This window comes from Caballeronia sp. SEWSISQ10-4 2 (assembly GCF_030464885.1).
Classification (GTDB): Bacteria; Pseudomonadota; Gammaproteobacteria; order Burkholderiales; family Burkholderiaceae; genus Caballeronia.
This window is the reverse complement of sequence record NZ_JALPRJ010000063.1, coordinates 1-47940: the sequence shown is the minus strand read 5'-3', so window position 1 is coordinate 47940 and position 47940 is coordinate 1. Positions and strand designations below refer to the sequence as shown.

Annotated in this window: 42 protein-coding genes and 4 pseudogenes; 34 read left to right on the top strand and 12 right to left on the bottom strand. The window is 59.2% G+C overall.

The genetic code is table 11. The features are described from left to right. Positions 1–133: pseudogene (locus tag M0D69_RS32250) on the top strand (IS256 family transposase); the annotation flags it as partial. Positions 134–889: 756 nt separating this feature from the next. Next, the gene (locus M0D69_RS32245; protein ID WP_301785895.1) at positions 890–2068 is read left to right on the top strand and encodes a fumarylacetoacetate hydrolase family protein; all 1179 of its coding nucleotides are present in this window, start codon (positions 890–892) and stop codon (positions 2066–2068) included. A gap of 92 nt (positions 2069–2160) precedes the next feature. Here M0D69_RS32245 and M0D69_RS32240 read toward each other — a convergent pair whose 3' ends face one another. Next, on the bottom strand, positions 2161–2484 hold the full coding sequence (locus M0D69_RS32240) for an HU family DNA-binding protein (protein WP_301785894.1): 324 nt from the start codon (positions 2482–2484) through the stop codon (positions 2161–2163). A gap of 314 nt (positions 2485–2798) precedes the next feature. Between M0D69_RS32240 and M0D69_RS32235 the strand changes: the two genes are divergently transcribed. The 4 genes from M0D69_RS32235 to M0D69_RS32220 all read left to right on the top strand — a co-directional run bounded on the left by M0D69_RS32235 (position 2799) and on the right by M0D69_RS32220 (position 7310). Further along, a complete protein-coding gene (locus M0D69_RS32235) occupies positions 2799–4178 on the top strand; it encodes an LLM class flavin-dependent oxidoreductase (RefSeq protein ID WP_301785893.1) in 1380 nt (459 codons plus the stop codon). Positions 4179–4503: 325 nt separating this feature from the next. Continuing rightward, on the top strand, positions 4504–4851 hold the full coding sequence (locus M0D69_RS32230) for a type II toxin-antitoxin system prevent-host-death family antitoxin (protein ID WP_301785892.1): 348 nt from the start codon (positions 4504–4506) through the stop codon (positions 4849–4851). After that, a complete protein-coding gene (locus tag M0D69_RS32225) occupies positions 4851–5510 on the top strand; it encodes an AAA family ATPase (protein WP_301785891.1) in 660 nt (219 codons plus the stop codon). Before M0D69_RS32230 ends, M0D69_RS32225 begins: the two co-directional genes overlap by 1 nt. A gap of 393 nt (positions 5511–5903) precedes the next feature. Continuing rightward, positions 5904–7310, top strand: a complete 1407-nt coding sequence (locus M0D69_RS32220; RefSeq protein ID WP_301785890.1) for an FAD/NAD(P)-binding protein — start codon at positions 5904–5906, stop codon at positions 7308–7310. An 8-nt stretch (positions 7311–7318) separates the two neighbouring features. Here the strand turns inward: M0D69_RS32220 and M0D69_RS32215 are convergent, their stop codons facing one another. Next, positions 7319–8161 (bottom strand): protein-L-isoaspartate O-methyltransferase, encoded by an 843-nt coding sequence (locus M0D69_RS32215; protein WP_301785889.1) that lies wholly within the window; start codon positions 8159–8161, stop codon positions 7319–7321. A 184-nt stretch (positions 8162–8345) separates the two neighbouring features. On the opposite strand from M0D69_RS32215, the gene M0D69_RS32210 reads away from it, so the two are divergent. Together M0D69_RS32210 and M0D69_RS32205 are read left to right on the top strand one after the other, a co-directional pair. Continuing rightward, positions 8346–9197 carry an integrase arm-type DNA-binding domain-containing protein gene (locus M0D69_RS32210; RefSeq protein WP_301785888.1) on the top strand — a complete coding sequence of 284 codons (852 nt, stop codon included), beginning with the start codon at positions 8346–8348 and terminating at the stop codon, positions 9195–9197. Between the two features lie 42 nt (positions 9198–9239). Then, positions 9240–9647, top strand: a pseudogene (locus M0D69_RS32205) (arginase family protein); the annotation flags it as partial. Between the two features lie 61 nt (positions 9648–9708). On the opposite strand, the gene M0D69_RS32200 reads toward M0D69_RS32205, so the two are convergent. After that, positions 9709–10629: a LysR family transcriptional regulator gene (locus tag M0D69_RS32200; RefSeq protein WP_301785887.1), complete on the bottom strand. Its 921-nt coding sequence runs from the start codon at positions 10627–10629 to the stop codon at positions 9709–9711. A gap of 91 nt (positions 10630–10720) precedes the next feature. Then, on the bottom strand, positions 10721–12055 hold the full coding sequence (locus M0D69_RS32195) for an aminotransferase class V-fold PLP-dependent enzyme (protein WP_301785886.1): 1335 nt from the start codon (positions 12053–12055) through the stop codon (positions 10721–10723). 290 nt (positions 12056–12345) lie between these two features. Between M0D69_RS32195 and M0D69_RS32190 the strand changes: the two genes are divergently transcribed. Genes M0D69_RS32190 through M0D69_RS32175 form a run of 4 tightly spaced genes read left to right on the top strand, consistent with a single transcriptional unit; the run spans position 12346 to position 15354 of the window. Continuing rightward, the gene (locus M0D69_RS32190) at positions 12346–13173 is read left to right on the top strand and encodes an ABC transporter substrate-binding protein (RefSeq protein WP_301785885.1); all 828 of its coding nucleotides are present in this window, start codon (positions 12346–12348) and stop codon (positions 13171–13173) included. Between the two features lie 38 nt (positions 13174–13211). After that, positions 13212–13910, top strand: a complete 699-nt coding sequence (locus M0D69_RS32185) for an amino acid ABC transporter permease (protein ID WP_301785884.1) — start codon at positions 13212–13214, stop codon at positions 13908–13910. A gap of 3 nt (positions 13911–13913) precedes the next feature. Next, positions 13914–14651 carry an amino acid ABC transporter permease gene (locus M0D69_RS32180; protein ID WP_301785883.1) on the top strand — a complete coding sequence of 246 codons (738 nt, stop codon included), beginning with the start codon at positions 13914–13916 and terminating at the stop codon, positions 14649–14651. Continuing rightward, positions 14626–15354 carry an amino acid ABC transporter ATP-binding protein gene (locus M0D69_RS32175; RefSeq protein ID WP_301785882.1) on the top strand — a complete coding sequence of 243 codons (729 nt, stop codon included), beginning with the start codon at positions 14626–14628 and terminating at the stop codon, positions 15352–15354. The genes M0D69_RS32180 and M0D69_RS32175 overlap by 26 nt, the downstream gene beginning before the upstream one ends. 326 nt (positions 15355–15680) lie before the next feature. On the opposite strand, the pseudogene M0D69_RS32170 reads toward M0D69_RS32175, so the two are convergent. Beyond that, positions 15681–16044: pseudogene (locus M0D69_RS32170) on the bottom strand (ISKra4 family transposase); the annotation flags it as partial. A 395-nt stretch (positions 16045–16439) separates the two neighbouring features. Between M0D69_RS32170 and M0D69_RS32165 the strand changes: the two are divergent. From M0D69_RS32165 to M0D69_RS32110, 12 genes and pseudogenes are all read left to right on the top strand, one after another. Beyond that, entirely contained in the window at positions 16440–17636 is a 1197-nt protein-coding gene (locus M0D69_RS32165) for a TonB-dependent receptor plug domain-containing protein (RefSeq protein ID WP_301785881.1), read from the top strand. Next, positions 17633–19273, top strand: a complete 1641-nt coding sequence (locus M0D69_RS32160) for a TonB-dependent receptor (protein ID WP_301785880.1) — start codon at positions 17633–17635, stop codon at positions 19271–19273. The genes M0D69_RS32165 and M0D69_RS32160 overlap by 4 nt, the downstream gene beginning before the upstream one ends. 62 nt (positions 19274–19335) lie before the next feature. After that, positions 19336–20049: a MotA/TolQ/ExbB proton channel family protein gene (locus tag M0D69_RS32155; RefSeq protein ID WP_301785879.1), complete on the top strand. Its 714-nt coding sequence runs from the start codon at positions 19336–19338 to the stop codon at positions 20047–20049. A 2-nt stretch (positions 20050–20051) separates the two neighbouring features. Further along, positions 20052–20450 carry a biopolymer transporter ExbD gene (locus tag M0D69_RS32150; RefSeq protein ID WP_301785878.1) on the top strand — a complete coding sequence of 133 codons (399 nt, stop codon included), beginning with the start codon at positions 20052–20054 and terminating at the stop codon, positions 20448–20450. A gap of 9 nt (positions 20451–20459) precedes the next feature. Beyond that, the gene (locus M0D69_RS32145) at positions 20460–21173 is read left to right on the top strand and encodes a TonB family protein (protein ID WP_301785877.1); all 714 of its coding nucleotides are present in this window, start codon (positions 20460–20462) and stop codon (positions 21171–21173) included. A gap of 23 nt (positions 21174–21196) precedes the next feature. Beyond that, positions 21197–21952, top strand: a complete 756-nt coding sequence (locus tag M0D69_RS32140) for a DUF1868 domain-containing protein (RefSeq protein ID WP_301785876.1) — start codon at positions 21197–21199, stop codon at positions 21950–21952. Further along, positions 21952–24075 carry a phosphocholine-specific phospholipase C gene (locus M0D69_RS32135; protein ID WP_301785875.1) on the top strand — a complete coding sequence of 708 codons (2124 nt, stop codon included), beginning with the start codon at positions 21952–21954 and terminating at the stop codon, positions 24073–24075. The genes M0D69_RS32140 and M0D69_RS32135 overlap by 1 nt, the downstream gene beginning before the upstream one ends. Next, the gene (locus M0D69_RS32130; RefSeq protein WP_301785874.1) at positions 24076–25392 is read left to right on the top strand and encodes an extracellular solute-binding protein; all 1317 of its coding nucleotides are present in this window, start codon (positions 24076–24078) and stop codon (positions 25390–25392) included. A gap of 8 nt (positions 25393–25400) precedes the next feature. Further along, positions 25401–26288 (top strand): carbohydrate ABC transporter permease, encoded by an 888-nt coding sequence (locus M0D69_RS32125; RefSeq protein WP_301785873.1) that lies wholly within the window; start codon positions 25401–25403, stop codon positions 26286–26288. Between the two features lie 2 nt (positions 26289–26290). Beyond that, positions 26291–27208, top strand: a complete 918-nt coding sequence (locus tag M0D69_RS32120; RefSeq protein ID WP_301785872.1) for an ABC transporter permease subunit — start codon at positions 26291–26293, stop codon at positions 27206–27208. A gap of 238 nt (positions 27209–27446) precedes the next feature. Then, entirely contained in the window at positions 27447–28520 is a 1074-nt protein-coding gene (locus tag M0D69_RS32115) for an ROK family transcriptional regulator (RefSeq protein ID WP_301785871.1), read from the top strand. A gap of 614 nt (positions 28521–29134) precedes the next feature. Then, positions 29135–29689, top strand: a pseudogene (locus M0D69_RS32110) (aminotransferase class I/II-fold pyridoxal phosphate-dependent enzyme); the annotation flags it as partial. 215 nt (positions 29690–29904) lie between these two features. Here the strand turns inward: M0D69_RS32110 and M0D69_RS32105 are convergent. From M0D69_RS32105 to M0D69_RS32085, 5 genes are all read right to left on the bottom strand, one after another. Then, entirely contained in the window at positions 29905–31905 is a 2001-nt protein-coding gene (locus M0D69_RS32105; protein ID WP_301785870.1) for a family 2A encapsulin nanocompartment cargo protein cysteine desulfurase, read from the bottom strand. Continuing rightward, a complete protein-coding gene (locus M0D69_RS32100; protein WP_301785869.1) occupies positions 31880–32812 on the bottom strand; it encodes a family 2A encapsulin nanocompartment shell protein in 933 nt (310 codons plus the stop codon). The genes M0D69_RS32105 and M0D69_RS32100 overlap by 26 nt, the downstream gene beginning before the upstream one ends. A 114-nt stretch (positions 32813–32926) precedes the next feature. After that, complete coding sequence (locus M0D69_RS32095) at positions 32927–33157, bottom strand: helix-turn-helix domain-containing protein (RefSeq protein WP_301785868.1); 231 nt, start codon at positions 33155–33157, stop codon at positions 32927–32929. Beyond that, positions 33154–34083, bottom strand: coding sequence for a serine O-acetyltransferase EpsC (gene epsC / locus M0D69_RS32090; protein ID WP_301785867.1), 930 nt, complete (start codon positions 34081–34083; stop codon positions 33154–33156). The genes M0D69_RS32095 and epsC overlap by 4 nt, the downstream gene beginning before the upstream one ends. Before the next feature lie 38 nt (positions 34084–34121). Further along, on the bottom strand, positions 34122–34598 hold the full coding sequence (locus tag M0D69_RS32085; protein WP_301785866.1) for a rhodanese-like domain-containing protein: 477 nt from the start codon (positions 34596–34598) through the stop codon (positions 34122–34124). Between the two features lie 641 nt (positions 34599–35239). On the opposite strand from M0D69_RS32085, the gene M0D69_RS32080 reads away from it, so the two are divergent. Genes M0D69_RS32080 through M0D69_RS32065 form a run of 4 tightly spaced genes read left to right on the top strand, consistent with a single transcriptional unit; the run spans position 35240 to position 39764 of the window. Then, positions 35240–36235: a sugar ABC transporter substrate-binding protein gene (locus M0D69_RS32080; RefSeq protein WP_301785865.1), complete on the top strand. Its 996-nt coding sequence runs from the start codon at positions 35240–35242 to the stop codon at positions 36233–36235. After that, a complete protein-coding gene (locus tag M0D69_RS32075; protein WP_301785864.1) occupies positions 36225–37763 on the top strand; it encodes a sugar ABC transporter ATP-binding protein in 1539 nt (512 codons plus the stop codon). The genes M0D69_RS32080 and M0D69_RS32075 overlap by 11 nt, the downstream gene beginning before the upstream one ends. Then, positions 37760–38788 carry an ABC transporter permease gene (locus tag M0D69_RS32070; RefSeq protein WP_301785863.1) on the top strand — a complete coding sequence of 343 codons (1029 nt, stop codon included), beginning with the start codon at positions 37760–37762 and terminating at the stop codon, positions 38786–38788. The genes M0D69_RS32075 and M0D69_RS32070 overlap by 4 nt, the downstream gene beginning before the upstream one ends. Continuing rightward, a complete protein-coding gene (locus M0D69_RS32065; protein WP_301785862.1) occupies positions 38781–39764 on the top strand; it encodes an ABC transporter permease in 984 nt (327 codons plus the stop codon). The genes M0D69_RS32070 and M0D69_RS32065 overlap by 8 nt, the downstream gene beginning before the upstream one ends. A 698-nt stretch (positions 39765–40462) precedes the next feature. Here M0D69_RS32065 and M0D69_RS32060 read toward each other — a convergent pair. Further along, on the bottom strand, positions 40463–41527 hold the full coding sequence (locus M0D69_RS32060; RefSeq protein WP_301785861.1) for an LLM class flavin-dependent oxidoreductase: 1065 nt from the start codon (positions 41525–41527) through the stop codon (positions 40463–40465). Positions 41528–41910: 383 nt separating this feature from the next. Here M0D69_RS32060 and M0D69_RS32055 point away from each other — a divergent pair, with 383 nt between their 5' ends. From M0D69_RS32055 to M0D69_RS32035, 5 genes are all read left to right on the top strand, one after another. Further along, entirely contained in the window at positions 41911–42507 is a 597-nt protein-coding gene (locus tag M0D69_RS32055) for a nitroreductase family protein (protein ID WP_301785860.1), read from the top strand. Between the two features lie 287 nt (positions 42508–42794). Further along, on the top strand, positions 42795–43925 hold the full coding sequence (locus tag M0D69_RS32050) for an ABC transporter substrate-binding protein (protein WP_301785859.1): 1131 nt from the start codon (positions 42795–42797) through the stop codon (positions 43923–43925). A 47-nt stretch (positions 43926–43972) separates the two neighbouring features. Beyond that, entirely contained in the window at positions 43973–44767 is a 795-nt protein-coding gene (locus tag M0D69_RS32045) for an ABC transporter ATP-binding protein (protein WP_301785897.1), read from the top strand. Continuing rightward, positions 44760–45647, top strand: coding sequence for an ABC transporter permease (locus tag M0D69_RS32040; RefSeq protein ID WP_301785858.1), 888 nt, complete (start codon positions 44760–44762; stop codon positions 45645–45647). The genes M0D69_RS32045 and M0D69_RS32040 overlap by 8 nt, the downstream gene beginning before the upstream one ends. Further along, positions 45640–46515, top strand: a complete 876-nt coding sequence (locus tag M0D69_RS32035; protein WP_301785857.1) for an ABC transporter substrate-binding protein — start codon at positions 45640–45642, stop codon at positions 46513–46515. Before M0D69_RS32040 ends, M0D69_RS32035 begins: the two co-directional genes overlap by 8 nt. A 172-nt stretch (positions 46516–46687) precedes the next feature. Here the strand turns inward: M0D69_RS32035 and M0D69_RS32030 are convergent, their stop codons facing one another. Next, the gene (locus M0D69_RS32030; protein ID WP_301785856.1) at positions 46688–47407 is read right to left on the bottom strand and encodes a hypothetical protein; all 720 of its coding nucleotides are present in this window, start codon (positions 47405–47407) and stop codon (positions 46688–46690) included. A 115-nt stretch (positions 47408–47522) separates the two neighbouring features. Here M0D69_RS32030 and M0D69_RS32025 point away from each other — a divergent pair. After that, a partial coding sequence (locus tag M0D69_RS32025; protein WP_301785896.1) for an IS6 family transposase occupies positions 47523–47940 on the top strand: 418 nt, incomplete at its 3' end.

Below are 47940 nucleotides of genomic sequence, written 5' to 3'. Positions count from 1 at the left end.
CGACGCCGTATTCAAGCTGTTTTACCTGGCGCTGAACAACATTAGCAAGAAATGGACGATGCCGATCAGAGACTGGAAGGCGGCCCTAGACCGCTTCGCCATCCAGTTCGAAGGCCGGATGTCACAGGGTTAAACAAAAACCCGTTTACACAAAATCCGGGACACCCTCTTAGCCACTGTGCGTGGCGGCACGTCATTTCTTTTTCCGAACGGCGAAAAAGAAACAGAAGCAAAGAAAACGCCTCCCAACAATCAGCAAGTTAGTGTCCCCAGCGTGCAGGCCCCAGTTTTTGGCACCTGATAGCACGGTGCTCGCCAGACTCGATAATGTGTGAACCCCTCCTTCTCGCGAATCCTGACACGAACACGCTTCGCCCCCAACGCTCTCGGGCAAGCACCACAGCCCACGGACCAGTACGGCCTGACGTGTGCTGGTTGCCTCATTTCATGGTGGGGTGGGTACATGGACTGCATGGATATTTTTGAGGTGGTCGGTCGCGGATAGCGCGGGTGTCCCTTGGGCAGGTTCAGTCACTGGTGGCGAAGCGTGTAGGTATCGGTGTTCGGAGAGGTCGGGGTTCAAACATCCGTGGCTCTGGCGAGCACCGTGCTATTTAAGTGCCAGAAACTCCTAGCCTGCACGCTAGGGACGCTAACTTGCTGATTGTTGGGAGGCGTTTTCTTTGCTTCTGTTTCTTTTTCGCCGTTGGAAAAAGAAATGAAGTGCCGCCACGCACAGTGGCTAATAGTGATAAAAAATACAGCTAACTCACGCAGACCACTAAGGCCGAAAGCAGCAACCCAGCACCACCCCCGACCACGAGCGCCGCCAGCCCCAAACCCCGAGTGCGAACGGAAACCCACCCTCATCCCCCTGGAGACCCGCAACATGCCTCACTCTTTCCTCCCCTCCGATCTAAACGACGCCTTGCTGATCGGCCGCGTCTGGCGGCCAGCGCCCATCGACGGGCCATCGGTGGTCGTCGTGCGACACGGCGAAGTCTTCGACATCACGCCGACGGTTGCGACTACCGCCGATCTTTTCGATTTCGACGATGCAGTCGAGATTGCGCGTCACGCGCCGGGTGAATCGCTCGGCCCCGTCGACGCCCTGATACGCGCGTCGCTCGATTCATCCACCCATGCAACGCGTTTGCTCGCGCCATGCGACGTGCAAGCAATCAAGGCCTGCGGCGTGACGTTCGCGGTGAGCTTGCTCGAGCGCGTGATCGAAGAACACGCAGGCGGCGATGCAAGCAAGGCGCAGGAAACCCGCTCGATGATCAACGAGTTGATCGGCGCGGATTTATCGAAGATAGAACCCGGCTCGGAAGCGGCGGGGAAATTGAAGGCCGAACTCGAACGGCGCGGCGCGTGGTCGCAATACATGGAAGTCGGCATTGGTCCGGATGCCGAAGTATTCTCCAAATCGCAGCCGATGTCGTCGGTCGGATTCGGTGCCGATGTGGGTTTATATCCGACGTCGAAATGGAACAACCCCGAACCGGAAATCGTGCTGGCCGTGAACAGCGCGGGCACGATCGTCGGTGCAACGCTCGGCAACGACGTGAACCTGCGCGACATCGAAGGCCGCTCCGCTTTGCTGCTCGGCAAAGCGAAGGACAACAACGGTTCATGCGCGATCGGTCCGTTCGTGCGGCTGTTCGACGGCACGTTCACGCTCGATACCGTGCGCGAAGCAAGCGTGTCGCTGCGCATTGAAGGAGCAGACGATGGTTTCGTACTGGACGGCGTCAGCCACATGCGTGAGATCAGCCGCGATCCAGCGGACCTCGTGGCGCAAACGCACGGCGCGCATCATCAGTATCCGGACGGCTTCATGTTATTTCTCGGCACGATGTTCTCGCCGATCAAGGATCGCGACACGGCCGGCGGTGGCTTCACGCATCATCTGAGCGACGTGGTGACCATCTCGACGCCGTCGCTGGGTGCAATCGTCAACACCGTGCGTTTATCGACGGAAATTACGCCCTGGACATTCGGGGTACGTGCGCTCTATCGCAATCTGGCAGCGCGCGGCATGTTGAATGGCGCACGCGTTTCTTGATGTGAATCCATGCAGCGCATTCATCTGACGATGTTAGCCGCTGCCTGACAGCGTCCTTGCGCAAAAACCCCGCAAGGACGCGTCAGTCACTCTTACTGGTTCACCAGGTCTTTGAACGCTTTGCCAGCAGTAAACTTGACCGTTTTTGCGGCAGCGATCTGGATGGTGTCGCCAGTCTTGGGATTGCGGCCCGTGCGCGCGGCGCGTGCGCCGGTGCTGAAGGTGCCGAAGCCGACGAACTGAACGCTGTCGCCGTTGACAACGGCTTGCGTCACGGTAGAGATAAACGCATCGATAGCTTCAGCGGCTGCGGCTTTGCTCGTACCGGTGGCGGACGCCACGGCGTCAACGAGTTCTTGCTTGTTCATTTCTGTTTTCTCAAAGATAGGTGCAACGCACTGCCCATGCGACTGCATGGTGGAAGCGTCACCTTACCGGACACTCCCGTTGGAGGCAAATCCGTTTTCTCCCCGGTTTGACCCTGACGACAGTTGGGTTTTGCCTCTTCGGATCGCTACGATCCGATCACGCAGGGCACGAAGCTGCACGAAAAATCGCAACGTTCATGGAATACAAATGCAAATTCGATGGTTTGCGGCGCGCCAGAGCTGTGTAAGCATTCCTGCTGCCTTCAGCGTTGAAACGCGGCTAAAACTGCTGTATTTGTGCGGTTTTCTTCGCCACGGCTCACTCGCCCCGCCTTCTGTTCCTCTCTTCGCGCGCCACTCCAATGAGCAAGAAAAAGATCCTTTTGAACGCGTTCAACATGAACTGTGTCGGTCACATCAATCATGGTTTGTGGACTCATCCGCGTGATCGATCACAAGATTACCGAAAGCTTTCATACTGGACGGATCTCGCGAAACTGCTCGAACGCGGACTGTTCGACGGGCTCTTTATTGCGGATATCGTGGGGGTGTACGACGTTTATCAGCAATCGGTCGACGTGACGCTCAAGGAGTCGGTGCAGTTGCCGGTCAACGATCCCCTGATGCTTGTTTCTGCCATGGCGGCCGTCACGCAACATCTTGGTTTCGGCGTCACGGTGAACCTGACTTACGAAGCGCCCTATCTTCTGGCACGACGTTTTTCCACGCTGGATCACCTGACCGAAGGGCGGATCGGCTGGAACATCGTGACGGGTTATCTCGACAGCGCCGCGCGCGCGATGGGCCTCACCGAACAAATAGCACATGACGAACGCTATGACCGCGCCGACGAATACCTCGATATCACCTACAAGCTCTGGGAAGGCAGTTGGGAAGACGACGCTGTCGTGCGCGACCGGGCCGCACGCGTGTTCGCCGATCCGCAGAAGATCCAGAAGGTCAATCACCATGGCCGCTACTACAACGTAGAGGGCTATCACTTGTCCGAGCCCTCGCCTCAACGCACGCCGGTGTTGTTCCAGGCAGGTTCATCAGGACGAGGTCAGGCGTTTGCAATCCGTCATGCCGAGTGCGTGTTCGTATCGAGCCAGAGCAAGGAAGGCACGCGCAAACTCGTCGATGCACTGCGCAAGCAAGCGGCCGAAGCAGGCCGCGATCCTGCCGGCCTCAAGGTCTTCATGGGTGTCACTGTCGTGGTGGGACGCACCACTGCCGAAGCCGAGGAGAAGTTCGCCGGGTACGCCAGCCATGCAAGTGCGGAAGCGGGACTCGCGCACTTTGCGGCGGGCAGTGGCATCGATTATTCGAAGTTCGATCTCGACGATGAACTCGAACCGCCGGGCGGTCACAAGAGCCGCGGCATAGAGTCGTCGGTGCAACGCGTGACGGACGGACAATCCGGCTGGACCGTGCGTCGGCTGCTGGATCAATTGAAGCTGGGCGGACGGTTTACGACTATCGTCGGCGATCCGGTTCAGGTGGCTGACGCGCTGGAATCCTGGATGGATGAAACCGGCATCGACGGTTTTAATCTGACACGTACCGTGATGCCGGAAAGCTATGAGGACTTCATCGACCTGGTGATTCCCGAGTTGCAAGTGCGCGGTGTCTACAAGACTTCTTACGCCAATGGCACCCTGCGCGAGAAGTTGTTTGGCCGCGGCGCGAAGCTGCCGGACGAGCATACGGGAGCGTCATTTCGCAGGTTCCACGCGCAGTGATAGTGGCGGCAAGTTGTCACGCCGACGTCAGCCCTGTCTCGAACTCAGCAAGATAACCGTCAAGCCGGATATAAGCATTGTGCTGAAACGTGCCTTGGAGCATGTTCACGACCAACCGGTCGCGCACTGCCGGCGTGGTCAGAATAGCCGCGATCTGGCTTTCGTTTTGTTCAAATATTTGTTTTGTTCATCCTTAATGAACACCTCAAGATAGTGAACAATCGTTTCTGAGATTCAGGCTAAATTGGCAAAATCACGATCGATTTGACAAATTGGCTATTATTGCCATAATTGCCTTATTCAGCCAGCTTCCGAGGACACCGCCATGATCACCGAACTGCCCAATATCCAGGAACTGCCCCGTCAGAACGCTTCCCAAGTGAAAAACAAATGGGCGGACCTCGTGCGGCAGGTCCGCCAGTCGGGCAGCGTGGCCATCACCAACCACTCGGCGGTGGAAATGGTGCTGCTGGATGCCGGCACGTACCAACAGCTCACTGAAGAGATTCAGGCGCTCAAGGCGCGGGAGCAAACCGCGCTGGATGAATTGACTAGCCGGTTCAACGCGCGCCTGGCTGTGCTGCAGCAACCCGATGCCGCTCAGAAACTCAAGTCGTTGTTCGACGCGAAGGGCGTTTTGACGAAGCGGCCTAAGGCCGGTGCGTCGTACTGATGCCCGCTGGCGGTACAGCAACGCGGCCCTTCATCTTCGTCCTCGCCGGCGTCAATGGCGCCGGCAAAAGCTCAGTGGGTGGCGCCATGCTGGTCGAACATGGCCTCACCTGGTTCAATCCCGACACCTTTGCGCGCGAGTTGATGGCGCAATTCGGCCTGACTTCCGCCGAAGCCAATAGCCGCGCCTGGGAGACCGGCCGCGCTCAACTTGAAGCGGCCATGGCGAATGGTCAGAACTACGCCTTCGAGACCACGTTAGGCGCCAGGACGATTCCCGACATGCTCGCGAGCGCCTCGAGCACTCATGATGTCGTGATGCTGTTTTGCGGCCTTTCGTCGGTTGAACAACATATCGAACGCGTACGATTGCGTGTCGCCAATAGCGGTCACGCTATTCCGGAGAACAAGATCCGCGAGCGTTGGGTCACGTCCCGCGCAAACCTCATCAAACTACTGCCGCGACTCAGCCGCCTGCAGGTCTTCGACAACAGTGCCGATGCCGCTCCGGGACAGGACATTCCCGATCCTGTACTGGTGCTGGAGATGTTCGAAGGTCAGGTCGTGTTTCCCGATCAGGATGATGTGGTTGCGTTGAATGCCACGCCGGAATGGGCGCGGCCGATCGTACAAGCCGCCCTCGAATCCATGCATGGATAGCGTGCTGAATACGGTGCGATGTCTTGACATCGATACTTCGTATTCCGATACAACGCACATTCCAGAAAATCCCGCCTCCGCCGCGATGCTTTTGGCTTTGTCCTAGCCGCCGTCACGCCGTTATCCAAGAACGTCCTGCCCCGGTTTAATCCTACAAATCCGCACAAGCTTAGCGAATTTCAAGCTTTACACAGTGTTCACCGGACGCCTCGGCTGCGGTATCCTCAATGCTTCCGTGCGTCGCTGCTCCACGTACTTCCCAACACTTCCGAACTACGCAATGGCTGCAGCAATACTTGCATTCGACCGGGCGAACGACATCCCTCATTCAATCGCACCGCTCCGCCGTTTCGAACGGACGCTTCGCGAAGCTTCAGCATCATGAGCGCTCCATTGAAAACACCCAAAGGCACACCACTGAACATAGTCGTGATCGGCGGCGGTTTCACCGGCGTTGCGTTCGTGATTCATGCCATTCGCGCCTGCCCCGCCGGTATCGATCTCGACTTCACTATTGTGGAACCGTCGGCGGAACTCGGCCGGGGCATCGCGTATGGAACGTCGGAACCGCTGCATCGAATCAACGTGCCGAGTGACCGGATGAGCCTGTTCGCCAGCGACTCCACGCACGCCACGCGCTGGCTTAAAGAGCACGATGCAATCGATGCCGGCAGCGGTGACGAGCAGGGGCACTACTACGTCTCACGCGCTCGATACGGCGAGTACGTCGACGCGACCTTGCATGATGTCGTGGCCGACGCTGCTCCGCACGCGCGCGTGAGCCATCGGCGTGCAACCGCTACCGGCGTGCGCAAGATCGAATCGGGTTATACGATTACGCTCGACGATGGCTCGGGGCTGGATGCGCATCGCGTTGCGCTGTGTTTTGGTCATACACCGTCGAAACCGCCTGGGGTCATCGACGAACAGGCCTTGCTCGATCCGCGACTAATCACGCGTCCGTGGGCACCGGATGCATTGAGCACGATCCCGCCAGACGCTTCCGTACTGCTGGTAGGCACCGGCCTGACGATGGCGGACGTAGCCGTCACGCTGATCGAGCGTGAACATCGCGGACGCATCACGGCGATTTCGCGACGGGGTCTGCGAGCCCAGCCGCACGGACTTTTCTCCGATGCCGCCGATTTCCTCGATAACGCCAACCCGCCCGCCACCGCCCGCGAACTGGTGCGCAGGCTACGACAGAGGATCGCGCGCGACGAGGCGCGCATCGGTTGGCAACCCGCCGCCGATGCACTGCGTTTCGACCTCCCCCGGATCTGGAACGCGCTGCCTGCACGCGAACAACGCCGCGTGGTCAATCGGCTGCTGCCGTTCTGGGAGGTGCATCGCTTTCGAATCGCGCCGCAGATTCATGCGGCTATAGAACGTGCCATCGAGACAGGTCAGATGATTGTGACCACGGCGGGTATCGCGGAGATCAGGCTCGCGGCGGAGACCTTTCGCACCGTGTTGCGACGTCCGGGCGGCGCGCACGAAGAGCACGATTTCGGCGCCGTGGTTTTCTGCACGGGACCGGCACGCGACATCGACAGGAATCCGTTCGTGAAGTCGCTGCTGGAAAGCGGGCTTGCACGACTGGACGCTGTGCGGATAGGACTCGACACCGACCTTCGAAGCCGGCTCAGGAACGCGGACGGCAAGGTGTCGCCGGGCCTGCTCGCGTTCGGGCCGATCACACGGGGAAGCTTCGGCGAGATGACGGGTGCACCCGACATCGCGCGTCATCTCGAACGTGTGCTTCAAGACGGCAGCCTGCTCGCGTGCCCATCGCCTTGATAGGCTAGTCAGTGCAATGCCGATGAAGAAAACCAGACGTGTTCGTACGCGACTACTGCGCTCGTATCAGGTACCCGTTCCGAGCTCAGCCACACCGACCTGACGGACCACGCCATGCGGGCATCGGGCGGTTTCACGAACCCATCGAAAGTCGATGCCCCGCCAACGCAAGGAATGAACCACGAGGACATGAGCGGCTTCGCTTCAAAGCCCGCATCGGTTCGTGTTATCAGCACGGTTAGTCCGACTTCCTCGGATGGACGCCAGGGGAAAATCAAGCGGCCTTGCGGACGCAGTGCATGAAGCCAGGAACGCGGTGGCGCCACGACACCGGCATTCACATAAATCAGATCCGACGCAGGCAAAGGCAGTTTGGTCGCATCGCCTTGCGTCACGGTCACACCCTTGAACGCCTGCAAATTCTTGCGCGCCATCCCGGCCAGGCCGGGTTCGATTTCGAACGCTTCCACGCGGCCACCGGGCGTCGAGAGCACTGCAAGCATGGCGGTGTAGTACCCGGAACCCGCACCGATATGACACACGACATCACCCGGTTTCGGCGCAACAACACCAAGCCACGCGGCGTGAAGGAACGGCTCGCCGTTATTGATTCCCTTAACTGCATCGAGCGCGACCAGGGCGTTCTGATACAGATAGACAGGGTCCGCGCCAGGGGTCTCGAAGTATTCGTTGTCCACCATGATTTTCCACGGCCCGGGCGGAAGAAATGCCTCGCGATGCACAAGTTCGAACACCCGTTCAAGCCGCGGGTCGTGGGACTTGCTCGCGGCAACCATGAGCTTGGCGTAGAACTTCCTGGCTTCCGCGATATTCGCCGTTTCCTTACGCATGACAATTCACCAAATCAACAAGTTCGCAGTGGTTCTCTAACGTCCGAAAAATCGCCTGTGTTCCTTTCCTGAACTGCGATTCAGCCCAAACAGTTGCCCATCGAAATCCGCCGGAAACCGTCTCCATCCTATGAAAAACCGGGTATCAAGTGAAGATTAAGCCTTCCATATCCGGTTGCCTTCTATGCCGCTCACCGACGTCAAAATCCGCCAGGCTAAGGCATCTACTAAGCCTATCAAAATCACCGATGCCAATGGGCTCTATATTGAAGTGAAACCAAATGGCTCGAAGCTTTGGCGATACCGCCATGAGCTTAACGGGAAGGAGAACGTGTTCGCTGTCGGCGAGTACCCAGAAGTAAGTCTTAAGGCAGTGCGTGCCGCACGCGACAGTGCCCGCGCGCTAGTAAAAAAAGGCATCCATCCATCGCATGCACAACGTATTGAACTGGTTAACACAATCGAGGCCGGCCGCGAGACTTTCAAAGTTGTTTGCGAAGAGTGGTTTGGCAAAAAGAAAACGACCTGGACGCCTCGGCACCATATCGAAGTATCTCGGGTGCTTGAGGCAGACGCATACCCGTTCATCGGATTCCTCCCAATGCGTTCAATAACGGCCAGTCATGCCCTCAAGCTTATGGAGCGTGTGGAGAAACGCAGTTCTCCTGCCGTCGCGATAAAACTAAGGCAATACATTTCAGCTACGTTTCAATACGCGGTAATAACCCAACGAGCCGATGCAGACCCTGCGTCCGTGCTTCGCGGAGCCGTGATCAAGCCGAGCACGGTTCATTCTCGTGATCTGAGCAAGGATGAGATCGCAGCCATTTACCGCGGCCTGCCCCTCTATCGAAGCAAGTGCACTGCCCTTGCAATCAAATTGCTGATGATGTTTTTTACCCGCGCCATTGAACTGTGTCGGTCAAGATGGTCTGAGATAAATTTGGTCGCGGATGAATGGAGAGTGCCTCCCGAAAAGATCAAGGCCCGGCGGTTGCATGTGGTTCCGCTGTCAAGACGGATGTGCGTTGGGTAATTATAAACCTTGAATTTCGTATCATTCTGGATAACGAACGTTATGAACAAACCGGAAGTGCTTCGCGGCGACGGAGCCTTACGGCGCGAATCGCCGTATGCCTCATCGAGAGAAAATACCTACGCTGGCGTGACGTCCTTCATGCGCCGAAATTACACCAAGGACCTGACTGGGGTGGACCTCGCCGCCACTGGCGTACCGCTGGATATCAAGCAGGCGATCATAGAGCATGCCCGCGCGATTCTTGATTCGGGTGCGCGCATGCTTACCCTTGGAGGAGACTACTACATAAGCTACCCGATGCTCGTGGCGCACGCCGGGAAGTACCGACGGCCACTTTCGTTGACTCACTTCGATGCGCATTGCGATACCTGGCCCGACGATCAGCCCGACACCTTGAATCACGGGTCGATGTTTTACGAAGCGCTCAAGGAGGGTTTGATCAATCCTTTTCTCAGATTCATTTTTTCCATGCACCTTTAGATCGGTGCAATTTCATTGGTTCAATCGACTAGACAGGTGAAAACCTCCGCGGGTCCAAGAGATTTGCACTGAAATCGCAGCAACTCTGCGCCAGCTGCGCGACCTGGTTGCTGAGCGAATAGGCGTGCTCGGCTCGATGAAGCGCCACATAGCGGACCGGTGGAAGAGCGGGTTTCGTTTTAATAATTCTCAGGGCACCTGCCGTGACCATGTAGTTGAGACAGGTCTTCGGCAGGTAGCTCACGCCCATGCCTGAAACAGTCAACCCGATTTGAGCAACGAGATTATTGGCAACCAGTATCTTCGCGGTGTTCACGCCGTTCTCGGACAAAAACTGCGAGTAGGTGAGACCGGTTCCGGAAAGGTTGCCTTGCAGGAGCAAGGGAAGCTCGGCAATGTCCGCGATCGGAATAGTCGCTTTGCCGGAATACAGCGAAGGCGCACACATCCATGCGTTCTCTACGGTACCCACCGGCACGCTGGTGAAGCGTTCGCTTGCGGGAGCCTCGGGAACAACGATCAGGTCGACGGTATCGGCTGCGAGCCGGTCCCTCAGCGTGGCGCTCAACTCGACCTCGGCCTCGACGATCACCTTCGGATAGGTTTCTTTGATCATCGCTATCAGGCGTGGCAACCACGTAAGCGCCGTCAATTCGGTGACCCCTATTCGGACGCGCCGAACGAGCACTTCCCTGGCGCTGACCCGCTCGACAATTTCGTCACGCCGCTCCAGCAACTCCTTCGCATACTCGAATAACTCGTTCCCCTTGTCAGTCAGCCGGGCGTTACGGGAGGTTCGATCAAATACGGGAAAGTCGAATGTAGACTCGAGTTCGTGTATGCGTTTCGATATCGCCGACTGGCTCGTATTCAACTTCCCGGCAGCGGCCTCGAACGAGCCCAGCTGGACGATCCAGTACAACGCTTCCATTTGCTTGAACGTCAGCATGTCGGCCCGAATGAATGTGAGAAAGAGATGTTATGGGTAACAATAACATCTCTTTTCAGACTCATATCGGCGTTCGCGTTTTTACCGGACCCTAACCCGCAGCGTCGCGTTCAGCGGCTCTCACGGCCGCGCTTTCGGCAATATCGGCTGTCACCTTCAAGAAGGTATCGATGTCGTCAGGTGAATTGCAGTGCAAGGGTGAAATGCGGACCGCCCCCGTCAAGCTAAACGATTCGAGCATGCGTCGCGAATAAAGACTGGTCGACACCCGCTCATAGACAATGACGCCCCGGCGCTCATACTCCCTGACCGCTTCGACCTCTGCAAGGTCGTCGAACGCAATAGCGAGGATCAGGTCGCGACGCGTCAGGTCGCCATGGTCCAGCAACACCTGGACGCCTGGCAGTCCTCGAAGCCCCCGCAGTTCGCCCTGTCCGTTGAGCATTCTCGACAGCAGCGCGCGCTCGTGAAGCCCGATCGCCTTGATGCCCGCCACATACTGCGACCTGCGATCAGCCGAGTCACCGAATTGACTGCCAAGCCAGCAGACGTAGTCGACAATCTCGGTGACGACGACGAATTGTGCCGGCGCCGCACTGCCCAGATCCCAGAAGTCCACGGGTTTAGCCGCGAGTTTGTGATGCGGCAATACCGCCGCCCGGGAAGAGAGCCATGAGATGCCGGACCCCCTGCATCCAAAGAATTTGTAGGGCGCGAAATTGATGCCGTCAACGGGCGTCTTCTGCAGATCGATCAACCCGTGAGGCGCATGCTGTACTGCATCGACTACGATGTACAAGTCCGGCTTGATCGCTCTCGCTTCACGCACAATCCGCTCGAGGTCGAGCTTCGCCCCGGTGATGTTCGACGCGTAGATAAGACTCAGCAGGCAAGTCTGCGAATCAATCAAGCCCAGGATTTCCTCGACGTCGATGCCACCCGTGACCCGGTTGCTCTTCGCGACGCGCAGCGACTTGCCCCGTTTTTCGGCGTAGAGGGCCATCGCGTCAAAGGAAGACGGGTGTTCCAATACGGTTGTCACGAGATTCGTGCCCGGAACGGCTTCCGCAATCGCCTCGACCATCTGGAACATGGCGCCGGACGCCGTCAATGACGCATAGATCGTCCCCTCCGATGCGTTCAGGATGAGCCGTGCATCGTCCACGCCGCGCTGTTGGATCGCCCGCAACGCCCGGGCGACTTCGTGTATGCGTTCGGGGTTATCCGGAATCAGATCGACTTCCGCGTATCGCTCGACGGCCTTCTTCAGGCGGAACGATCCGCCCGCATTGTCGAAGTAGAGCCGCTTGCGCCCCGTAAAGTCCGAATCCACGTAGTGAAACTTCTCTTTGACAGCGCGCATCAGCGCGTCGCTGAAAAGTTGCCCGTCGGCGCTTTCCATCATTGACCCCTTCGTCGTCGTCATTCGCAAGACACTCTCGCGACATTTCGGGTCCACAATAAGTCCCGCAAAACTAGACGAAAAGCGATTTTTTTTGATGATATTCCATCGCTTTAATTCAGGTTCTTCAGCGGCGCCCAAGCATCATATCCACGCGAATATCGTGAAAAAAAGCGATGCAATACTATCGAAAAATATCACTTTTTAACCAATTTTTTGCGTGAAAGAATGATTTCCGATAAGACCGGTCTTAGCCAGGACATCACCATGGAAGCTATGCGCCGGCTTCATTCATCCCCCTCTGGAGAGCTCAAGTGAACCGTTACATAACAAGCATCGCGGCGGCCGCGTTCCTGGCCTTGACGACCGGCGCAAGCGTTGCAAACGCCGACCAGCTTGCCGACATCAAGACGCGCGGCACACTGGTGTGCGGGGTGCTCAGCAACGGCGCTCCCTTTGGCTTCCAAGACCCCGACACCCGCGAAATAGTCGGTTATGACGTGGATTTTTGCAAAGGGGTGGCGAAAGAGTTAGGTGTGAAACCCGAGCTCAAGGTGTTGTCGCTTGATGCCCGCATTCCGGAACTGACACAAGGACGCGTGGATATTCTTGCGGCTGTTCTAGGATTCAATCCGCAGCGCGCGCAACAGATTACGTTCTCGGACACCTACTTCGTCAGCAACCAGGTGATAGCGGCCTCTTCAGGCGGCCCAAACAGGACGCTTAACGACATGGCCGGAAAACGGGTAAGCACCATCAAGGGCTCAAGCAATATTCCCATGGTGCAGCGCGTCTTGCCGACCGTACAAATTGTCAGCTATGACGATGCCCCCTCGGCATTCATGGCCTTAGTCCAGAAAAAAGTGGATGGCTACGTTCTTTCCGAAAGCCTCATGCATCGATTCATCGACAAGCTTGGTGCAAACGCCAACACGATTACCATCCTGACACCGCCGGTCGGTCGCGAATATTGGGGACTTGGCATGAAGAAAGACGAACCCAAGCTCGCCGAAGCGGTGAACAACGCACTGGTGAAAATGCAAGCGTCTGGTGAATCGCAGCAGATTTTCGATAAATGGCTGGGGACAGGCTCGCCTTTCAAGATGAAGCGCGATTTCACCACTGCACCCATTCCCGGCTGATCAGCGGGTTGGCGCGACGTTGACGCAAGGAGTGAAGCATGTTTGGACGTCTTGATTTCAGCGCGGTCTTTGCCGGACCCTTTTCGCATCTGCTCTTGTCCGGTGTCATCAAAACATGTGAGCTGACGGCAGCGAGCTGGATGCTTGCCGTGGGACTGGGGGTCATGCTGGCGGTCTTGCGCGCATCGGGCATTCCCGTGGCGACGAAAGTCGTTGCTGCATTCGTCGCCTATCACCAAAACGTTCCCATGCTCGTGCAGATCCTGCTTTGGTATTTTGGGGTCCCGACCCTGCTTCCGGATGCCGCGCAATCCTGGGTGAACGCGCACGACGGCGAGTTGATTTTCGCATCGATCGCAATCGGGTTGTGCATGTCGGCCTACTTCTCCGAAGACCTTCGCAGTGGTCTACGGTCGGTGCACTACGGTCAACAGGAAGCGGCAAGGTCTTTGGGCCTTGGCTTCTTCGCCACCCTGCGTTATGTGCCCCTTCCACAGGCCATCAGAAATGCGCTGCCGCCGTTTATCAATCACACGGTCCTGCTGTTCAAGAACACGAGTCTTGCCATGACAATCGGCGCAGCGGAAATGACGTATGTCGTGCGCGAGATCGAGAATGAAACGTTCAAGACGTTCGAAGCCTACGCCGTTGCGACATTGTTCTATCTCGCCGTGTCGCTAGGCTTGATGGGACTCGGGGCCCTGGCCGGCAAGCGCATTCAGAACCAGGCGAGGTAATCCATGCTCGGCATCATTCAAGACAACTGGCTGCTTCTGCTGGTCGGACAGTACCCGAAGGGGCCGCTCGGGGGGCTTGCCCTGACGCTCATTCTTTCCGTCATGGGGCTTGTCCTGTCGTTCCCGATCAGCATTGGCATCGCGCTATGCAGGACCTCGCCCATCAGAATGCTTTACGTCGGGTCTACCGTACTGGTCTATATCGTGCGGGGCATTCCGCTGGTGATGTTCGTCTTCTGGGGATACTTCCTTGTGCCCATCCTGGTGGGTCATAGCGTCACCGCCTTCACGACGCTTATCTGTACGCTCATTGTCTATGAGGCGGCCTATCTCTCGGAAGTGGTGCGCGCAGGAATCCAGGCGCTTCCCAAGGGACAAGTCGAGGCTTCGCGCGCGTTGGGGCTCGGATACTGGAAGATGAACCTGTGGGTGATCATGCCGCAGGCGCTCTACAACATGGTACCGAGTCTCATCAGTCAGTTCGTCTCGATCATCAAGGAGACATCGATCGGGTACGTCATCAGCGTGCAGGAACTGACCTTTGCGGCAAACCAGATCAACAGCAATCTGTTGACGAGGCCATTTCCCGTCTTTCTTATTTTGGCGATCACCTATTTCGTCGTGTGCTTTGTGCTCACACAATGCGCCCAGCACCTGGAGCGCACCATCACGCGCAAGCGTTCGCCCAAGATGGCCCACCCAAGGAGCATGTCGAATGATTCGGTTCTCGAAGGTCAGTAAGTGGTACGGGGACTATCAAGCGCTCACGGACGTTACGGCGGAAGTGAAAGCAGGCGAGGTCGTGGTCATTTGCGGCCCCTCCGGCTCGGGCAAATCCACCCTGATTCGCACCGTGAATCGCTTAGAGGAAATCAAGTCCGGCGCTATCCATGTAAACGGTCAGGATATTCATGCGCCTGGCCTGAAGATCAATGACTTTCGCAGCGGCATCGGCTTCGTCTTTCAATCGTTCAATCTCTTTCCTCACCTGTCGGTGACCGAGAATGTCTGCCTCGCGCCCGTGCGGGTATCGGGAAGAAGCAAGGGTGAGGCTCGGGACCACGCGATGGCGTTGCTCGACCGGGTGGGAATCGCGCACAAGGCGAACGCCTACCCGGCGCAGTTGTCCGGCGGCCAGCAGCAACGCGTCGCGATTGCGCGAGCGCTGGCGATGAACCCGCCAGTCATGCTATTCGACGAGCCGACGAGCGCTTTGGATCCAGAGATGGTGGGCGAGGTCTTGAGCGTGATGAAGTCGCTTGCGCGAGAGGGAATGACCATGGTCTGCGTGACGCACGAAATGGGATTCGCTCGCGAGGTCAGCGACCGCGTCTGGTTCATGGATAGAGGCGTTATTCTCGAAGAGAACTCACCGGATGAGTTTTTCACGGTGCCACAGCATGCGCGTTCAAAGGCTTTTTTGTCAGACCTTCGATCACACTGAGCACTCAAATCATCGGGGCCGCCGCCTTATAAAACGCATTCGCAAGCCCTATTACTGAACAGATCGATTATCGTAGTCGGAGATGGTCAATGGACTGAATTCGCCGCACATCATTTGGTCGATGAGTCGCTGATCCCCTGTCGTGAGTCGGGCCGTCGTGCGTGCAAAGAAAATCAAGGGGCCGGAGGACCGGCTGACACGCAGACCATTTGCGCCATCAGTAATCAGCGATAGTTTCGGATTCAACCGGTCGATGCATCACCCATGATTTGCGCAAGTTTATTGGTTGGCGTCATAAAGTCGAGGGTTTCACGTGGCCTTCCATTCAGAAGCGCGGCAACCTGACGGTAGGGCATGCATGCTGACAGCTTTGCTTGAAGCGCGAGCAATTCTGGCGTCGCCCGCTTCGGGATATATGAACTCATCGGGCTTGTATGCCACCTCTAGATAGCATGGCGGTTCACAAGGGCACGACATGATTCGAGCACTACGAAAGGCGACCGTGCCAAACACGGTGTCGACCTTTCCCTTCCGGTAGTCTTTCAGAAAGAGCCGGCGACTACATCGGGTACAAGAGCGGCGGAAGGCACAGACTTGCTCAGATTGCGCTCTGATCACAACTTGCTGCAGTTTATGCAACAGCTCTTTACCATCAGCCAGCGACAGCCCCACAGTTTCTGGCGACAGCTCTCCTAGGGCGGCCGGTCCTCGTTCGAAGCGGCCGGCACGACCCAGCGAATACCACACATTAAGAGTCAATTTCATGAGGATGTGGATGCCGGCCCTCATTTCTTTATGTGGTCGCATGTTTTATTCATACTTTTGCCACTGTTCGGGCTTCAGAGAGATCCAAAGAGCCCATCTCCGCGCGCTTAGACCGGCATAGGGTATCGCCACGGCGGCGGAACCATCGTATTCGTCACGAATATTACACACATTAAGTATTAATATGCGCAACGTCATCAGCGCTTGGCCGCAAGCCCAGCGTAAACGGGCCGGAACGGCACGGGTGGGCGTTGCAAGGTCTTTGCGGCAGCCCCTCGCCAGTGATCGGCAATTGCACACACAACGCGACGGGGAAACAGATGTTCAATCTGCAAGATGGCCAAAGTCGTCTAGGCCTTTCTGTGATGCTGCTCGCAGCAGGAGCCGCTGTACCGACGCTGGTACAGGCTGCGGGCAGCGAAGACATAAAGCCTGATCAGGCGGATAAGTCCACCAGGAAGGCTGCAACCGAAACAGGCACGGCGAAGGCAGATGCAGCCAGCGGCACAGCCGCGGTGACCCGGATGGGCGGCGTCCAGGTCACCCGAAAACGCACACAAAGCAGCGCCGCTGTGGCGACCAAGCAAACGCAAGACCGTGTCATGGACGTTCTGACGAAAGAGCAGATTGAAACCCTGCCAGACGCGACGATGACCGATACGGTCAAGCGCGTAGCCGGCGTGTCAGTGAGCTTTAATTCAGACAACGTGAGTGGTCGAGACGAAGCTCAGTACATCTCGATCCGCGGCCTCGACGCCAGCTACAACAATGTTTCAATCGACGGTGCCCCGATGGCATCGACCGACCTGGCGAGCCGGGGCACGCGTACCAACATGTTGCCTTCGTCCCTGGTCAAGCAGGTGCAGGTATACAAGACCTGGCAGCCGGATCAGGATCCGAACGCCGTGGGCGGTTCCATCAACATCGTCACGCGCAGTGCCTTCGACAATGGCGGCAAGCCCTATTTCAGCGTGTCCGGGGCGCTCGGGCACGCAGACGACACCGGCAAGGTGCTCTCCGGTTCTCAGGGTCTCGCCAGAAAATCCGACGTCGTGCTGAGCACCACGTTTGGCCCGACTCAAGCGCTCGGCCTCGTGATCGCCGCGAACTACGAAAAAGAAAACACTTACTCGATCGGTCACATGACGACCGATAACATCTTTTATAACTACTACAACGCCAACGGCACGATCGCCAACCCGGCCGCCAGCGGCGGCCCGAATACCGGTAACGGCATCCCGGTGCCGCAGCAGTTCAAGTACTGGCAATTCCTGAAAAACATTCAGCGCCAGGGCGTGGACACGAAGCTGGAAGCGCGCTTCAGTCCGAACGTTTATGGCTTCGTGGGGATTGCGTATAACGACGAGAACATCCATCAGCTGCGCAACGAAACCTTCATCGACGACAGCCGCAGCACCGGTGCGAATCCAGTGTCGAACCAGACCGCGACATCGGGCCGTTTCGCGCTCGGCGAAGCCGAGGCGGGCAACATGGTGCGAAGATCGATCGCACCGTGACATCGGTTCAGGGCGGGTTGGACTGGAAGCTTGGCGATACCCAGGTGCTGTCCTTCCGCTCGTCGCTGTCGGATGCAAGCCACCGCGAGCCGCGGCAGATGGCCAAGTATATCTATGCGAACTTCAAGTACAACGCCCCCGGCGTTACACCGACGTTGAGCGGCGTGCCCGGTCTGGGGATGAGTTACGACACGTCCGGCTTCGAGCCGAGTGTTTCCGTCAACCCGGCCAACTTCGAGAATCTGAACAACTGGAAGGCGTATTACTGGCGCAACGAGTTCATCAAGATCGACGACCGGGTCGGCGATCTGAAACTGGATTTCCGCCAGAACATGGACGCGGATTCAAGAGGTCTCGGATACGCGGTGGGCATCGACTACCGGCGGTTGAGCCATAGCTACAGCGACACGCTCACCCAGTACTACCCGACCGCCAGCGGCATGACGCTGGCGGGTGCCGGCTACGTGTCGAGCACGATCATGCCGAACAGCGGAGGCCTGCCCTTCCTGATTGTCGACCCGGCTCGCGCGTGGGGGCAAAAAGACGCCAACGGCAATCTCGTCGTTGCCAGCACCACTAATCTGGCGAGCAGCTTGCAGAGCAACTATTCGCATGACGAACAGACTGCCGCCGGCTATGCAATGACTATGTACCGCACCGACCGGTTGAGTGCCATGGTCGGCTTGCGGCAAGACAATACAACGCTGTCGACGACCGGTAACGTGCGCAATGTAGTCAACGGCACGACGACCTGGCAGTCGGTCACGAACAACTCCCGATACAACTTCACGCTCCCGGCGGCCTCGCTCGTGTTCGACGCCACCTCGGCGGTGAAGCTCAAGGTCGCGGCCAGCCAGACCATCGGACGCCCGACCTACGACGACTACGCGCCGAATACGACTATTTCGGAAAATGCCGATGGCTCGGTGACGGTCACGCAAGGCAACCCCAACATCAAGCCGCGCCAATCGAACAACCTCGATTTCTCCGCGGAATGGTATTTGCCAAACTCGGGACTCGCGTCGTTCGCGGCGTTTCACAAGCAGATCAAGAACGAAATCTACAATCAGGCGAGCCAGGGACAGGTCTTCTTCGATGGCGCCAATCGCGCGGCGACCATCACGCAGCCGCTCAATTCGTCCAGTTCCAGCCTGAGCGGCATCGAACTCAACTTCATACAGGGCACCCTCGGGTGGTTGACGCCGTACCTGCAAGGGTTCGGCTTCAGCGCAAACCTGACCTTGCTCAGCGGCCGCCTGAATGCGATCACGTCCTCCGGCGCATCGCGCACGATTGATCGTCTCGTCAACCAGCCCGATCAAATCCGCAACCTGACCGTGTTTTACAACTACCGGAAGTTTGGGGTGAGCGTTGCGTACAACTGGATCGGCAGCAGCCTTCGTCTTGTCGATGCCAGCCTGCCGAGCCAGGACGTGTACTGGCAGGCTCGCAGCCAGATCGACTTGCAGGCGCGTTATGACGTCGGCTCCGGATGGAAAGCGTTTTTCGAGGTCGCCAACCTGACGGGTTCGCCCGTGGTCAGCGTGACCGGACCGAACCACAACCTGCTCAAGGATACGTTCTCGCTGGGCCGAACCTTCTGGCTCGGTTTGATCTATACGCCGAAACTGCTTTAGACCTGCTTACTTTATATCGCCTGAGCGGGGCACCTCCGTTCTTCACCTATCAAGGATTCGCCATGAACGTCGTTCAACAATTTATCGAGTTGGGCAGCCAGTCGGTGGGCATCATTCCGCTGCTCGCCCTGATCCTGCTGGTTGTGCTGGTCGTGGCCATCGAGCGCGCCGCCTTTTTCGCGCGCATCGTTCCATCGGGCACCTCGCTGGATCGGGAGTTATCCAGCATCGATCATCGCGATGAGAAAGCGCTCCGGGCCATCGCCGCACGCTACCGGGGTACCGTATTCGGCGGCACGCTGCAAGCAGCGGTCGATGCGCGGCATCTCAATCCCGACGAGATGGACCGCTACGTCGACGAAGCGGTGGTGAGAGCGCTTCCGCAGCTTGACCGATGCCTGTGGTTACTCGACGCCGCCGTGACCCTTGGACCGCTGATCGGTCTGCTCGGTACGATCATCGGCATCACCGAGTCGTTCAATGTGCTCGGCTCAGCGGGTCCGAATGCGGGGGCGGTAACCGGAGGCATCGGACATGCACTGATCGCGACCGGATGTGGTTTGGTCGTCGCGATCGTCGGGGTAACAGCCGCCGCCTACTTCGGCAAACGTGTCCGTCTTGCCACGCTGCAACTGGACCTCATCAAGCTCGCTTGCGTCAAGCGGCTGCACTTGATGAACCCCGATGCAGGCACCGCACAGCTCGCGCACGCACCGAACACCGATACACGCGCCGCACTCAAGTCCGTTTCAAGCGCTGAATTGTCGGGAGCATGATGATGAGCCGCACGCGTTATGTGGAATCGCACGAGCCGCGGATCGAGATCATTCCGATGATCGACATCATGATGTTCCTGCTGATCTTCTTTATGGTGACGATGCTCAAGATGATCGATGCGAGCGGCGTCAAGATCAACGTGCCACAGGCCTCGACTGCGGCATCGCTGCCCAAGGTCTCTCTAACGGTCGGGGTAAAGAAAGGCGGCGATCTCTTCTTCGAAGGACAGCCGATCGCCGCGGACACGCTCACCGCAAAGATCAAGGAACGCGCCCACGACACCAAGCTGGATGTCCTGATCGCCGGCGACAAGGACGCATCCCTGCAAGAGATTCTGCATGTGATGGATATCGCGCATGCCGCCGGCATCGACGATATCGGCATCGCCGCGAAACGCTGAGGTGGACGCATGAGCACGTCCGTGTTGGATACAAGCCCGGTGCACGAAACCGCGCCCGGCCTGCGTTGGCCAGCGGTGTTCGCGCTTGCGCTCGCAGTCGAATGTTCGCTGATCTACCTGGTGCTCGGCATGCATGCCAAGCCGGCGCCTGTCCCGGCCCCTGTCAGGACGATGAAGATCGTGACCATTGCTGAAGCGCCCGGAGAACCGGATAAGGCACCGCCTGCGCCGCCCCCTGTCTCTCCGCCCCTGCCTCATCCATCCAAACCGGCGCAGCCGAAGCCAGCCGCGCCGCGCCCAACCACGCAGCCGGCGAAGGTACCCACGCCGGCACCCGCGCCGGCCGCCACGCCGCAGACGAGTGCGACGCCAACGCCGAACAGCACACAGGACACGCCGGCATCGCCAACTGCACCCGCGCCGAAGTCTTCCGCCACGGCGGCTCCTGACACAGCCTCCGGTGTGCGACGCGGGATCGTGCCGCTTGTGCGGATCGAACCGGACTATCCGGCCCGCGCACTTGCAAACAACACCGAGGGTTTGGTTATCGCGCACGTCACGATCGAGAAGGACGGCAGCGTCAGCGCAGTGAGCATTGTCCGTGCGCAACCGCCGAAAATCTTCGATCAGGAAGCCATTCGCGCACTGCTGCGCTGGAAGTTTTCGCCCAACGACGGCGGCACGGTAGGCGAAGTCGAATTGCGTTTCAGCCTGAACGATTGAAATCAACCCAATAAGAACCCACCATGTCCGTACCGAGCTTCACTCCCCTGCAAAAGGCAGGCGATCACGTCGGCATCAAGTTCGATGCCAACGGCAGCGTTCTGCACTATCCCGGCAACACGATTGTTTGCCATGTCCCACTTTTCAGCCCGCTGTCGGACGCGCTCGTTGCCGTGCGCGACCGGCTCAAGGCAAGCGAGTTCGGGCCGTATCTGGCCTTCCTGCCGCCGGAGAGCTACCACATGACGGTATTCGAGGGCGCAACCCACGCACAGCGCAAGGCCGGTTTCTGGCCCGCCGATCTGGCGCTCGATGCACCGCTTGGCGCATGCACACACCACTTCGAGGAGGCACTAACGAACTTCGAACCCGGGTGCGACACGCCGTTGCGCCTGACGGTGGCCGACGGCGTTGCACAGCCCGATATCGGGTCGATGAAACTCACGCCCGTCGACGACGCAGAGAATCGCAAGCTGCGTGGCTTGCGCGACCGCCTGTCGTCGTGCCTGTCGATCCGGCGGCCCGACCACGATCGATACGTCTTTCACATCACGCTCGCGTACCACGTCAAGCCAATGACCTACGCGCAAGCCGATGCCTGCCTGCAACTACAAGCCGAATGCTTCGCGTGGGTCGCGCAGTACGCCGGCATGATCGAGCTTGGAGCGCCCGAGTTCTGCGTTTTCAACGACATGTACGCCTTTGACAACCAGTTTTACCTGGCAGGCTCACCTGCCCCCCGACGGCTGGACCCGGCCAAAACCGGAGGTCAATCCTGATGGACAGGCGAGACTTCCTGCGCACAAGCGCTACTGCTGGCGCTGCCGCGCTGCTCGACGCATTTCCCCCGTCGATTCGACGGGCACTGGCTTTACCCGCATCGTCCCGCACCGGCACGATCGAGGATGTGCAGCATGTTGTCATCCTGATGCAGGAAAATCGCTCCTTCGATCACTACTTCGGCACGCTCGGGGGAGTGCGCGGATTCAACGATCGCAGGACGGCGCCTTTGCGCGAGAACCGAAGCATCTGGCAGCAGCCCGACGGGAACGGAGGCGTGGTCATGCCGTTCCCCATGCCGAGTTCCAGCACCGACTCGCAGCACGTCCGTTCCTTGCCGCACGGATGGGTTGATGGCCACGCGGCTTGGGCGAACGGCAGAAACGACAACTGGGTACCTGCAAAGGGCGCGCTGACAATGGGGCATTACACGCGAAACGACCTTCCCTACCATTACGCGCTCGCCGACGCGTTCACTGTATGCGATACATACTTTTGCTCGGTCCCAAGCGCAACCAACCCGAATCGTTCTTTTCTAATGACGGGGACGATCGACCCGTTCGGCGCAGGTGGCGGCCCGATGAAGGACCAGCCCAAGGAAGGACCGGATTTTCAACCACTGCACGGACCGCCCTTCTCGTATGACACTTATCCGGAAAGACTGCAGGCTGCCGGCGTTTCATGGCGGATCTATCAGGGAGTGGACGCTGACGGCGCCTTTCCGATCGACCCTCAGAACAGCATTCGCCATCGCAACGATCCGTATCCCGACGATCCGGATGCATCGGTCAGTTGCTTCAATGTGCTGCGTTTCTTTAAGCAATTCGCGGACGCCCCGAAAGACTCGCCGCTGTATCGGAACGCAATGACGCGCCGGCCTCCGAGCGTGTTTGCCGCCGATGCGAAAGCCGGAACGCTGCCGCAAGTTTCGTGGGTTCTCCCCCCGCACAACTGCTCGGAGCATCCCGCATGGAGCCCGGCGGACGGCGCGACCTTCATCTCGTTCGTACTCGATGCATTGACCGCCAACCCCGACACCTGGAGCAAGACGGTACTGCTGGTGATGTACGATGAAAACGACGGTTTCTTCGATCATGTGCTGCCGCCTGCGCCACCCGCCGCAACCGGTCAGGGTGCTTCCAACGTTGACGTCGCCCCGAAAATCAATGCAAAGGACGGGCTACCGTTCGGACTGGGTGCGCGCGTACCTTTGCTCGCCATATCGCCGTGGTCGAAGGGTGGAGCCGTGTGCTCGCAGGTTTTCGACCACACCTCGGTGATTCGATTTCTCGAAGCGCGTTTCTGTGTTCACGAGCCGAATATCAGCGCGTGGCGGCGCTCCGTGTGCGGCGACCTGATGTCGGCGTTCAACTTCTCTGCGCCTGATGCCCAGGTGCCCTCGCTGCCCGACGCAACCGCCTTTCTTGCCGGGATCGACGGGCTCCCGGGACTTCCTGCCCCCACTCCCCCGGTCACGCAGACGCTACAGCGCCAGGAAGCGGCGCAAAGAACTGCGCGCGCGTTGCCGTATGAACTGCATGTGCACGCGCGGCTAGATGCCCGCAACCAGGCGCTTGAACTCGACTTCGTCAATTCAGGCCGCGCCGGCGCAGTGTTTCACGTGTTCGACCGGGTAGGCGAAACCGAACCGGGGCGATATACGGTCGACGCTCGAACGCAGCTCGTGACCGCCTGGCCCATGGACGTCAGAGGCGCCTACGATATCGAGATCCTGGGACCGAACGGGTTCCTGCGCCGCTTCGCCGGAAAGGCGCCGGAAGGGGCACAACGACCAGACGGCAGTCTCGATGTCCGCGCAAGCTACGTCGCCACCGCCGGCGAACTGCGCCTCACGCTGCTCAACCATGGCGCTGCTCCCTGTTCCGTCACGGTCCAGGACAACGCCTACGGGGCACAGGCGCGCACCTATCGTTTGCCGGCGGGGGCCAGCATTGACACACATTGGGAACTGGCATCGAGCAGTTTCTGGTATGACCTGACCGTAGCCGCTGCAACGCCTGCGGATTTTTCGTGGCGCTTTGCGGGTCACGTCGAAACAGGGAGACCGAGCATGACAGATCCTGCGCTCGTCTCAAGCGCTCCCCCGATCGAGGTTCGCTAAGTGAAACGCACCGCGCTCATGGCAACCGTTGCCATCGCTTCGATGGCGGTCTCCTGTGCGGCTGCCGCGGCGAGTTTCGACTTCTGGTACGGGCACAGCGGCCCGATCGCGAAGGCGATCGAGTCGCTGTGCGATGGTTTCAATCAATCACAGCGTGAGCATCAGGTGCACTGCACGTCGCAGGGAACCTACGAGCAGACGATGCTCAAAGGGGTCGCCGCGTACCGCGCGGGCAGACAGCCGGCGGTTATCGAGATCTACGACGTCGGCACTCTCGACATGATGCTAAGCGGCGCAGTCTATCCTGTGTCCCGCTTGATGGACGACACTGGCCACCCGGTGGACTGGACGGATTACCTGGGTCCTGTGCTCAGCTACTACGCCGGCGCCGACGGCAAGCCGGGTTCGCTGCCATTCAACGCGTCCACCTTGATCCTGTACGTCCATCGGGCAAAACTCGCAGCAGCGGGCGTCGATCACGCGCCGCGCACCTGGGAGGAGTTCGAAGCTATCGCCGCGAAGCTAAAGGCTAACGGCTACGCGTGTCCAGCGATAACCGACTACGATCCGTGGAAAATGCTGGAGCAGACCAATGCGTCGCAAGACGTGCCGATCGCCACGCGACGCCACGCAGGCGACGCCCTGGATGTTGAATACGTCTTCAACACTGGCATCCACCGTCGCCTGATGAATGACGTGATGCGCTGGCGGGCAGGCGGCCTGCTGATCGATGCCGCGCAGACGCGAACGGGAAATCAGGCGCTCGCGTTTGCGTCGGGCGAATGCGTGATGTCGGCCGATTCGACGAGCTCATGGTCGGCGATCATGGCTGGCGAGATCGCTGATATTGGCGTGAGCGTCATCCCGGTCTATGCACAGACATCGCGCCACAGCACGATTGTCGGCGGTGCCTCACTGTGGGTCATGAAGGGCTACGATGCAGCGGTCTACCGGGCCGTCGCGGCGTTCTTCGTCTATTTGCGCCAACCGGAGAACCAGATCGCCTTTGCGATGCAAACCGGCTATCTGCCGGTGACCCGGCGCGCGGCCGCAACGCTGGCAGCAACCCGGCCCGGCGATCCGCTTGTCCTGCCGGTGACGGTGGGACTGGCATCGCTAAGCATGTCGCCTGACGCATATCCCCCCGGCACCCGGCTCGGCTTCCTGCCACAATTCCGGCTCGCCTGGCGTGAAGAGGTGCAAAAAGCCTTCGGTGGAACCCAGACAATCGGTGAGGCACTCGACCACGCCAAAGCGCGCGGCGACCAGTTGCTGACACGATTCAAAGAAACGTATGACGGCGTGAACTTGCCATAGGACATCCCATGAAGCCGAGTGCAGTGTTTCCGGGTCGCTGGATACCGTTCGCGCTGGCCACGCCCCAGCTTGTGCTTGTCACGCTGTTCTTCTACTGGCCGGCGTGCAAGGCAATCTGGTGGTCCTTTAATCTGGTGCGTCCGTTCGGCAATGGCTCCACGTTTGTCGGACTGACCAATTACCTTCGCATACTGGGCGACCCGGGCTTTCGCGCATCGTTGCAAGCCAGCGCCATCTTCACGGTCAGCAGCGTCAGCCTGGCTGTGCTGATCGCACTGGTGCTGGCCGGGTTCATCGAACTCAATCTGCGGGGCAGCAAGGTATTGCGCAACCTGCTGATCTGGCCGTATGCCGTGGCAGGCGCCGTGCTGGGTGTGATCCTTCAGTTCCTGATGAACCCCATTACAGGTCCGATGGGGTTCATCAATGCGTTGTGGCCCGGCGCCTGGGCACCGAACCTGAATGGCGCCCACTCGATGATGCTGATCGCGTTTGCATTCGCATGGACACAGGTGCCCCTCAACTTCGTTATCTTCGTAGCCGCTTTACGCGCGATACCGGCCGACTATCTGGCCGCCGCCAGGATTGATGGCGCTGGCCCGCTTCGCAGGTTCATCGATATCCAGTTGCCGCTGCTCGCGCCGTTCGTGTTCTTCGCGATTGTCATCAACGTCCTCGAAAGCCTCACCAGCAGCTTTGGGCTCGTGGACACGCTGACACACGGCGGCCCCGGCGGAGCCACCAGCATCCTGTCGTTCAGGATTTTCTCGGTTGGCTTTGTCGGTCTTGATTTGTCGGGATCATCGGCGTTGTCGGTGATTCTCATGCTGTTCATCGTCGCCATGACCTTTTTGCAATTCCGCTTCTTTGACCGCCACGCGCAGTGGGAGAGCTGAACATGATGGAACGCCACGCCGGGTTGGCTGTTGCCAGGTATGCAGTGCTCGCGCTGGGGGTGCTGTTTGCGCTCGGTCCGCTATACCTTACATTCTGCGCGGCCTCAGTGCCGAACGAGCAACTGTTGAATCACGGCGCCGCCTTTCTCCCCGGCAGCCGCTTGTTCGATAACGTGAGCGAAGTCGCGCATCGAACGGATCTTGCCCGGATGCTGTTCAACAGCTTTGTCGTATCGAGCGTTGTCGTCGCCGGCAAGCTCGCGCTCTCGTCGATGACCGCCTACGCCGTCGTCTTCTTCCGCGCTCCGATCCGGAATTTCATCTTCTGGAGCGTGTTCGCAACGTTATTGTTACCGCTCGAGGTGCGCATCATCCCCACTTATGCGATCGCCTCCGACCTTTTTGAACCACTGAAAACGGTGCTGCAAGTCACCGGTCTAGACTCGCTTGTCTCGTCGCTGGCAGGTATCAGGATCGCACCGACGGTGAATCTGCTGGACACCTATACCGGCTTGTCACTCCCTCTGGTCGCATCGGCCACGGGCACCTTCCTGTTCAGGCAGTTCTATCGGACTGTGCCGGCAGAACTGGTGGAAGCGGCGCGGATAGATGGTGCGGGACCGATTCGATTCTTCATCGATGTAGTGCTGCCGCTGTCCAGGACCAATTTCGCTGCACTGGGCACAATCGTGTTTATCTCTACGTGGAAAGACTACATGTGGCCTTTGGTGGTCACCGATCAGGCCAGCATGCGCACCATCACGCTGGGCGTTACCAGCTTCTTTCCAACGGACACGAGCCAGTTGCCCGAATGGAACCTGGTCATGGCCGCGGCGCTCATTGCTTTCATTCCGCCTGTCATTGTCATTGCGGTTATGCAACGCTGGTTTGTAAAAGGGGTGATTGGAGCAGGAAGATGACTGAGAGCGTCAAGGTGCGGGGCTGTCCTATGAAGACCTTCCAACCTGCGAACAGGCACAACGACGTGCTCTAATAGAATTTTTACACGACGATGATGGTTGGGAGCAGACAACGACCATTAACGAACGAGACATACCGTCCATGGTCAATAAAAAGAGCGACTCTGAGCCAACGCCCGGCATGCCGGCATCGAATCAGCGAAATCCGCATATCCAGCGAGCAAGCCCTAGCGAGCGCATGATTCTCGATATCGTCCGTCGTCATCAGACAATCTCCCGTGCAGCAATATCGTTGGAAACGGACCTGGCACAGCAGTCAGTCCATCGCCTTGTCGAGCAGCTGATTGGACGTGGCCTGCTGCAGGCGGGCAAGGCCGTCAGGAACGGGCGTGGCCAACCCAGTCCGCGCATCGAACTCGTGCGTGAGGCGGCCTATACGATCGGCGTGGCAGTCAACACCGATTCCATGGCGGTGTGTCTCGCAGATCTTGGGTGCCATATCCTTGAGCAAGTGCAGATCCAGACACCGCCAATGAGTCGAAATGCATCGCTCATCAGCGTGAATGACGCGATCGAGCGCATCCTCATACGCAACAACGTGCCGCGCGAGCGCCTTATCGGTGTCGGTTTTGCGATTTCCGGCTTCTTTGTTGCGGACCGACGCCAAGTGAACGCACCGGAGCCGCTACAGGACTGGTCATTGGTCGACCTTGCACCGATTCTTGAAGATTGCTTCGAACTGCCGGTATGGATCGAAAACAATGCCACCACAGCAGCTATCGGTGAAAGCCTGCTCGGGGCCGGACTTTGGGCGCGCAGTTTCGTCTACCTGTCATTTAACTATGGCTTTGGCGGCGGCATTGTCATCGACGGCAAGCCCTATTTTGGTTCGCATGGCAACGCGGGCGAAATGATGATTTATGACGAGGAGGAGACCGGCCGTCGTCCGGCGTTGCAGTACCTGATCAAGGAGTTGCGGGCAAACGGCGTTGATATCGACTCGGTCGAGGACCTGCGCTTCCGTTTCGATCCAACGTGGCCGGGTGTGGAAAGCTGGATCGAGCGCACCTTGCCCGCGTTGGACCGGGTCATTAACTCCGTCGCCGGTTTATTCGATCCTGAAGCTATCGTATTCGGTGGCCAGTTGCCCGTTCAATTGGGAAGGATGCTGATTGAGCGCGCCCGTTTTTGGGAAAAGCATCGATATGGTGTCGCCCCCCCTAGGCCGAAACTCGTACTCGGCGAAGCGAACGGTAACGCGGCGGTCATCGGCGCCGCGCTTGTACCGTTGAAAGAATGCTTTTTTGAGTGAGTAAGGTGATCGATTGCCGAGTCCAGGGGTTAATCAACCGGAAGATGGGGTTGCGTCTGGCAAATATTTATCTGTGAAGAAACAATAGAGCTTGACACATGGCTGCCCATAAAATCAGGAGCCTAACCCCAAAGCGGTCGTTGAGTCTTCCGCGCGAGCGTCTACGGTGTCGCCGATCAACGAGACACCATGGAGCATTGCGAGTACCACATGCCCGGCGACGAACGCCGCAACCAGGGCTGGCACGCCCGCACGTTTGCGTAAGACGCCGAACAGGCGCCAGGCGCCGTACCTGCGGTACCACCGGTTGAGGCAGAGGCGATACCCAGCTGCGACCAGTGGCGAGGTGGAGATGGGAACGCCTGTCTTTACCGTTGCCTATCGACTGTGCGACGCGTGATACGTACGGCATGCCTGTCGCCACTCCTGATTGCCTCTCCCGACCAGCTCGAAAAAGCAAGCGGACAACCCTGTGCCACCTGCCCCGCAAAACCCCCATAGCTCTTACCTGCGACGATCCAGTGAATCAAACAATCACCTGTGGGCCACGTAGCGATAATTTGTGAATTTATGCTGTCACTGTCCGCGTGTGAAACGCAACGGGCACAATGGATGAGGACGCGGCCTATGCTTTCCTGGCCGAAGACCCACCTGCCCCGCTGGCAGCGCTCGCGCCTGAGACAACGGTGTACGTCTCGGGGCTATCAAAAAGTGTAGCCACCGGACTCCGGGTCGGATTTGTCGCAGCCCCGCGTCAGTGCGTGCCTCTGATCGAGCGAGCCATCAGAGCCACTACCTGGAACACGGCCGGCGTGATGACTGCTCTTGCCTGTGGCTGGCTCGACGACGGCACGGTCACCCGGCTCGAGATCGAAAAGCGTCATGATGCAATGGTCCGTCAATCGATCGCTGCCGAGGTCCTCTCCGGACTGCGAAGCGTCTCTCATCCGGCGTCGTACTTCCTCTGGCTCCCTTTGGCCGAGGAGGTCCGTGCCGACCTGGTTGCGATGGCGCTCGTTCGCAAGCATATCTCCGTGTCGACCGCTGAACCCTTCGCGACATCGGAACATGCGCCGCATGCGATTCGCCTCGCACTCGGATCCGTGGATTTGGCCACGCTCCGACAGGCGTTGGAAAAGGTCAGAGACATGGTCGGCACTTACACGTATTTAGGTGTGCTCGCGAGTTCCCAACGTAAGTTGCACCTGAACACCAGTATCACCGGCGTGGGCAGTCATCCCGCCGGCTGGCGCACGCTCGTTCAGCAGCTTGAGGGCCACGCCAGACGAACACACCAAAGGCGTTGCGGCAAAATTGTCTATCGTCAGACTCAGCGCGCGGCCGCGGTGACCGCGCGCTGCATCACTCGTTTCCAGCCTCCAGCCTACCGCCGCGACGAAAGCCGCCGGACGACGGACACGAGCCTGTCGACTTCATCGCACGTGTTGTAAAAAGCCAGCGACGGCCGCACGGTCGCCTCGACGCCAAAATGCCGGAGAATCGGCTGCGCGCAGTGGTGACCCGAACGCACAGCAATCCCTTCTTCGTTCAACGCCTGCCCGACCTCTTCCGTTTCATAGCCTTTCAGCACGAACGACAATACGCTGGCTTTATCCTTCGCTGTACCGATCAAACGTACGCCCGGTACCGGCTGCAATACGCTTGTCGCATAGGCCAACAGATCGTGCTCGTAGCGCCCGATATTCTCGATACCCACGCGCGTCACGTAATCGATCGCAGCCCCAAGACCCACTGCATCGGCAATGTTGCCCGTGCCCGCCTCGAAGCGATTTGGAGGCGCCTGGAACACGGTCCGCTCGAACGTCACGTCCGCGATCATGTTGCCCCCGCCCTGCCATGGCGGCATGTCCTCGAGCAGATCGCGCTTGCCATAGACCACGCCGATGCCGGTCGGGCCGAACAGCTTGTGGCCCGAGAACACGAAGAAATCAGCATCGATTTCCTGCACGTTCACACGCATGTGCGAGACCGATTGCGCACCGTCGACCAACGCCCGCGCACCTGCACGATGTGCCATCGCAACGATCTCCTGCACCGGCACAACGGTACCCAAGGCGTTCGACACCTGCGTCACCGAGACAATCTTCGTGCGGCTGTTAAGCAGCTTCTGATATTCATCCAGACGGACCTGACCCGAGTCGTCGACAGGAATCACCCGCAGCGTCGCGCCCTTTTGTGCGGCAAGTTGCTGCCAAGGCACGATGTTGGCGTGATGCTCGAGATGCGACACGATGATCTCGTCGCCCTCGCCGACGTTTTGCACGCCCCAGGTTTTCGCGATCAGGTTGATGCCTTCCGTCGTGCCGCGCACGAAGATGATTTCTTCCGGCGATGCTGCGCCAATGAAGCGCCGCACTGTATCGCGCGCACCTTCGTACGCATCGGTCGCGCGTCCTGCCAATGCATGCGCGGCACGGTGAATGTTCGAATTTTCATGCGCGTAGAAATACGACAGACGGTCGATGACCGACTGCGGCTTCTGCGTGGTCGCAGCGTTGTCGAACCAGACGAGCTGACGTCCATTCACGCGTTCTTGCAAAATCGGAAAGTCGCGCCGGATCGCATTGACATCGAATGGCGGATGCGCGGAACCGGCCCGCGGCAAGTGTTCATTCGAATACGGCGCACGGGCGTTGTCGAGAAAATAGAACGAACCGGTACGATCAGGCTCGCCACCCGCCGACACTGCCCGCTCGAGGCCGCTAACCGAACCAAACGAACGCAATTCGTCGATGGACGGCAGACCGAGCGGTTCAGCCGTTGGCACATCGTGACTGGGCAACGGCAGCTCGCGGCCGGCTCCCGATGACGCGCCCGCGTCCCGCAAGAAATAGAACGGCGACGCCGCTGGTTGATCTCGTTGCGCCACATCAGGCACACCGACGCCAAGCGCAGCGCCGCCGAAGCGTGGTTCCAGCGCCGGTGCAGCACTCGCCACGGAGTCAGGCGCGTTGTTTTGTGAAACCGCATGCGGCGCCAGCGCCGGCACGCGATTGCCCAATGACAAAACGTGCGTGGGCGCCGACGGAAGCAGGTTGGCGCCCGCTGCCTTGCCCTGCGGAAGGCTCAAGCCCGGCACTCCCGTTCCTGCGCCGCCCGGCCCCGCAAACGGAGACCCGGGGGGCGCCGGATTGCTCGCGGAAGCAAGCGCAGGCGCGGCGAGCGGCAGACCTGCCGAAAGCGACTCGCCGCTGCCAAGGCTGGCGAGCGCGGGCGTAGCGCTGCCCGGCACGGCCGAAAAGAACGCAGTCGCAAGACGCGACAACGTGGCGACGTCCGGCAAGCCCGCAGGCGCTGCGCCCTGCGGAATATCAGGGAGCGAAGCGCTGCTCACTGGCTTACTTGTAGGTGTCAGGATAGTCATGGTACTTGGCGATCTCCACATCATCCAGAACCGCCAGTGCGTCCGGCGAGTGCACTGCGAGCGAGCAATACAGCGAAATCAGGTACGAGGCGATCGCGTGGTTGTTGATGCCCATGAAGCGCACCGAAAGCCCTGGCCCTTGCTCGCCTGCCACGCCCGGCTGGAACAAGCCAACCACGCCTTGCCGCTTGTCACCCACGCGCAGCAACAGGATCTTGGTCTTGCCGTCGGCGACAGGAACCTTGTCCGATGGAATCAACGGAATACCGCGCCAAGTGAGGAACTGGGAACCGAACAGGCTCACGGTCGGCGGCGGCACACCGCGACGCGTGCACTCGCGTCCGAAAGCCGCGATTGCACGCGGATGAGTCAGGAAAAACGCCGGCTCTTTCCAGACGCGCGTCAGCAGTTCATCGAGGTCATCGGGGGTTGGCGCGCCCGTTAGCGGGAACACGCGCTGTTCTTCGGCGACATTCGCCAGCAGCCCGTAATCCGGATTATTAATCAGCTGGCTTTCCTGCAACTCCTTGATCGTTTCGATCGTCAGGCGCAGTTGTTCCTTGATCTGATCGTGCGGACTGCTATAAAGATCCGACACGCGGGTCTGCACATCGAGGACCGTGCTGACCGCGTTGAGAAAATACTCGCGCGGGTTTTCATCGTACGGGACGAAGGTCCGGGGCAGTTCGCTTTCGTCTTCACGTTGCGTGCACGCTGCTTTCACTTCCTCGGGATTCTTGACCTGGTTCAACCGGTAGATACCGGCTTCAACAGGCACCCATTGCAACAAGTGCGTGAGCCATCGTGGCGTGATGGTCGATAGCTGGGGAACGGTCTTGGTGGCATTAGCTAGTTGCCGTGCTGCGTTATCGCCGAGCGCCGTCTGGCCGCCCACAGTTGCCGTCATGTGTAGCTCCGAAGTCTATAGAAGAAAAACGGGAATGCTTATCAGGAGACGTCATTATCAAGACGACGGCTGCGGTCATTCAACATGCTATAGACGGCAATTCGGGAAAAATGATCACCCTGGCCCGGTCACTCGCTCGGGTTGCAGCAACTCCGCCATGGGAACGTCGAGCGCACGGGCAAGTTTGTGTACCGTGATAATGGAGGCCGTCACTCTGCCGCGTTCGATCTCGCCAATATAAGAGCGGTTCAGGCCGGCGTGTTCGGCAAGCTGTTCCTGTGACCAGGCCTGCGCCTCACGTAAAAGCCTGACGGCTGCGCCGAAGTTGCGGACGACTTCGGTCATGACACGGTCGCCGCAACGCGCAGTTGCACACCTTCATTGCGCGAGATGGCCTGCGTGACATTCGCGCCCGGCGCAACGTCGTGGGTCAGCCACACGTTCCCACCGATCACTGCGCCCCGGCCGAGCGTGACACGGCCGAGAATCGTAGCGCCTGCATAGATCACCACTTCATCTTCTACGATCGGATGCCGCGCCAGTCCTTTCTCCAGATGGCCTTCTGCATTGCTGGGGAACCGTTTCGCGCCGAGCGTGACAGCCTGATATACGCGCACGTGATCGCCAATGATCGTGGTCTCGCCAATCACCACGCCCGTCCCGTGATCGATAAAAAATCCTTTGCCTATCTGCGCGCCCGGATGAATGTCGATACCAGTCGCGCCATGCGCCAGTTCAGCCACAATGCGCGCCAGCAGGCGAAGATCGAGCTTGTACAGCTCGTGCGCCAGCCGGTGATGAATCATGGCGAGAACGCCGGGGTAGCAGAGCAGCACCTCATCCACACTGCCGGCTGCCGGATCGCCGTGATAGGCCGCGAGCACGTCGCTATCGAGGAGCGTGCGGATCTCCGGAAGCCTTGCGGCGAACGCCCGAACTGCGACGCCAGCACGCGCGGCGATGTTTTCGTCGTCACGCGCCAAATGACGGTCGCGGTATTGCAATTCAAGTTGCGCCTGGGCAAAAAGACCATGCAAGGCTGAATCCAGTGCATGACCCACGTAGAAGTTCTCGCTTTCCTGACGCAGGTCGTGCGGTCCAAGCCGCATGGGAAAGAGCACGCCCTTCAAGGTCTCTACAATATTGGCCAGCGCCTCTCGCGCCGGTAGTTCGCGCCCGCCCGATTCAAGCGAACGCTTCTGCACTTCGCGCCATTGCTGGCGCACCGTCTGGAGCGACTGGACGATGTCGTCGATGTCAAATGCGGCCACAGTCGGAGATCCTTCGGCATCAAGCCATTAGAGTGTGATCAATCCTGAATCCACGGCAAACCCTGAAAGCGCCAGCCGTCCTGAACGCCCCGCCGCTGTTGCGAATCCAGTCGCCCTTCGAAACCTTCCAGCACGTTGAACACCTGAGTAAAACCAGCTTTTGTTGCGGCTTCCGCTGCAAGCGCGGAGCGATTGCCGCTGCGGCAGAGCAGCAACACGACGGCGTCCTTGCCGGTCTTTGCTTCGAGCTCGCGAACAAAGCGCGGGTTGCGCGTGAGCGAAGTACCTGTTGCCCAGGCCACGTGGACGCTGCCGGGCACGTAACCCACGAACTTGCGCTCTTCGGTCGTTCTTACATCTACAAGCACCGCTGAGCCTGACTCGAGCAGCGCAAACGCGTCGCGAGGTGAAACGCCTCCCGCGTAAGGCAGCTGGTTCGCTGCCGCTGCGGCGCGCGCCGCTTCCAATACCGCATGAGATTCGTGAACTACGCGTTCTTCCAGTTCAACTGCCATGACGTCTCCTTGTACAGTCACTTGAAAACTCTCCGAGGCCAGATAGTTGCCAGAGAAATGCAACCGTCTATAGCCATCAATTGACACTATGAAAGAGCCCGCGCAGAAGCAGAACCAATAAAAACGTATTTCTAAAGAAGGCTTCGCCACATCGACGATCGTTTGGTGAACATCGATCTTGCAAAGCGCGTGCGACTCTCAAGTAATTATTGAAAGGACGCGAGTGCCGAATAAAGGCCGCTGTTTTGCCTCGATCCGGCGACGGAACGACAGCCGCGGGAGGCGCCTTCGCCCGCGGTTCAGCACCTTGCGCGCGGCCCAGCAAGAGGCGCGTAGCGAACATGGAGTGCAGCAGCGCGGCGCGCGGGCGCTTGTGCTAAGCGCCAGACGGAATAATCAACACAGGGACGGCTGAACCCCTTCTCCCTTGCAACTGCCTCGACTGGATGACAGCATCCGCTGCGATCTTCCCCCGTCGGGCGCGAATTTGCTTTCCATGCTCTCTCTCAAATCCTTAGCCTGAATACGCCTTAGACGAGCGCTGTCTTCGTGCTAGCGTTTAAGTCCGTCCACTCTCCAGCCCCGACTAATTCGATATGCAGAACAATATTTTCAGATACATAGAGGCCAATCCCGCAGTAATGCGAAACTCGATCGCCCGAGGCTTCGCCGGCGCGCTTGTCGGACTACTCGCCGGACTGCTTGCAAGCGTGGCGCTGGCTGCGCCGGCCCCGGACGAGATCCTGTCGTTGAAAGGAAAACGTATCGGCATTACGGTGGCCGGCACGGAACACTACTGGGACCTGAAGGCATATCAAGGGCAGATAGATGAGGTGAAGCGCCTGGGCGGCACGCCGATCGCGCTCGACGGCGGGCGCAAGGACGCGCAACAGATCGCCCAAATCCAGACGCTGATTGCGCAAAAGCCTGATGCGATCATCGAGCAACTCGGCACAGCCTCGGTGCTTGAACCGTGGCTTCAAAAAATCCGTGCGGCGGGCATCCCGCTCTTTACCGTCGATACCGCCAGCCCCTCGAGCATCAACGTCACCACGTCCGACAATTTCTACATCGGCGAGCAACTGGCGCTCAAGCTCGTGAACGACTTGCACGGGGAAGGCAACATCCTTGTTTTCAACGGCTTCTACGGCGTGCCGGTTGTCGCAATGCGCTATGACCAGTTGCGCACGGTGCTCAAGTGGTATCCGAAGATCAAGATCATCCAGCCCGAGTTGCGCGACGTGCTGCCGAACACGGTGCAGGACTCGTACGCGCAGATCAGCCAGTTGCTGAACAAGTATCCGAAGGGCACGGTCCAGGCTATCTGGGCCGCCTGGGATGTTCCGCAGATCGGCGCCACGCAGGCGGTGGACGCGGCACATCGCACGGAAGTCAAGACGTACGCGGTCGATGGCAGCCCTGACGTCGTCGCCCTGGTGAAGAATCCGCAGTCCAGCGCGGCCGCGGTCGTCGCGCAGCAACCATACCTGATCGGTAAGACAGCGGTCGACAACGTCGCGCGTTATCTAGCCGGCGACCGCTCGCTGCCGCCCGCCACCTATGTGCCGGCGATTCTCGTGACCAAGGAGAACGCCGACGACGCCGCAAAAACGCTGGGCCAGGCCAATGCAAAGTAAGCATGGGTTGCTCGAGCTGCGGTCCATCTCCAAGCAGTTCGACGGGATACCTGCATTGCGCCACGTCTCGCTCGACTTGGCGCCTGGACAAGTGCACGGCCTGATCGGCCAGAACGGTGCGGGGAAATCGACCCTCATCAAGGTCTTCGGCGGCATACACCGTTCAGACGAAGGTGAGGTGGTTCTCGATGGCATAGCCGTTTCGATCAACAGCCCTTCCGACGCGCGCCGGCTTGGAATCGAGATCGTGCACCAGGACCGCTTGCTCGCACCGACCCTGACTGTGGCCGAAGCGTTATTGCTCGGCAACGAGCCTACCTTCGGCCCGCTGCCGGTTCTCGACGCAGCCAGCATGCGTCGCTTCACGCGTACCGCAGTGCAGGAGCATTTCGGTGTCGATATCGAGCCGACCCAGCTCATAGCCGAGTTGAGCGTTGCCGAGCAGCAGCTCGTGCAGATCACGCGTGCACTGCTCAGTGCTCCTCGCGTGCTGGTCTTCGACGAACCCACCGCAGCACTCGCGCGGCATGAAGCCGAGCAATTGTTCACCGCGATTCGCAAGCTACGCGAGCGTGGTCTTGCGATCCTCTATGTTTCCCACTATCTCGACGAGATCCAGGAGCTCTGCGACGTCGTGACCGTTCTTCGCGACGGCCGGGACGTGGCCAGGGTCCTGGTGGCCGATTCAACGCCGCAACAGCTCGTCGCCGCGATGATCGGCGGCAGTACCGCGGCACTTGTCCCCGTATCGACACGGAGAGCCGGCGCGCCGCTGTTGCGCGTCTGCGGGCTGAGTGCCCAGGCTCGCTTCGAAGACGTCAGCTTCGACGTACGCCGCGGCGAGATCGTCGGCGTGACGGGGCTGCTGGGTTCCGGTGGCAAAGCGGTCGTGCGCAGCCTGTTCGGACTCGAACCCGGCGTACGCGGGCATATCGAACTGGATGGCAGTGCGTACGTGCCGGACGATCCGCGCAATGCCGTGCGCCGCGGCATCGCTTTCGTGCCTGAGGACAGGCGAGCGCATGGCATCGCACTCGACCTGCCTGTGCGCGAGAACATCTCGCTCGCGAGCCTCAAGCGTCTCGTGCGGCATTTCATGATCGATCGTCGTCGCGAGAAGGAACTCGTGCAGCAACGCATGGACGACCTGCAGGTTCGCGCGCCGGGCACCGAAGCGCCTGCGCGTCAGCTCTCAGGCGGTAACCAGCAGAAGGTCGTCCTGGCGAAATGGCTTAGCACGCGCGCGAACCTGTACTTGCTCGACGAACCAACCGTGGGTGTCGATATTCGCGCGAAAGCAGAGATCTACCGGGTCATTGACGAACTCGCCGCACAGGGCGCGGCGGTGCTGTTGTTTTCTACCGACCTTATTGAATTGCAGGGAATCACCGACCGGATTCTCATCCTCGCGCGCGGGACGCTCGTACAGGAACTGGTTTCGAAAGAGACAACCCACCAGGAAATCCTGGGCTGGGCGAGCGCGGCAGGCGCGAGTTCGACCCTCGATCGTGAAACGGTGCAAGCATGAGTCAAGTTCAAACTAAACAATCGAGCGGCAACGTGCTCGCTCTCACAAGATCCTTCAAAGTGCCGCAATGGTGGCTGCAAAGCGGCGCGCTCTTGGCGATTTTCGTAGTGCTGGCAGTGTTTTCGGCAAGCTCGCCACTCTTCTTCACAGTAGGCAATCTCGCCAATGTGATGCAGCAGTCAGCGGTGATCGGTACGCTCGCGTTCGGCCTGACGCTCGTCTTGATCGGTGGTGGCGCGAACGGCATTGCCGGTGGCATCGATCTCTCGATTGCGGCGAACCTCGGCTTCTGTGCAGCCGTTTATGCAACTGCGCTAGCCAACGGTCTTGGTTCGCCGACGGCGATCGCGCTCACACTGTCAGCCGGCACAACGGTCGGCGTGTTCAATGCGTTCGCGATTGTCGTACTGCGCATGCTTCCCCTTCTCGCTACGCTCACCACGATGAACATCGTGGCGGGGCTGGAGTTGGTCGTTACGCGAAACTCGACCGTTTCCGCGACTGGACCGACGCTCGCGGCCCTTCTCGACAACGGCCCGTTCGCCATTCCGTGGCTCTCTTATGCGTTTGCCGGTGTTGGCCTGATGTTCGTCTGGCTCGGGCACTTTACGCGATTCGGCCTGAGGCTTCACGCGTCGGGCAGTCATCCGGCAGCGGTCCGCGCGGCTGGATTGAGGGCTGAAGGCTACGTCGCGGCGAGCTACGTATTGTGCGGGCTTTCGGCCGGCATCGCCGCCCTCGCCTCCACCGCACTCCTGAGCGGCAGCGCACCCGGCGCCGGAGAGAATCTTCTCGCGGTAATCGCCGCCGCGCTTCTTGGTGTCGTGTTCTCGCGACGACTCGTGCCGACCGTAGCGGGCACCTGGCTGAGCGTCGTATTCCTCGGCCTTGTCGCGAACGGCTTCCAGCTGGACAACGTCTCGAGCTACTGGATCAGCGGCGTCGAAGGCGCATTGATCCTGTTCGTCGTTTCGCTCACGGCGCTGCTGCGCCGACGCAACCTGGAGAAGAGCAGTCATGCGTGAGCTCATCCTTCGCCCCTTCGCGCGTAACGTCCCAATCAACGGCTGGACGCGCTATGCGTTGGTTTTCGCCTTCGCCGCGGCAATCGCATTCTTCGCCGTGTTCGCTCCGGCGTTCGCCACGCTCTCGAACATCGACAGCGTACTGCTCAACACTGTCGCTCCGCTTGCGATCGTGGCGCTTGCCATGACGGTGGTGGCGTCGCTCGGCGCGGTGGATCTCTCGGTCGGCACGGCCGTCGATCTCGCAAGCCTCGTATTCGTGATGCTCGTGGCGCGAGGCGTCGGCCTGCCGATTGCGGTCGTCGCGGCACTTGGCGTGGCCCTCGCGGTCGGGTTGTTCAACGGCCTACTGATTGCATCGTTCGGCGTGGAGCCCTTTCTCGCCACGCTTGGCACACTGTTCATAGGCCAGAGCATCCAGCAACTCGCAACCGATGGCGGACAGCCCATCTACCTGCTGAACCAGGTCTTGCCGCAGGCTTTCTCTATGCTCGGCCACGGCCGTCTCTTCGGTGTCGCACTGCCCCTGTATCTTGTCGCGGCCCTTGCATCCATCCTGCACCTGTTGCTCGCGCGCTCACGGCACGGGCGCGGCATCACTGTGCTCGGTGTCCAGGCTGGCGTCGCGCGCTACTCCGGTCTGCCGGTGCGCGCGTTGCTGTACCTCGCCTTCGCGTTAAGCGCGGTGAGCTCCGGGTTTGTCGGGTTGATCCTGTCGTCGAACGTGAAGGTGTATGTGCCGCTCGCAGGCAACGGTTACCTGCTCAATGCGATCGGTGCCACGTTTATCGGCGCCACGCTTTCTTCGTCGCACCGTCCGAACGTGCCAGGAACGCTGGTGGGCGTGCTGTTGTTAGGCTTCGCGGCAAACGGGCTGCTTCTGATCGGGTGGAACTTTTATTGGCAGCAGGTCGCCATCGGAATTCTGATCTTCATCGTGCTCGCAGTTGGAACCTTGAGTTCACCGCGTCGGTGATTGTCCGAGGGCAATGAGGCACCGTAGTCGCTGAGAATACCCGTCAAGCGACGCGTAACTGGAAAAGTTGCGACACTCCTGATTTGTTCAGTGGGACTATCACCTTGTACCGGCGGTTCATTTCTTACCCGACGAAATGCTATTTTTCCACCCGCTTTATTAATCATTTTTACGAACCCTTCTTGGGCGAGTGCGCAGAGACTGTCGCGCAAGATTGCGGTTGTTACGTCAAAATATTGCGCCAGATACGTTGGGCTATAGTCTCGGCCAATCTGCATGCGACCAAGAAGGGTAACCTGCGTGAGCTTCATTGACTATCCCATAACCAAGGCGGGATCCTAAGCATGGTAGTTGCGCGTCAAACCCGCTCCAAGCGACTTATGAACCTATCGATTCCCGGATTCATTTAATGTAGGTTCATCTGCACATCGGACATCGTGCACTAGCCAAATCCGATAGCGCTGTGTTTCAGCATGGGACCAGCGTGTTATCGCACTGATCCGTCGAACGGCTTCCTGATTCGAACCGCCCGACGTTTATGGTCAACGCAACGTGCAAGCCATTCGCCCGCAAACTGCCCAAAGCTCTACTGCAGAACACCGAGGCGGTACGACTACCGCAGACGGCTGTCGCCTATATGGACGCTTGCCCTCAATTAGAACGGTGCCAATGACACAGGCCTACTATCAAAATGGAAGTTACCTGTCTGCAATCGATGTCAGTTCACGAACACGCGGTATCACCTCTTGCGAGAATCGCTTCATATCCGCTTCAAACGGCTGGAACTGCAGCATGAACAATTCGATTCCCGCCCGGTGAAACTCGACAATACGCCGCGCTACCGTTTCGTAGCTGCCAACCAGCCCCGCTGCAGTCCCACCGTTCGACCCCACCCGCGCTGACTTGGCGAACGTCTGGTGCATGACCGCCTTTGGATCGGTGTTTCCCTTCTGCGATGCGCGCAAGGGAGCATCCTTCGCAGCAAGCGCGAACAGGTGATCGAGATGCTCCTGCGCCTGCCCGTCCGTTGGCCGCGCAATCACGAAGGCGGAAAGTCCGAAGCGCAATGGCGGACCGGTACGGGCGCGCCCTCCCACGTCTTCGATCAATCGACACACATCGGGCAACGGTTGGCCGTTGATAAACCAGAAATCGCCGCGTTCAGCCACGAGCGCCCTCGCCGGCTCCGACTCGCCGCCTACATAGATGCGCGGTCTGTCCCGAAAGCGGTCGGCCGGGCGCAAGACATAGTCTTCTATGTCGAAGAACCGCCCCTTGAAATTGGTGAACTTTCCAAGCATCAGGTCATTCACAACCGTGATCCATTCACGGCCGTATGCGTATCGTTCGTCATGCTCAGCAAAACCGATACCGGCCTTGGCCAGCTCAGGACGATTCCATGCGTTGACGAGATTGATCGCGAATCGCCCACCGCTGATCTCTTCAATCTGCATGGCCATTTTGGCCAGGGTGACGGGATGATAGAGATAGGGCTTGATCGCCGTGATGATCTCGATGCGCGTAGTTAAAGCAGCCAACGCTGCCGAGGCAGTCCAGGCCTCCAGTTGATCAAGCGTTTCGTCATGAGGATTGATCGCATGCTGCGCGACCAGCGTCGAGTCGAAACCGAGTTGCTCGGCTTCCAGTATGAGGTCGCGGTTGCGAGACCATGACGCATCGTAGGGTTCGTCGGGATCCTGCAGCGCGGCACGGCTACCGTGCACCAGCGCCCAAATGCCGAAGCGGGGAGTTGACGAAGGCATCAGTCGACCTAACGTGGATTGAGAAAGATAAGAATCACAACCTGCAAGCATGTGTCGACCACATCGCACCGGTCAATCCCGCCCTTCCAGTTTGTTCGCATATCGATAGAAGGAAAACCGGAATGAAAATCCGTTTCCGATGCGGCCACTCCTGGTGCAAGTTTCCGCCTCTCCGCATCTTCTCCGCCTTATATCCGAGCACGAAAATCGCGTTGCCGCGCTATCGCGATAAGGTTCGGCCGATTTCTTGTTAGATCAAATCGTGCCCTGTTCTTATACTCGCTCACGTAACTGCTTGATTCGAACCGAGCCACTCAACCACTTCGTCGTGGCGTTTCCTTCGCGGCTCTCTTGTGAGCGACTACCCTGAGCGACTACCCATCATGACAACGCCGAACCCTCGCAGCGCAGATCACCCTATCGATCCTCAATTCGTCAATCGCTGGTCGCCGCGCGCCTTTAGCCAGGAACCTATCGACAATGCAACGCTGCTGACGTTTCTCGAGGCCGCCCGCTGGGCGCCTTCGTCGTATAACTCACAACCGTGGCGGTTCGTCTACGCCACGCGCGACAGCGAGCGCTGGACGCAATTTCTGGGTTTCCTGAACGACTTCAATCGCAGCTGGGCAAGTCAGGCAGCAGCGTTGGTAATCGTCCTTTCAAAGAGTACGTTTCTCCCGCCGGGCGCAACAGACGAAGTGCCGTCAATCAGTCATTCGTTCGATAGTGGCGCCGCGTGGGGCTATCTTGCGCTGCAGGCAAGTCTGGCTGGATGGCATGCGCACGGGCTGGCCGGAATCGAGCGAGACAGAATCAGGACAGAGTTGAAAATCCCGGATACCTACTCGATCGAGGCGGGGATCGCGATTGGCCGTCTCGGCGACAAGGCTTCACTGTCTGAAGCGCTACAGGCGCGAGAAACGCCCAGTCCGCGCAAGCCCCTTGGCGAAATCGCCAAGGAAGGTCGATTCGCAGCCTGAATTATTCAAGGAAACCAGCCAATGTCCCATCACGTCTACAAGCAAATTGAACTGACCGGCTACACCAATGCTTCCGGCACGTAAGCAGTTTCGACCAATTCCTGGAGGAGTCGGCACATTACGGCGCCGTGCATTTTTCCTGCTATCGAAAGCATTTTTAATTGGTTAGGCACGGGACCGGCAAAAGCGAAAATCGTCGTTGCTTCAGGTTGCGAACATGCGCGCTCTTATGCCCCGGCCGCGTTCGTGTCTGCCGATTTCGACGCTTCTTTTTGCCAGGTATCCCGATGCTCACTATCCCGACCCGGTCCCGCCTGCGCGACCGCGCAATCTCCGTTGCTGTCACATCGATTGCAGCATCGCTGCTGCTCCTCCAGAGCGGCTGCAATTCCCGCGATGGCGCCACGAGTGTCGCGTCCGCAAGCGGTGCTGAAGCCAAGAACGTGACGTATTTCAAGTATCCCGACAATCCGGCGTTCGACCTCGTTTATCTGGCAGACAAGCTCGGCTACTTCGACGGTACGAGTACGCGTCCAAAGTATGTCGGGAAGGTTTCGGCTCCGCAGATCATTCCGTTGGTCGGCACGGGTGAAATCGACTTCGGCTCACGCATGGTGCCGCTCGTCATCTCCGCAATCGCTAGCGGTGCCGACATCAAGGTCGTTTCCGCCGGCGGCGAGACATTGCCCGACGCACCGCACATGAAGTACTTCTCGCGCAAGGACTCCGGCATTACGCAGCCCAAGGACTTCGAAGGCAAGACTGTCGCGTTCAACAGCTTCGGCGCGTGCGCCGAGTTCGTCACGAAGAAATACCTGTCGGAGCATGGCGTGGATGTGTCGAAGGTGAACTGGCTGGTCGTGCCCGACAACCAGTCCCAACAGGCGCTGGTCACCAAGAACGTCGACATCGCGATCATTCATCCGCCGTTTTCCGGAGCCGCCGAACATGACCCGCAGCTTCACAAGCTGTGGAGCGACTGGGACGAGGATCACGGCCTCGGCGGGATGGCGCCGTACAGCGTGAACGGTGCGTTTGCACGTGCCCATCCGCAGGCGGTGCGCGACTTCGTGGCCACCATCGCCAAGGCGGGGAACTGGGTCAACGCGCATCCGGACGAAGCACGCAAACTGACGGCCGAGCGGCTCGGAATCGATGTCGAGGTGGTCGAACGCTATGCCTACGTCAAGGACCTCGTCGTCACCACCCCGCCGATCCAGTATTACATCGACATCCTCGAACAAGCGGGCAAGATCCCGAAGGGCAAGGTCAAGGTCGAAGACGTGTACACCAACGAATACAATCCCTACGCGCAACCGCCCGCGCGCGCGATTGCGCCTACGGGCTCGAGCAAGTCCGCATCGGCCATGCCGGGTCACAATGCGGGATCGCCGGCGCCCGCGGAAGCTGCGTCGTGAGCGGGGTGTCACTGCACCCCGGCAAGATCGTCGCCGAGCATCTTGGCCTGACCTACGTCGACCAGGGAACGCCGGGGCAGACGCGCAGGAATGCCGTGCTCCAGGATTTCAACCTGTCGGTGCGCGAAGGAGAATTTCTCTCGGTACTGGGACCAAGCGGCTGCGGCAAGTCGAGCCTCCTAAACATACTCGCCGGGCTCGTGCCGCAGACGAAAGGCGATGTTCGTATCGACGGACAGATTCTGAGCGGCGTCAGCCGAAAGCTTGGTGTCGTATTCCAGGGATATGCGTTGTTCCCCTGGCGCACGGTAATTGAGAACGTAGAAATCGGCCTCGAAATCCGCGATGTGAAACGCGCCCAACGCCGTGAGCAAGCCGCGCACTTTCTTTTGCTGGTCGGATTGCAAGCGTACGGCGATCACTATCCGCACCAGCTTTCCGGCGGCATGCGCCAGCGCGCGGCCATTGCACGAGCGCTCGCTTACGGACCCGAAGTCCTGTTGATGGACGAGCCCTTCGGCGCGCTCGATGCCCAGACGCGCGAGTCTCTCCAAAGCGAACTGCTTACCATTTGGGAAAAAAGCGCAAAGACCGTGGTTTTCATCACCCACAGCATTGATGAAGCGATCTTCCTCTCCGACCGTGTAGCGATCATGACGCGCGGTCCCGGCCGGGTGAAGGCGATCATCGACATTTCCTTGCCGCGGCCACGCGATGACTCCGTGCGCAATTCAGCGCAGTTCCTGGGATTGCGGCAGCGCGCGTGGGAGTTGCTAAAGACCGAGGTCGCCGAGACGCGCAGCACGCCTGAAGGCGAACCTACGAGGACCATCAATGCGTAATCGATCTTCCGCGACGACTCCCCTTCTCGCCAGCGAGCAATTCGCTTCCGACGCCGCCACTGCCTCGCAATCGAAAGAACCTGCGCTGGCTGCAGCGTTTTCACGAGTGCGCGCTCACGCCGTGCGCATCTTCGAACGCAGCGTTGCGTTGGTTGCATTCCTGCTGTTGTGGGAATTGCTGCCACGCGTTGGCATTGTCAGCTCGGCTTATCTCAGCCCACCTTCCGCTGTCGTAGTCGCGATCGGCCATCTCTTCGATAGCGGCGAGGTGTGGAAGCATCTTGGCAGTAGTGCTTTTCGCTCTATCACGGGTTTGTTGCTCGCCGTGGGGGCCGGGATCATAGGCGGCTTTTTACTGGGCTGGTTCCGTCGCGCTGAACGAATCGCTGATCCGCTTTATCAATTATTGCGACAGGTCTCCGCATTCGCGCTGTTCCCTGTCTTCATGCTCTTCTTGGGCATTGGGGAATCGTCGAAGATAGCGATCATCGTGTGGGCCGCATTCTGGCCTGTGCTGCTCAATACCATTTCCGGCGTCAAGCAGGTGGAGCGAATCTTTATCGATTGCGCCCGGTCGATGGGCGCAACGCAAGGATTCATATTTACCAAGGTCATCTTGCCGGCAGCCTTGCCGCAAATACTGACCGGTATCAGGCTTGCCGGCGCATACAGTATCACCGCATTGGTTGCAGCCGAGATGATCGGCGCACGCTCAGGGCTAGGTTTCTACACGCTAAACTCACAGGAAACATTCCAGATCCCCGACATGTACGCAGGTATCGTACTGCTTGCGCTCTTTGGTTTGCTGATCAACTACGGACTCTCGTTGCTTGAGCGCAAGCTGCTGCGCTGGCGCGTCGGCATTGCACAGAATGGCTAGCGATGGAGTCGGCGCCGGCACAGTCGGTCTGCGCTACTGGTTAAGGACGCGCAACCGTACGGCCGTTTTTCTGCTAGTGCTTGCGTGTATTAGCGCGATGTTGAGCCGGTTCGTCACGCTTGAAAAACCGTTCGCGGCCGCCAGTCTTCGCGGCCGGCTGATTGTCGCAGTGCCGCCCCGGCCCGCGCCTGTGTTGACGGTCGGGCACGTAGACCGCACACTGCGCTCGCCTGATCCTTTCTCGGCTGCATTGGCCGCGGATCTCGGACGGCGTCTGGGACTTCCCGTCGACCTGTTGCTTAGCGAGCCCGATGCCGCGGCAGCCGCGGTCGCAACTGGCAAGGCCGATGCTGCAATCGACGGCTTACCGTTCCAGCCGGGTTCGACGCTATCTTTCTCGCCCGCCTCCTATGCGAGCGGCCGGGGACAAGCGCTTGTCCTGCGTCGCGGAAATGTGCACGACTGGGCGGCCTTACGCGGAGGCTCGATCTGCACTCCGATTGGGAATGCTTACGGACCCCACGCCGCGCGACTCCATAGCGCGCGTCTTATTACCTACGGCCGGCCACTCGACGCGCTGCTGGCGTTCCAGGCCGGCGAATGCACCGCCTTGGTGGACGATGAGCTCGTCATAAAGTCGCTGTTGAAACTGGCTGACTGGAGCTATTACAGTGTGCTCCCCGGCAACATTGCTCCAACGCCTTCGTTCATTGCGACGCCGGGCGGGGATGCGGCAAGCATGCGGTTCGTCGATACAACCATCCGCGATTGGCGCCAGAGCCGATGGTTGACGACAGCGCGCGAGAGCGTGGCAAAGCAGCTCGCGTTCGACATGTTCGTCGCCGAAAACGACTTGTACTGTCACTGACTTGACGCGCCGCTCAGGTCATGGAAATTACTCGATCCCGCCGGAAACCCTAAGCGCCAACGCTTCAAGTCACCTCGTTCATCGCATATTCTCTGAAGGGTTCAGTCGATGGCGAGCGGACAATCCATTTGCATTCCTGACAGAACCGCTGCCAGTCCCGCTCGAGTTCCCCTCAACCAGCGTACGCCATGGTCAAGCCCATCTCTCTGAGCAAGCGGCGGTAGCCAGCCGAAGTCCGGTCCACCGCGAAATGGGCCTCGATCTGCATGTCGAGCGGCAGATCTTCCGGCCTCTGCCGTTCGACAATCGCCTGGTCTTCCGCGAAGATCTGCGCGTTAAAGGCATAAACGTCGTCGAGCGGTCCGCTGGTATCGAAGTTTCGCGTAATGGGAACGAACAGCCTGGTTTTGCGTGCTGAAACAGGGCTTGCTGCGTTCAGGATGTTCAGCCGCCCTTCGTTAGGGAAATGCACAGTCAACCCGGCGCAAAACGGCGGGTAAATCTCGTAGACGCGCAGCCACGAAAAGTCGTCGGGAGCAAGGTGCTGCAGTGCCTTGGGATAATTGCTGACATTGCTCCAGTATTCCGTGCGCAATCCGAAGTCGGTGAATTCCGTTTGATACGCAGGAACCTCAGGGCCGTTGCGATCGGCAAATGCTTCGTGATGGACGAACGCGAAGTGTGCGACGTCGACAAATCCTTCAACCTGGCGACCGGCCGATCCCGCGATATCGACGAAAGGCGGCAAGATCGACTGATAGAGCGGATCGCCCCATGAGGGCATTGGCGGCAGCTGCGGCCAGGCGCCTTGAGGACTCAGGCAGGTCCAGATGAGGCCATAGCGCTCCACGGCCGGAAACACGCTCAGCCGGAATTTTGCGGAAGGCTTCAATTCTGGCTGAGCCGGAATCTTCCGGCATTGACAGTCCGCCCCGTACCGCAGGCGGTTGTGGTGCAATCCGGATGCATCAGTCTGTTACGCTCAAGCTTTTGATGAGCGCGGGCCAATGGGTAAGTTGAAAGACATCGACGGATCGTTCAACGGGCGCCACTTCGACCGCGAAATTATCGTCCTTTGCGTGCGTTGCTACTTGCGTTACAAGCTCAGCTTCCGAGACCTCACTGAAATGATGGCCGAGCGCGGTCTGTCGCTGGCGCACACTACGATCATGCGCTGGGTGAAGCATTTCACGCCGGAGTTCGTCAAACGCTGGAATCGCCTGGCCATGGCAGCCGGACAATCGTGGCGCGTCGATGAGACCTACGTGAAGATCCGTGGCAAATGGGCTTATCTTTACCGCGCAGTTGACCGGGCGGGAAAGACGGTTGATTTCCGGCTCAGCGCCAGGCGAGATGTGGCTGCAGCAAAAGCGTTCCTCGCGAAGGCGATCAGAACTCAGGGGCGTGCTCCAGAAACAATTACGC

Excerpts from the sequence above, each read along its gene's own strand:
- M0D69_RS32245 (WP_301785895.1), top strand. The coding sequence starts at position 890 with ATGCCTCACTCTTTCCTCCCCTCCGATCTAAACGACGCCTTGCTGATC.
- M0D69_RS32240 (WP_301785894.1), bottom strand. The coding sequence starts at position 2,484 with ATGCAGTCGCATGGGCAGTGCGTTGCACCTATCTTTGAGAAAACAGAA.
- M0D69_RS32235 (WP_301785893.1), top strand. The coding sequence starts at position 2,799 with ATGAGCAAGAAAAAGATCCTTTTGAACGCGTTCAACATGAACTGTGTC.
- M0D69_RS32230 (WP_301785892.1), top strand. The coding sequence starts at position 4,504 with ATGATCACCGAACTGCCCAATATCCAGGAACTGCCCCGTCAGAACGCT.
- M0D69_RS32225 (WP_301785891.1), top strand. The coding sequence starts at position 4,851 with ATGCCCGCTGGCGGTACAGCAACGCGGCCCTTCATCTTCGTCCTCGCC.
- M0D69_RS32215 (WP_301785889.1), bottom strand. The coding sequence starts at position 8,161 with ATGCGTAAGGAAACGGCGAATATCGCGGAAGCCAGGAAGTTCTACGCC.
- M0D69_RS32210 (WP_301785888.1), top strand. The coding sequence starts at position 8,346 with ATGCCGCTCACCGACGTCAAAATCCGCCAGGCTAAGGCATCTACTAAG.
- M0D69_RS32200 (WP_301785887.1), bottom strand. The coding sequence starts at position 10,629 with ATGCTGACGTTCAAGCAAATGGAAGCGTTGTACTGGATCGTCCAGCTG.
- M0D69_RS32195 (WP_301785886.1), bottom strand. The coding sequence starts at position 12,055 with ATGACGACGACGAAGGGGTCAATGATGGAAAGCGCCGACGGGCAACTT.
- M0D69_RS32185 (WP_301785884.1), top strand. The coding sequence starts at position 13,212 with ATGTTTGGACGTCTTGATTTCAGCGCGGTCTTTGCCGGACCCTTTTCG.
- M0D69_RS32180 (WP_301785883.1), top strand. The coding sequence starts at position 13,914 with ATGCTCGGCATCATTCAAGACAACTGGCTGCTTCTGCTGGTCGGACAG.
- M0D69_RS32175 (WP_301785882.1), top strand. The coding sequence starts at position 14,626 with ATGATTCGGTTCTCGAAGGTCAGTAAGTGGTACGGGGACTATCAAGCG.
- M0D69_RS32165 (WP_301785881.1), top strand. The coding sequence starts at position 16,440 with ATGTTCAATCTGCAAGATGGCCAAAGTCGTCTAGGCCTTTCTGTGATG.
- M0D69_RS32155 (WP_301785879.1), top strand. The coding sequence starts at position 19,336 with ATGAACGTCGTTCAACAATTTATCGAGTTGGGCAGCCAGTCGGTGGGC.
- M0D69_RS32150 (WP_301785878.1), top strand. The coding sequence starts at position 20,052 with ATGAGCCGCACGCGTTATGTGGAATCGCACGAGCCGCGGATCGAGATC.
- M0D69_RS32145 (WP_301785877.1), top strand. The coding sequence starts at position 20,460 with ATGAGCACGTCCGTGTTGGATACAAGCCCGGTGCACGAAACCGCGCCC.
- M0D69_RS32140 (WP_301785876.1), top strand. The coding sequence starts at position 21,197 with ATGTCCGTACCGAGCTTCACTCCCCTGCAAAAGGCAGGCGATCACGTC.
- M0D69_RS32135 (WP_301785875.1), top strand. The coding sequence starts at position 21,952 with ATGGACAGGCGAGACTTCCTGCGCACAAGCGCTACTGCTGGCGCTGCC.
- M0D69_RS32125 (WP_301785873.1), top strand. The coding sequence starts at position 25,401 with ATGAAGCCGAGTGCAGTGTTTCCGGGTCGCTGGATACCGTTCGCGCTG.
- M0D69_RS32120 (WP_301785872.1), top strand. The coding sequence starts at position 26,291 with ATGATGGAACGCCACGCCGGGTTGGCTGTTGCCAGGTATGCAGTGCTC.
- M0D69_RS32115 (WP_301785871.1), top strand. The coding sequence starts at position 27,447 with ATGATTCTCGATATCGTCCGTCGTCATCAGACAATCTCCCGTGCAGCA.
- M0D69_RS32105 (WP_301785870.1), bottom strand. The coding sequence starts at position 31,905 with ATGACTATCCTGACACCTACAAGTAAGCCAGTGAGCAGCGCTTCGCTC.
- M0D69_RS32100 (WP_301785869.1), bottom strand. The coding sequence starts at position 32,812 with ATGACGGCAACTGTGGGCGGCCAGACGGCGCTCGGCGATAACGCAGCA.
- M0D69_RS32095 (WP_301785868.1), bottom strand. The coding sequence starts at position 33,157 with ATGACCGAAGTCGTCCGCAACTTCGGCGCAGCCGTCAGGCTTTTACGT.
- M0D69_RS32085 (WP_301785866.1), bottom strand. The coding sequence starts at position 34,598 with ATGGCAGTTGAACTGGAAGAACGCGTAGTTCACGAATCTCATGCGGTA.
- M0D69_RS32080 (WP_301785865.1), top strand. The coding sequence starts at position 35,240 with ATGCGAAACTCGATCGCCCGAGGCTTCGCCGGCGCGCTTGTCGGACTA.
- M0D69_RS32075 (WP_301785864.1), top strand. The coding sequence starts at position 36,225 with ATGCAAAGTAAGCATGGGTTGCTCGAGCTGCGGTCCATCTCCAAGCAG.
- M0D69_RS32070 (WP_301785863.1), top strand. The coding sequence starts at position 37,760 with ATGAGTCAAGTTCAAACTAAACAATCGAGCGGCAACGTGCTCGCTCTC.
- M0D69_RS32065 (WP_301785862.1), top strand. The coding sequence starts at position 38,781 with ATGCGTGAGCTCATCCTTCGCCCCTTCGCGCGTAACGTCCCAATCAAC.
- M0D69_RS32060 (WP_301785861.1), bottom strand. The coding sequence starts at position 41,527 with ATGCCTTCGTCAACTCCCCGCTTCGGCATTTGGGCGCTGGTGCACGGT.
- M0D69_RS32055 (WP_301785860.1), top strand. The coding sequence starts at position 41,911 with ATGACAACGCCGAACCCTCGCAGCGCAGATCACCCTATCGATCCTCAA.
- M0D69_RS32050 (WP_301785859.1), top strand. The coding sequence starts at position 42,795 with ATGCTCACTATCCCGACCCGGTCCCGCCTGCGCGACCGCGCAATCTCC.
- M0D69_RS32040 (WP_301785858.1), top strand. The coding sequence starts at position 44,760 with ATGCGTAATCGATCTTCCGCGACGACTCCCCTTCTCGCCAGCGAGCAA.
- M0D69_RS32035 (WP_301785857.1), top strand. The coding sequence starts at position 45,640 with ATGGCTAGCGATGGAGTCGGCGCCGGCACAGTCGGTCTGCGCTACTGG.